The sequence below is a fragment of the Rhizobium sp. WYCCWR10014 genome (assembly GCF_001657485.1).
GTDB lineage: Bacteria > Pseudomonadota > Alphaproteobacteria > Rhizobiales > Rhizobiaceae > Rhizobium.
Genome location: NZ_LXFU01000023.1, coordinates 56,266 through 112,224, shown reverse-complemented (window position 1 = coordinate 112,224; position 55,959 = coordinate 56,266). Strand labels below are relative to the sequence as shown.

The 55,959-nt window shown below is 60.0% G+C and carries 57 protein-coding genes, 1 tRNA gene and 1 pseudogene (2 of these 59 cut by a window edge); 27 read left to right on the top strand and 32 right to left on the bottom strand.

Annotated elements, in window-relative coordinates; translation table 11 throughout:
• Both A6U98_RS02825 and A6U98_RS02820 read left to right on the top strand, forming a co-directional pair.
• On the top strand, positions 1-1,531 hold the 3' portion of the coding sequence (locus tag A6U98_RS02825; protein WP_064647881.1) for a response regulator. Its footprint begins 65 nt before the window's first position; only the last 1,531 of its 1,596 coding nucleotides appear in the window; its start codon lies off the left edge, out of view; its stop codon occupies positions 1,529-1,531.
• 21 nt (positions 1,532-1,552) lie between these two features.
• The gene (locus tag A6U98_RS02820) at positions 1,553-3,172 is read left to right on the top strand and encodes a VOC family protein (protein WP_197496334.1); all 1,620 of its coding nucleotides are present in this window, start codon (positions 1,553-1,555) and stop codon (positions 3,170-3,172) included.
• 3 nt (positions 3,173-3,175) lie between these two features.
• Here the strand turns inward: A6U98_RS02820 and A6U98_RS02815 are convergent, their stop codons facing one another.
• The 3 genes from A6U98_RS02815 to A6U98_RS02805 form a co-directional block, all read right to left on the bottom strand.
• Entirely contained in the window at positions 3,176-4,069 is an 894-nt protein-coding gene (locus A6U98_RS02815; protein WP_064647880.1) for a DMT family transporter, read from the bottom strand.
• Positions 4,070-4,180: 111 nt separating this feature from the next.
• Positions 4,181-5,632, bottom strand: a complete 1,452-nt coding sequence (locus A6U98_RS02810; RefSeq protein ID WP_197496333.1) for an FAD/NAD(P)-binding protein — start codon at positions 5,630-5,632, stop codon at positions 4,181-4,183.
• 87 nt (positions 5,633-5,719) lie between these two features.
• A complete protein-coding gene (locus A6U98_RS02805) occupies positions 5,720-6,148 on the bottom strand; it encodes an OsmC family protein (RefSeq protein WP_064647878.1) in 429 nt (142 codons plus the stop codon).
• A gap of 144 nt (positions 6,149-6,292) precedes the next feature.
• Between A6U98_RS02805 and A6U98_RS02800 the strand changes: the two genes are divergently transcribed.
• Genes A6U98_RS02800 through A6U98_RS02790 form a run of 3 tightly spaced genes read left to right on the top strand, consistent with a single transcriptional unit; the run spans position 6,293 to position 7,714 of the window.
• Entirely contained in the window at positions 6,293-6,553 is a 261-nt protein-coding gene (locus A6U98_RS02800; protein ID WP_064647876.1) for a hypothetical protein, read from the top strand.
• A 54-nt stretch (positions 6,554-6,607) separates the two neighbouring features.
• Complete coding sequence (locus A6U98_RS02795; protein WP_064647874.1) at positions 6,608-6,841, top strand: DUF2188 domain-containing protein; 234 nt, start codon at positions 6,608-6,610, stop codon at positions 6,839-6,841.
• Between the two features lie 18 nt (positions 6,842-6,859).
• Positions 6,860-7,714, top strand: a complete 855-nt coding sequence (locus tag A6U98_RS02790; protein WP_064647872.1) for a Ku protein — start codon at positions 6,860-6,862, stop codon at positions 7,712-7,714.
• 145 nt (positions 7,715-7,859) lie between these two features.
• Here the strand turns inward: A6U98_RS02790 and A6U98_RS02785 are convergent, their stop codons facing one another.
• On the bottom strand, positions 7,860-8,663 hold the full coding sequence (locus tag A6U98_RS02785) for a Ku protein (RefSeq protein ID WP_064647869.1): 804 nt from the start codon (positions 8,661-8,663) through the stop codon (positions 7,860-7,862).
• A 654-nt stretch (positions 8,664-9,317) separates the two neighbouring features.
• Between A6U98_RS02785 and A6U98_RS02780 the strand changes: the two genes are divergently transcribed.
• On the top strand, positions 9,318-10,652 hold the full coding sequence (locus A6U98_RS02780; protein WP_064647867.1) for an O-antigen ligase family protein: 1,335 nt from the start codon (positions 9,318-9,320) through the stop codon (positions 10,650-10,652).
• 46 nt (positions 10,653-10,698) lie between these two features.
• On the opposite strand, the gene A6U98_RS02775 is transcribed toward A6U98_RS02780, so the two are convergent.
• Complete coding sequence (locus A6U98_RS02775) at positions 10,699-11,844, bottom strand: right-handed parallel beta-helix repeat-containing protein (RefSeq protein WP_064647865.1); 1,146 nt, start codon at positions 11,842-11,844, stop codon at positions 10,699-10,701.
• A 594-nt stretch (positions 11,845-12,438) separates the two neighbouring features.
• Between A6U98_RS02775 and A6U98_RS02770 the strand changes: the two genes are divergently transcribed.
• Positions 12,439-14,280, top strand: a complete 1,842-nt coding sequence (locus A6U98_RS02770) for an acyltransferase family protein (RefSeq protein WP_064647863.1) — start codon at positions 12,439-12,441, stop codon at positions 14,278-14,280.
• A 55-nt stretch (positions 14,281-14,335) separates the two neighbouring features.
• Here A6U98_RS02770 and A6U98_RS02765 read toward each other — a convergent pair whose 3' ends face one another.
• Together A6U98_RS02765 and A6U98_RS02760 are read right to left on the bottom strand one after the other, a co-directional pair.
• Positions 14,336-14,986 (bottom strand): alpha/beta fold hydrolase, encoded by a 651-nt coding sequence (locus A6U98_RS02765; protein ID WP_064647861.1) that lies wholly within the window; start codon positions 14,984-14,986, stop codon positions 14,336-14,338.
• A 208-nt stretch (positions 14,987-15,194) separates the two neighbouring features.
• A pseudogene (locus tag A6U98_RS02760) lies at positions 15,195-15,700 on the bottom strand (alpha/beta hydrolase); the annotation flags it as partial.
• A 521-nt stretch (positions 15,701-16,221) separates the two neighbouring features.
• Between A6U98_RS02760 and A6U98_RS02755 the strand changes: the two are divergent.
• The 10 genes from A6U98_RS02755 (at position 16,222) to A6U98_RS02710 (ending at position 25,187) form a co-directional block, all read left to right on the top strand.
• Positions 16,222-16,704 carry an MSMEG_0572/Sll0783 family nitrogen starvation response protein gene (locus A6U98_RS02755; protein WP_064647859.1) on the top strand — a complete coding sequence of 161 codons (483 nt, stop codon included), beginning with the start codon at positions 16,222-16,224 and terminating at the stop codon, positions 16,702-16,704.
• Positions 16,705-16,780: 76 nt separating this feature from the next.
• The gene (locus tag A6U98_RS02750) at positions 16,781-17,827 is read left to right on the top strand and encodes a Nit6803 family nitrilase (RefSeq protein WP_064647857.1); all 1,047 of its coding nucleotides are present in this window, start codon (positions 16,781-16,783) and stop codon (positions 17,825-17,827) included.
• Entirely contained in the window at positions 17,754-18,872 is a 1,119-nt protein-coding gene (locus tag A6U98_RS02745) for an MSMEG_0568 family radical SAM protein (protein WP_064647855.1), read from the top strand. Before A6U98_RS02750 ends, A6U98_RS02745 begins: the two co-directional genes overlap by 74 nt.
• Entirely contained in the window at positions 18,869-19,411 is a 543-nt protein-coding gene (locus tag A6U98_RS02740; RefSeq protein WP_064647853.1) for an MSMEG_0567/Sll0786 family nitrogen starvation N-acetyltransferase, read from the top strand. Before A6U98_RS02745 ends, A6U98_RS02740 begins: the two co-directional genes overlap by 4 nt.
• Positions 19,412-19,413: 2 nt before the next feature.
• A complete protein-coding gene (locus A6U98_RS02735) occupies positions 19,414-20,388 on the top strand; it encodes a sll0787 family AIR synthase-like protein (protein WP_064647851.1) in 975 nt (324 codons plus the stop codon).
• Complete coding sequence (locus A6U98_RS02730; protein WP_064647849.1) at positions 20,385-21,554, top strand: MSMEG_0565 family glycosyltransferase; 1,170 nt, start codon at positions 20,385-20,387, stop codon at positions 21,552-21,554. Before A6U98_RS02735 ends, A6U98_RS02730 begins: the two co-directional genes overlap by 4 nt.
• Positions 21,547-21,834, top strand: coding sequence for an MSMEG_0570 family nitrogen starvation response protein (locus A6U98_RS02725; protein ID WP_018445851.1), 288 nt, complete (start codon positions 21,547-21,549; stop codon positions 21,832-21,834). Before A6U98_RS02730 ends, A6U98_RS02725 begins: the two co-directional genes overlap by 8 nt.
• 11 nt (positions 21,835-21,845) lie before the next feature.
• A complete protein-coding gene (locus tag A6U98_RS02720; RefSeq protein WP_064647847.1) occupies positions 21,846-23,120 on the top strand; it encodes an MSMEG_0569 family flavin-dependent oxidoreductase in 1,275 nt (424 codons plus the stop codon).
• Positions 23,121-23,122: 2 nt separating this feature from the next.
• The gene (locus tag A6U98_RS02715; protein ID WP_064647845.1) at positions 23,123-23,983 is read left to right on the top strand and encodes a Pnap_2097 family protein; all 861 of its coding nucleotides are present in this window, start codon (positions 23,123-23,125) and stop codon (positions 23,981-23,983) included.
• 184 nt (positions 23,984-24,167) lie between these two features.
• A complete protein-coding gene (locus A6U98_RS02710) occupies positions 24,168-25,187 on the top strand; it encodes a LacI family DNA-binding transcriptional regulator (protein ID WP_064647843.1) in 1,020 nt (339 codons plus the stop codon).
• A gap of 18 nt (positions 25,188-25,205) precedes the next feature.
• Here the strand turns inward: A6U98_RS02710 and A6U98_RS02705 are convergent, their stop codons facing one another.
• The 12 genes from A6U98_RS02705 to A6U98_RS02650 all read right to left on the bottom strand — a co-directional run bounded on the left by A6U98_RS02705 (position 25,206) and on the right by A6U98_RS02650 (position 37,107).
• Complete coding sequence (locus A6U98_RS02705) at positions 25,206-26,216, bottom strand: zinc-dependent alcohol dehydrogenase family protein (protein ID WP_064647841.1); 1,011 nt, start codon at positions 26,214-26,216, stop codon at positions 25,206-25,208.
• 105 nt (positions 26,217-26,321) lie between these two features.
• Positions 26,322-27,110 (bottom strand): L-iditol 2-dehydrogenase, encoded by a 789-nt coding sequence (locus A6U98_RS02700; protein ID WP_064647839.1) that lies wholly within the window; start codon positions 27,108-27,110, stop codon positions 26,322-26,324.
• A gap of 130 nt (positions 27,111-27,240) precedes the next feature.
• Positions 27,241-28,299 (bottom strand): carbohydrate kinase family protein, encoded by a 1,059-nt coding sequence (locus A6U98_RS02695; protein WP_064647837.1) that lies wholly within the window; start codon positions 28,297-28,299, stop codon positions 27,241-27,243.
• The gene (locus A6U98_RS02690; RefSeq protein WP_064647836.1) at positions 28,299-28,970 is read right to left on the bottom strand and encodes a D-lyxose/D-mannose family sugar isomerase; all 672 of its coding nucleotides are present in this window, start codon (positions 28,968-28,970) and stop codon (positions 28,299-28,301) included. Before A6U98_RS02690 ends, A6U98_RS02695 begins: the two co-directional genes overlap by 1 nt.
• Positions 28,970-30,124: a Gfo/Idh/MocA family oxidoreductase gene (locus tag A6U98_RS02685; protein WP_064647834.1), complete on the bottom strand. Its 1,155-nt coding sequence runs from the start codon at positions 30,122-30,124 to the stop codon at positions 28,970-28,972. Before A6U98_RS02685 ends, A6U98_RS02690 begins: the two co-directional genes overlap by 1 nt.
• 22 nt (positions 30,125-30,146) lie before the next feature.
• The gene (locus A6U98_RS02680; protein ID WP_064647832.1) at positions 30,147-30,971 is read right to left on the bottom strand and encodes an aldolase; all 825 of its coding nucleotides are present in this window, start codon (positions 30,969-30,971) and stop codon (positions 30,147-30,149) included.
• Between the two features lie 136 nt (positions 30,972-31,107).
• Complete coding sequence (locus A6U98_RS02675; RefSeq protein WP_064647831.1) at positions 31,108-31,881, bottom strand: SDR family oxidoreductase; 774 nt, start codon at positions 31,879-31,881, stop codon at positions 31,108-31,110.
• Between the two features lie 11 nt (positions 31,882-31,892).
• Positions 31,893-32,618 (bottom strand): SDR family oxidoreductase, encoded by a 726-nt coding sequence (locus tag A6U98_RS02670; RefSeq protein WP_064647829.1) that lies wholly within the window; start codon positions 32,616-32,618, stop codon positions 31,893-31,895.
• 30 nt (positions 32,619-32,648) lie between these two features.
• Positions 32,649-33,926 carry a D-tagatose-bisphosphate aldolase, class II, non-catalytic subunit gene (locus tag A6U98_RS02665; RefSeq protein WP_064647827.1) on the bottom strand — a complete coding sequence of 426 codons (1,278 nt, stop codon included), beginning with the start codon at positions 33,924-33,926 and terminating at the stop codon, positions 32,649-32,651.
• Entirely contained in the window at positions 33,926-34,903 is a 978-nt protein-coding gene (locus A6U98_RS02660) for a sugar kinase (protein ID WP_064647825.1), read from the bottom strand. Before A6U98_RS02660 ends, A6U98_RS02665 begins: the two co-directional genes overlap by 1 nt.
• 30 nt (positions 34,904-34,933) lie before the next feature.
• Positions 34,934-36,160 (bottom strand): ROK family transcriptional regulator, encoded by a 1,227-nt coding sequence (locus A6U98_RS02655; protein WP_064647823.1) that lies wholly within the window; start codon positions 36,158-36,160, stop codon positions 34,934-34,936.
• A 62-nt stretch (positions 36,161-36,222) separates the two neighbouring features.
• Positions 36,223-37,107, bottom strand: coding sequence for a sugar phosphate isomerase/epimerase (locus A6U98_RS02650; RefSeq protein ID WP_064647821.1), 885 nt, complete (start codon positions 37,105-37,107; stop codon positions 36,223-36,225).
• A 297-nt stretch (positions 37,108-37,404) separates the two neighbouring features.
• On the opposite strand from A6U98_RS02650, the gene A6U98_RS02645 reads away from it, so the two are divergent.
• The 6 genes from A6U98_RS02645 to A6U98_RS02620 all read left to right on the top strand — a co-directional run bounded on the left by A6U98_RS02645 (position 37,405) and on the right by A6U98_RS02620 (position 42,725).
• The gene (locus A6U98_RS02645) at positions 37,405-38,838 is read left to right on the top strand and encodes an extracellular solute-binding protein (protein WP_064647819.1); all 1,434 of its coding nucleotides are present in this window, start codon (positions 37,405-37,407) and stop codon (positions 38,836-38,838) included.
• Between the two features lie 96 nt (positions 38,839-38,934).
• The gene (locus tag A6U98_RS02640; RefSeq protein WP_017958930.1) at positions 38,935-39,810 is read left to right on the top strand and encodes a sugar ABC transporter permease; all 876 of its coding nucleotides are present in this window, start codon (positions 38,935-38,937) and stop codon (positions 39,808-39,810) included.
• 4 nt (positions 39,811-39,814) lie between these two features.
• A complete protein-coding gene (locus A6U98_RS02635; RefSeq protein WP_064647817.1) occupies positions 39,815-40,654 on the top strand; it encodes a carbohydrate ABC transporter permease in 840 nt (279 codons plus the stop codon).
• A 4-nt stretch (positions 40,655-40,658) separates the two neighbouring features.
• Positions 40,659-40,865, top strand: coding sequence for a DUF2160 family membrane protein (locus A6U98_RS02630; RefSeq protein ID WP_064647816.1), 207 nt, complete (start codon positions 40,659-40,661; stop codon positions 40,863-40,865).
• A gap of 61 nt (positions 40,866-40,926) precedes the next feature.
• Positions 40,927-41,988: a sn-glycerol-3-phosphate ABC transporter ATP-binding protein UgpC gene (gene ugpC, locus A6U98_RS02625; RefSeq protein ID WP_064647813.1), complete on the top strand. Its 1,062-nt coding sequence runs from the start codon at positions 40,927-40,929 to the stop codon at positions 41,986-41,988.
• An 11-nt stretch (positions 41,989-41,999) separates the two neighbouring features.
• Entirely contained in the window at positions 42,000-42,725 is a 726-nt protein-coding gene (locus tag A6U98_RS02620) for an SDR family oxidoreductase (protein WP_064647811.1), read from the top strand.
• A gap of 1 nt (position 42,726) precedes the next feature.
• On the opposite strand, the gene A6U98_RS02615 is transcribed toward A6U98_RS02620, so the two are convergent.
• The 3 genes from A6U98_RS02615 to A6U98_RS02600 all read right to left on the bottom strand — a co-directional run bounded on the left by A6U98_RS02615 (position 42,727) and on the right by A6U98_RS02600 (position 45,674).
• Positions 42,727-42,984 carry a hypothetical protein gene (locus A6U98_RS02615; RefSeq protein WP_064647809.1) on the bottom strand — a complete coding sequence of 86 codons (258 nt, stop codon included), beginning with the start codon at positions 42,982-42,984 and terminating at the stop codon, positions 42,727-42,729.
• Between the two features lie 118 nt (positions 42,985-43,102).
• Positions 43,103-43,867 (bottom strand): response regulator transcription factor, encoded by a 765-nt coding sequence (locus A6U98_RS02610; RefSeq protein ID WP_064647807.1) that lies wholly within the window; start codon positions 43,865-43,867, stop codon positions 43,103-43,105.
• Positions 43,868-44,585: 718 nt separating this feature from the next.
• Positions 44,586-45,674, bottom strand: a complete 1,089-nt coding sequence (locus tag A6U98_RS02600) for a hypothetical protein (RefSeq protein ID WP_064647803.1) — start codon at positions 45,672-45,674, stop codon at positions 44,586-44,588.
• A gap of 474 nt (positions 45,675-46,148) precedes the next feature.
• Between A6U98_RS02600 and A6U98_RS02595 the strand changes: the two genes are divergently transcribed.
• The 4 genes from A6U98_RS02595 to A6U98_RS02580 all read left to right on the top strand — a co-directional run bounded on the left by A6U98_RS02595 (position 46,149) and on the right by A6U98_RS02580 (position 50,255).
• On the top strand, positions 46,149-46,724 hold the full coding sequence (locus A6U98_RS02595) for a hypothetical protein (protein ID WP_003545387.1): 576 nt from the start codon (positions 46,149-46,151) through the stop codon (positions 46,722-46,724).
• 90 nt (positions 46,725-46,814) lie between these two features.
• Positions 46,815-48,530 (top strand): type I secretion system permease/ATPase, encoded by a 1,716-nt coding sequence (locus A6U98_RS02590; protein WP_064647800.1) that lies wholly within the window; start codon positions 46,815-46,817, stop codon positions 48,528-48,530.
• A gap of 14 nt (positions 48,531-48,544) precedes the next feature.
• Positions 48,545-49,969 carry an HlyD family type I secretion periplasmic adaptor subunit gene (locus tag A6U98_RS02585; RefSeq protein ID WP_064647798.1) on the top strand — a complete coding sequence of 475 codons (1,425 nt, stop codon included), beginning with the start codon at positions 48,545-48,547 and terminating at the stop codon, positions 49,967-49,969.
• 7 nt (positions 49,970-49,976) lie between these two features.
• A complete protein-coding gene (locus A6U98_RS02580; protein ID WP_064647796.1) occupies positions 49,977-50,255 on the top strand; it encodes a transposase in 279 nt (92 codons plus the stop codon).
• A 225-nt stretch (positions 50,256-50,480) separates the two neighbouring features.
• On the opposite strand, the gene A6U98_RS02575 is transcribed toward A6U98_RS02580, so the two are convergent.
• From A6U98_RS02575 to murA, 10 genes are all read right to left on the bottom strand, one after another.
• Positions 50,481-50,828, bottom strand: a complete 348-nt coding sequence (locus tag A6U98_RS02575) for a helix-turn-helix transcriptional regulator (protein ID WP_064647794.1) — start codon at positions 50,826-50,828, stop codon at positions 50,481-50,483.
• Between the two features lie 129 nt (positions 50,829-50,957).
• A tRNA-Phe gene (locus A6U98_RS02570) sits at positions 50,958-51,033 on the bottom strand.
• A gap of 281 nt (positions 51,034-51,314) precedes the next feature.
• Entirely contained in the window at positions 51,315-51,527 is a 213-nt protein-coding gene (gene yacG, locus A6U98_RS02565) for a DNA gyrase inhibitor YacG (protein ID WP_064647792.1), read from the bottom strand.
• Positions 51,528-51,559: 32 nt separating this feature from the next.
• Positions 51,560-52,180 (bottom strand): Maf-like protein, encoded by a 621-nt coding sequence (locus A6U98_RS02560; protein ID WP_064647789.1) that lies wholly within the window; start codon positions 52,178-52,180, stop codon positions 51,560-51,562.
• A gap of 57 nt (positions 52,181-52,237) precedes the next feature.
• Positions 52,238-52,456 carry a translation initiation factor IF-1 gene (gene infA, locus A6U98_RS02555; protein WP_003545338.1) on the bottom strand — a complete coding sequence of 73 codons (219 nt, stop codon included), beginning with the start codon at positions 52,454-52,456 and terminating at the stop codon, positions 52,238-52,240.
• 123 nt (positions 52,457-52,579) lie between these two features.
• Positions 52,580-53,065, bottom strand: coding sequence for a low molecular weight phosphatase family protein (locus tag A6U98_RS02550; protein ID WP_197496332.1), 486 nt, complete (start codon positions 53,063-53,065; stop codon positions 52,580-52,582).
• Positions 53,062-53,535, bottom strand: a complete 474-nt coding sequence (locus tag A6U98_RS02545; RefSeq protein ID WP_064647785.1) for a UPF0262 family protein — start codon at positions 53,533-53,535, stop codon at positions 53,062-53,064. The genes A6U98_RS02550 and A6U98_RS02545 overlap by 4 nt, the downstream gene beginning before the upstream one ends.
• A gap of 4 nt (positions 53,536-53,539) precedes the next feature.
• Complete coding sequence (gene hisD / locus A6U98_RS02540; RefSeq protein ID WP_064647783.1) at positions 53,540-54,838, bottom strand: histidinol dehydrogenase; 1,299 nt, start codon at positions 54,836-54,838, stop codon at positions 53,540-53,542.
• A gap of 53 nt (positions 54,839-54,891) precedes the next feature.
• Complete coding sequence (locus tag A6U98_RS02535; protein ID WP_064647781.1) at positions 54,892-55,323, bottom strand: DUF2948 family protein; 432 nt, start codon at positions 55,321-55,323, stop codon at positions 54,892-54,894.
• A 108-nt stretch (positions 55,324-55,431) separates the two neighbouring features.
• Positions 55,432-55,959, bottom strand: partial view of a UDP-N-acetylglucosamine 1-carboxyvinyltransferase gene (murA, locus tag A6U98_RS02530; protein ID WP_064647779.1) — the 3' end only. 765 nt of this gene lie beyond the right edge of the window; 528 of the gene's 1,293 nt are visible here — the last part of the coding sequence; its start codon lies off the right edge, out of view; it ends in the stop codon at positions 55,432-55,434.

Genomic DNA, 55,959 nt, shown 5'->3' with positions numbered 1-55,959 from the left:
CATATTGGGCCGCGTTTCCAGCACTGCCTATATCGTCGTGGAGGCGGAGACGGGCGAAGAGGGTCGTGCGCTGAACGGCCGGAAACGGCCGGACTGTATCCTGCTCGACTATTCGCTGCCGGGGCGCGACGGGCTCGGCGTACTTGCCGATATACTGGAGGATGATCCCGCCGCCAACGTCATCATGCTGACCGGCCAGGGCAACGAAACCGTCGCCGTCGAGGTGATGAAGAGCGGGGCACGCGACTATCTGACAAAGGATTCGCTTTCGCCCGAGACACTGCATCGCTGCATTCAGAACGCCATCATGCACGGCATGCTGGAAGCAAAGCTGGAGCAGAAGCGGCAATCGCTTGAGATCTTCACCCGCGCCATGGCCCATGATTTGAAGGAGCCGCTCCGGACGATCAAATCCTTCACCCGCATCCTGCACGGTTCTGCAGCGCTTCCGGCCGAAGACCGGGAATTGCTCGATTACGTGCTCAGCGCCGCCGACCACATGGAAGACCTGATCGTCAAGGTCTCGGGCTTCACCAAGCTCGAGGCCTCCGGCGGGCTGGAGCTCAGGCCGGTCTCGCTCTCTGACGTGCTCGACCAGGTGGAGGACAATCTGCGTCAGCAGACCGAAAGCCGCGGAGCCGTCATCATCCGCGGGGCGCTGCCGGAGGTCATGGGCGATGCGACGCTGCTGACCCAGCTCCTCCAGAACCTGGTGTCGAATGCCGTCCGCTATTGCGAGCAGAAAGTTCCGGAGATCAGCATCACAGGCGAAGCCCAGGGCGATATCTGCCGCCTCACCGTGCGTGACAACGGGCCCGGCATCGACCCCGAGCATCGCGAGCTGATCTTCCAGCCGTTCAAGCGCCTCGTCGGCCGCGGCATCGAAGGCACCGGGCTCGGCCTTGCCATCTGTCGCCGCATCGCGCAGATGCATGGCGGCTCGATCTGGTGCGAGGCAGAAAATGGGCCGGGCGCCACCTTCATTCTCGAAGTGCCGCTCGCCGAGGCGAGGCCCGTGCCATCAGCCACATCGGCCGTGCCGCACAGCGCCAGGCCGGCGGAGCAGCCAGGCGAAGGTTCGGGCAGGCTCGCCGAGGTGCTGCTGGTGGAAGACAGCCCGGCCGACATCCAGATTCTAAAAATCAAGCTGATGCGGCGGGAGAAGGTGAATTTCAACCTGCATGTCGCCACCAACGGACGCGAGGCGATGCGGCTGCTCGAAGAACGCGCCGGCATCGCCGATGTGCCGCAGATCGACCTGATGCTGCTCGACATCAACATGCCGATCATGGACGGCTTCGAGGTGCTGCATGCGCTTTCAGCCGACCTCCGCCTCAAGCAAATTCCCGTCTGTATCCTCAGCACCTCAAGCGACGAGAGCGACATGCGGCGGGCCAGAAATCTCGGTGCGCGCGCCTATATGGTGAAGCCGCCGACCCTGCAGCAACTGGAAGAGGCGCTCGAAGATGTCGAACATTTGGAGTTGTTGCAGCGCGGCGATTCGCTTGCGCTTTGTGCGGAACAAAATTAAGCGATCGTCATTGGCAACGGTATGACCTTCGCAGCTCTCATACTCGCGCTCCTGACGACGCCGCTTCAATCAGGACTGCTCTCGATGGTATCAGGCATACATCACGTCACGGCCGTAACCCGCAAGGTGCAGGCGAACGTGGACTTCTACGCGGGATTTCTCGGCATGCGGCTCGTCAAGCAGACAGCCGGTTACGAGGACGCGACGCAGCTTCATCTGTTCTATGGCGATGCAGAGGGGACGCCGGGTTCGCTGCTGACCTTCCTTGCCTGGGAAGATGGTGCGCCCGGCCGGGCCGGCTATGGCCAGATTAGCGAAATATCGCTGTCGATCGACCCCGCCAGCATCGGCTTCTGGCTGACGCGCGCCATGAGCTTCGGTCTCAGATCCGAGGGACCGGCGGACGAATTCGGCGAGCCCGTCCTGCGGCTGAAGGACCCAGACAACATCATCCTCAAGCTCGCAGGCGCAAAGAACTTGGTATCGCCGGCCGGCTGGAACGGCGCCTCGATCCCGGCCGAGCATGCCATCCAGCGGGTGCGTGGCGCCACAATGCTGACGGAAAAGCCCGACGAAAGCCGCAGTTTCCTGGAGAGCCATTTCGGTTATCGCTTCCAGGCCAGCCGCGGCACGATCGACAGGCTGGTATCGCAGTCCGGCGACATTATCGACGTGCGCGATGCGCGTGGCTTCTGGTCCGGGGCACCAGGCACGGGCACGGTCGATCACGTCGCCTTCCGCGCCGCCGACGAAGAGACGCTGCTTTCGGTTCGCAGGGCACTGGAAGCGACCGATGCGTCGCCGACCAACATGCATGACCGCAAATATTTCCGCTCGCTTTATGCCCGCGAGCCCGGCGGCACGCTGGTGGAGCTTGCGACCGACAAGCCGGGCATGACCGTGGACGAAGAGCAGGCCGCCCTCGGGGGCAAGCTCTTCGCACCGCCCGAAGCCATTACCAATCTCCATGACCTGAAGGTGATGCTGCCGCAATTTTCAATGCCCGGCCAGCCGCGTGTCAATTATCGCGAGCTGCCATTCGTCCACCGCTTCTATACGCCCCCGGATCCCGATGGCAGTGTCTTCGTGCTGTTGCACGGCTCCGGCGGCAATGAGACGACGCTGATGCCGCTCCTGAACAAGGCGGCGCCGCGGGCGACGCTGCTCGGCGTGCGCGGCCGGGCGACGGAGGAAGGGTTTCCACGCTGGTACAAGCGCATTACGCCCTTCTCCTTCGATCAGAACGACATCAAGACCGAGGCGGAGGCCTTCGCGGCCTTCATCGAGGGCGCCGTCAAATCCTACGGGCTCGATCCTCAGAAGGTCGTCTATGTCGGCTATTCCAATGGCGCCAACCTTTTGAACTCGCTGCTCTACCTGCACCCGAACCTGGTTCACAAGGCGGTGCTGCTGCGCTCCATGCCTGTGTTGAGTGACTATCCGCATGCCGATCTGAAAGGCACGGACCTGCTCGTCATCAGCGGCAAGACGGATGCCTACGGCAAATATGCGAGCGAGCTGGAAGAAAGGCTGAAGAGTTCGGGCGCCACCGTCGATTCCGACGTCATCCCCGGTGGCCACGATCTCGGCGATGCCGACATTCCAATCATCCAGAAATGGCTGCTGCAGGAAAATCGCTGACGATCAGCCGCGGCGGGCAACCATGATGCCGGCAAGCACGACGGCGCCGCCGAGTGCCTGCATCGTCCCGATCGCCTCGTTGAGCAACGCCCAGGCAAGGATCGCCGCGACGACCGGCTGCAGCAGCAGTGTCAGCGAGGAAAAGGCCGCCGGCAGATAGGCCAGCGCATAGGTGATCGCCACCTGCCCGCCGGCATGGCTGATAAAAGCCAGGCCGAAGACGATCGACCAGCCATAGAGGGTCGCGGGCAGCATATGGCCCTCGTAGATGAGGGCGACCGGAAAGATGAAGGCGGCAGCCGATGCCGTGCTCCACAGCATAATGCGGATCGTATCGAACCGACTGCGCAGCCTGCCGATCGCAAGGATGTAGCAGGCATAAAAGAAGGCGGCGATCATCGCGATGCCGTCGCCGCGGAGGTCGCCATTGCCAATGACTGCCGGTCCGCCCTTCAGGATGACGACGCCTGATAACGCCAGGACAAGCCCGAGTGCGAAGACGCGGCTGATCCTCGCGCTGAAAAAGACGAAGGCGATCAGCGTGACGAAAACCGGTGCGAGGTTGGCCAGCAGCGTCGCATTGGCGACCGACGTCATGGTGAGCGAAAGGTGCCAGGCGCCGAGGTCGAGCGCCAACATCACGCCCGGGAGAACCAGCATCCCATAGTCGGAAAGGCTTTGCGGCTTCGGCCCCGCATCCTTCTTCATGAGCGAGACGATGACGATCGGGATCAGCGCCAGCGCCACACGCCAGAAGGCCGTCGCCATCGGTCCGACTTCGGACAGCCTGACGAAGATCGGCGAGCCGCCGATCGCCGCCCCACCGAGAAGGAGCGCCGCAAGGGCGAAACGATTGGAAGGCGAGGCTTGGGAAAGGGTGGGAGCGGCCTGCGACATGATCTCGATATTTCTGGTCGCCCGATTGGTGGTCAGCGGAATGTTGGTGGCCGAGGGACTATCAGAAGTCGATCACCGGGGACAGTCGAAGAGCGACATATTGGTGGAAAATCAGGCAGGATGCCTATTCGTCGCGCTGGTCCGCAGCTTTTCGGCGATCTCGCCGGCGATGAAGAAGGCATGCTCGGTCACCTGCGGCAGTCCCATCAGCTCGCCGAAGGTGCCCCGCGCCAGCGGACCGGAGATCAGCAGCGAAGGATCTGCCTTTCCTGACGGGCTAATCGCCTCCGAGCGCTCGGTGCAGGCAAGGCCGAGGCCGGTCGGATCGAGCGTCAGGTGACCGTTTGCCGCGAGTGCCGCGAGCCAGGGCTGGGTTTCGAGAATGCCGCCATGCGCCGGGCCGGTGGTGACGATCACGGCTTCATAGCGCCGCTCCAACGGCTGGCGCTGATGACGCGGCTGCAGGGTGCAAAGGATGAGTTCGCCTTCGATGTGTGCATCGACAACCGACCCGGCCAGGATATCGAGGCGACCTGCAGCAACCGCCGCGTCGAGCACGGCCTCGACCTGCGGGGCGATCCGGAAACGATGCACATCCCAATAGGGACGCAGATGGCGGACGACGCGGCGTCGTTCGGCAACCGGCAGCGCCTGCCAGAGATCGTATCCCTGCGCCCGCACCTGATCGATCACCCCATGCCAGCTTATGCCCTCAGCCTTCGCCGCAACTATGGCGGCGCGGATCCCTCTCAGCAGCGTCACGGCGGAATGGGCTGCACTGGAGACGAAATCGCCGAAGAGCTCCTGCGGTACCGGCGGATGGCCGCGAGACCGCAGACCGCGGCGCGAGATCGCGGTCACCGGACCGTCATGCCCGCGCTCAGCCAGGGAGGCAATGACATCGGCGGCCGTCAGGCCGTTGCCGATGACCAGCACCCGGTCATGCGGGCGGATCACCTCGAGCGCATCCGGCTTGGTGGTGTCGGCGACGAAACGGGGATGGGCGGCAAGCCGGCTCGCAAGCCGGCCGGGGGCTACCGGCGGCGGATGGCTGGTGGCGATCGCGACGATATCGGCCTCCGTCACGCCGCCTCTGTCGTCGCGGATCGACCAACGGCCGGCACGGGCTTCGACAGCCGTCACCGCGGCGCGGCAATGACGCACGCTACCGTCTTCCAGCAGCGGCTTCAGCAGCGAGGCGACATATTCGCCGAACAGCCGGCGCCGGGGGAAGAGCGAGCCATCGGGCTGCCTGGCCTCAGGGTCGCCCGCGACGGCGTCACGGGCTTCGATCCAGGCCAGGAATTCGCCCAGGTCATCGGGCTGCAGGCTCATCTTGGCGGCTGGAACATTGATGCGGTGGGCCGGATCGGCCGTGTCATAGGCAAGGCCGCGGCCGAGTTCGGCGCGCGGCTCGAAGACCACGATGGCAGGGCGCTCGCCGCAGTCGGCTCTCGCGAGATGATAGGCGACGCCGGCGCCGGAGACACCGCCGCCGATGATGGCGACGACGGGCTGTTCCGACGTCGGGAGAGGCTTGGGCTGCATGGTGGCCGGGATCATTGCTTTCGATGCCCGACCATAGAAGCCGGGCAGTGGTCACGCAATCCTCCGCTCTCGATTGTCTATAATTATTATGTAGATTTAGCCCTACCCCGATATTGTCGTCGAGAACTCGGGATTGCCGCGGATGGTGTTGCTCACCGTGCAGATCTCCTCTTCGGCGGCATGGGCAATTTTCTGTCGGGTTTCCTCGTCGATATCGCCCTTGATCGAAAAGGCGATGTTGAACTTGGCAACGCGCGAAAGGCCTTCCGCCGCCTTCTCGCCGGTGACCTCGGCAGTGATCTCGCTGATCTTGTCGAGAACGCCCATCTGGCTGGCGGCGATGCGGGCGCTGAGCACCAGGCAGGCCGAAAGCGAGGAATAGAGCAGATCGAGCGGATTGAAACCCGGCTGCGACGGCGCGGTGACGATATCGATCTCGCCCTTGGTGGCGGAGGTGACGTGCGGGAAACCGGTACGGCCGAGAACCGCGGTGGCGCCGGTCGGGCGGGGACGAGCCTTGAGATCGGCCATGTTGAAATCCTCTGACGAACATCTTGCAGATAGTGATTTCCGCCTCACGTGGCAATGGCAAGCGGCCGCCATGGGTTTCGGAACCTTTCCATCCGTCGTCAGTTGAATACACCTGAACGAAATCAGTGACCAAGGTGGATTGCGATGCCTGATGTCCGCAGCATGGATCGCCAAAGCCGACGGATGGATGCCCGCGATCGGCTGATCGTTGTGCTCTATGCGCAACTGAAAGCCGAGCGCGAAACGCGCGAAACCCTGGAATGGGCAATCCGCAATGGCGCCGTCTCACGGGAGGTGCTGGAAGCAATCGCTGCCGATCCGGTTCCCGTCGTCACCAGCGAGGATATCGCATCGCTGGAGAGGATCATTGCGCTCGATGAACGGCGCAAACCAAATCGGAACTGAGCATGATGCCAACGACATCACGCGCCCTATTTAGTTGAGAAGAGGAGATCCGAAATGGCCGATATCACCTATCAGGTCGTGCCGCATGACAATGGCTGGGCCTACAAGCTCGGCGACACACTTTCGGAAACCTATGCGACAGCGGATGAAGCGATCATCCATGCCAAGGACGCCGCATCGCGCCAGAAGATCGGCAATGGCGATGCGCTGCTTGCCTATCCCGCGCCCGACGGCCGCGGCTGGGCATTTCAGGAACTCGAAACCGACAAGAGCGGCAGCCGGCTCTGATTTGCGACGGAGGATGGAATGGCCGCTCGGGCAAGCTGGAAGGGTCATCTGAAGGTGGGCGACCTTGCCTGCGCCGTAGGGCTCTACACCGCCGTTTCCCCCTCCGACCGCGTCTCCTTCAACATCATCAACCGCAGGACCGGCCACCGGGTGGAACGGCAATTCGTCGACAGTGAGACCGGCAAACCGGTCGAGCGGGGCGATCAGGTCAAGGGCTACCAGATGGAGAATGGCGACTACATCGTCATAGAGGGTGATGAGATTGCCGAAATCATGCCGGAAAGCGACAAGGTCCTCAATATCAAGGCTTTCATCGCCTATGACGATATCGACAAGCTGTATTTCGACCGCCCTTACTATCTCGCGCCCGTCGACGAACATGACGAGGAGGCGCTGTCGCTGATCGCCAAGGGCATGCGTGACGGCAAGGTCGCGGCTCTGGCCGAAGCCGTGCTTTTCCGCCGCAACCGGACGCTGCTGATCCGCCCGCATGACGACTGCATCGTCGCGACGATGCTGAATTTCGACTACGAGGTGCGCTCGGCCGATACGGTATTCAACGACATTCCCGACATCAAATTCGACAAGGAGATGATCGAGCTTGCGGGCCATATCATCGGCACCAAACAAGGCAGCTTCGAACCGAGCACATACGAGGATCGCTACGAGGCTGCCCTCGTCGAGCTGGTGAAGGCCAAGATCGAAGGCCGGGCACCGCCGAAGAAGAAACAGGCTCCGGAACGCAAGGTCGTCGACCTGATGGAAGCGTTGCGCCAGAGCGCCAAGATGAGCGGCAAAACCCCAGCAAAGAAGGCGCTGGCGAAGAAGAAGGCGCCGGCGCGCAGCGACAGCCGCAGCAAGAAGGCAAGCTGAGGTAGTTCTCGACACCTATGAGGTGAAACGCACTTTCACGCTCACCCAGAGCACGCGGGCGGCTGTCTTCAAAAGGCCGGAGCGGACCGTAAAAGCCGCGAACGCGACTGGCCGAAGGGCTCGCGCAAGGGTGCGATGCCCGAGTTCAGCGGGGCTTGCTTCCGCCTTCGGCGGCGAGGCTCTTTTTCAGTGCATCCATGATATTGATGACGTTGCCGGTCGATTTCACCGGTGCGGGCTTTTTCGCGGGCGCCGCCGTCTTCAGGCTCTTCTGCTTGCCGCGGATCATCGACTTCAGGCGTTTCTGGATCGGGTCCTGCACCATGGCCGGGCTCCAATCCTTCGTCTCTTCCTTCACCAGTTGCGTCATCAGCGTCAGCAGCTTGCTGTCGATCTCGGCCTTGCTGTCGAGTTCGGCCACGGGATCACGCACCTCGTCGCCATAGCGCAGGGTCCAGAGAACGATGCCTTTGCCTAGCGGTTCCAGCAGCACGGCGCGCTCGCGGCGATAAAGGACAAGGCGGGCGATGCCGACGACGTCATTTGCCTTCATCGACTCGCGGATGACGCAGAAGGCCTCCACCCCGACCTTGTCCTCGGGCGCCAGAAAATGCGGTTTGTCGTACCAGATCCAATCAATCGAGCCGCGCGGCACGAATGTGTCGATCTCGATGGTGCGGGTACTTTCGAGCCCGACTTCCTCGATCTCCTCGTCTTCGAGAAGCACATAGTCGTCCTCGCCGCGCGGATAACCCTTTACCTGGTCCCGCTCGGGCACTGGTTTATGGGTGACGCTGTCGACATAGCGGCTTTCGACGCGGTTCTTCGTCTGGCGATTGAGGACGTGGAAACGGACCTTGTTGCTTTCGGTCGTCGCCGGCGTCAGCGAGACGGCGGCGGTGACGAGCGAGAGCTTGAGATAACCTTTCCAGAATGTCTGACGTGCCATGTCTGTCCTGTCTCCCGGACACGGTTGGGGCATGGCACTCAACGGCGGGTTCGGTCTTTGGTTCCGAGAGCTAGAGCAATTCCAGGAAAAGTGCGAAGCGGTTTCCCGTCCGGAATTGCGTAAAAACAAAAGCTTAGAGCGGTTCTACGCTTCCGCGAAAACATAAACCGCTCTAAATGAGGTTTCGAATGACGACAACAGCCGACCTGCGGCCCGTGCGGCAGTAGTGCGATCGCCGGTCGGTTGGGCGAGATCGTACCCAAGTAAAATGCCAGTGGCGTGCGCAGATGCGAGCGTGTGGCAGCGGATGGCTCGGACCAGTGGGTGTGACATATTGGAAAGTCTAGCAAACTGGATTCGAGGAATGATATGGCTTAGAGTGGCGCCACTTGGTGGACCTAAGCCGGAGTTTAAGCAAACATATTGATATGGCTTATGAGTTTTGATCCAACCATATACTGCAGACAGGGCTACGTGTCGGCTGGTTTGGATTGTGGGAGTGGCCAACCGATCGATTTATGTCGGGGTCGTAGGCAGAAACCAGTGTCGATGGTTTCAATATCGCATACAGAGTCCAACAGAGGTAAATTGTAATTTTGGCTCAATCCTATTTCAAATAGGAACATCCCGGAACATGAGATAGAAGAGCTCTTAATGGCGATACAAGACGCGTCTATAGCACGAGACTATTATCAAGGCAGCCACCGTCGGCGGACTGCTTCCAGATGGCGCGTCAGACGGGACGTGCTGGCGAAGCTGGTGCTTACCGTCGCATTTTACGCCGCGTTATGGCGTGCTACCGGCATGTGGTACGGCCTGCCCGCAAATTTCGATGATGGCGCGTCGGTAGACCCGCTTCCGATGAAGTTAATGCTTTATAGCCTTATCCCATTGTCCGGTTTGTATTTTCTGTTGGAACAACGGCAATTCATAAGGACCCTTTCAAGGATTTCACCCCTCATCGGGGTCGTTGCCATTTCCTGTCTGACGTCAATCGTCTTCTCGATTGACAGAGGTGCGTCTTTAAAGGGATTGGCCGCCGTCATCGTTCTAGCAGTCCCGCCGCTTCTCTATCGCGCGCGATATGGCAACGTGGAAGCATTTCGCATCCTGGGGCGTTTTGCGATCGCGGCCGCATTTATCAATGTTCTCTATACTGCCGCTTTCCCGCAATTCGCCATCATGCGCGGCAGCTATGCCGGCATGGTAAAGGGGGCGTTTTACCACAAGAATACGCTGGGACAATTTTGCTCGGTCAGCTTTGTGTGTCTGTTGTCGACGCAGAAGCTAGGTCGACTTCGTTACAGCACGCTTGTTCGATGGGCTGCGATGCTTTGCCTCCTCGCTTTGATTGTAGCGACAAAGTCCTCGACAGCGGTTGTCTTGACGATGTTCGGCAGTGTCATGCTGTATGCTATCCGGATTATCCACGTCTATCCAAATCGCCTTTTTCGCTCATTTGTCGTCGCTCTGCTGTTTCTTCTTGTGGGTTTTGCCGCCAGTTTCATTTATTTAGGTGTGGCCTCTGCCGTTGCTGAAGCTTTCGGTAAAGACCTTACTTTCTCGGGGCGCACCAACATCTGGGAACAGCTGTTTCCGCTAATATGGGATAGACCCATAACCGGCTACGGCTTTGCGATGTTCCGCCAGCCTGATGTCATGGAGGAATATGTCAAGGTGACGTTCGACGCGCGGTCGACGCACAACACCTATCTCGAACTTGCCCTCAATATCGGCATTCCCGGTGTCGGTGCATGGGTCGTGTTTTTGGTGACTCGTCTTTTCCGGAAGATGACAATCGTCGAATCCGATCAAGAGCAATCGGGCGCCAGACGGAAGGAGATCGTGATCATCATCCTGATCATGCTTGGATCCATGACAGAGGCAGGGATGATGCTCGCACCTTTTATTCTCTGGCCACACACGGTGATTGCACTCTCCGAGTTGCGTCCGAGGTTGTTGGCAAACCGGAGACCGCGTGAGGCTTGAGACGCGGAGGCTTCACGGGGGGCTCCGCCTGGCCTCAGTGTGGCGATTAAATAGAGAGATAGCGCTTCTGCCAAGGCAGCATGTTTTCTTGCCATGCACGCGGCGTGAAATCGTCATAGGCCGTCTCGGCAATCGCCAACATCCAATTCTGCCCCTTGCGGGCCAGCAAGACGCATGACAATTCCATGCCAGGCTCGATCGCAATGGAGGGCCGGTTGGCGCCTGATATATCGATCCCTTTGTTCCGCCACTGGATGCGGATTTCGTCGGGCTCGGTTGTCCATTCGCCGGAGGAAACGGAAGCCTTTCCGTCCGGCTTGACGCGAAGCGGCGGCGGCGTGACGTTCAGAAAGCTGCCGTCGTTGAGAAAGTTGCCTTCGATTTCCCCCGCAGTCGCTTTGCCGTTTCCTTTCAGAAAGATGTCCTGCTTGCACCGCAGGAAGATGTTGCGTCGAAACCTTCCAGACCACGGCCGATTGGCAAAAAACCCAATCTCACATTCGCTGATCACGTTATCGTGGATATCCATGTCTTTGCGAAATGCCAGGCTCTGGTCCGAGTAACCGCTCAAACTCACGCCACGATTGCTGTTCTCGATCCTGTTGTCATAAACATGGTGGCCAGCATGGTCGACTTGATCGCCAACCCCATATCCGAAGGAATAATCATTCATCTTCCCGTCGCGCATGACGTTACTGCGCACGACGGCATCGTCGCCGATCGATGAAAAGGAGAAATTTTTCCCGCCGATGAAATTGTATTCAACAAGGTATTGTCGAGTTCTGCCGCAAACCAAGGCCCCCTTGTTCGATGTGCTGGTCGGTGACTGAAGAAAAAGGTTGCCCCGGATCACGACATTGGAGCTCACATTGCGGTCGTCGTTTTCGTAGGCGAATTGGCAACAATCCGCCCCCTGGCCGGGCGCCGGGCCGACACGGTTGTTTTCCAGCAACACGTCCGACGTCATCGTAAGGTAAATGCCGTCGCCCTTCACATTCTCTGTCTCGCAGCGCCTTACGACGAGATTCCTACCATTGTGAAATTTGAAGCCGCGGGGAGAATTCTTGACAATCACGTCTTCGACCACCGTATCGGAAAACACCTGATAGGCGACGCCGACGTCGGCAGCACCGTCGATGACCTGTCCCCGTGTGGATGCACCGTGAATTTTCTTTCTCAAGATGGCGGGCATCGGATCTCCATTCGATACGGTTACAGCTCGTAATAATGAGGGGTCGTGTGGCGGATGTTTGAATATCGAAAATTATCTTAACCTGAACGACTGCTGAGAAATCCATTTAATAGACTCCTGACGTCCCGGCCACATCGGCCGAAACTGTGTCGGTCCAGCAACGCGCTCTGACTTGGGAGCGCTTGCCCAGCACTGTGTTGGACACACGTTCGCCCAATTTGGCCTGCAAGCCGTCCTGGCAACGCCGCGCTGCGTTTCAGCAGTCAATGTTAAATCGCCCGTCAGTCTCATGGCCTGAGTTGTGGAACCGTTGAAAGGCAGCTGTGAAATGTGCCCTTTAGTTGAATCACTGTCAAAATGAGAAGCTGAAGGACAACGCTCTCCTTCCCGCTAGCTTCATCAGGCGAATGGTAAATAAGCAATTCGCCGAAAGCACCCGATGACCTTGCGGCCCCTGTGCTGACGCTCGAGGTCGCCTATCGCTATGGCGGGAGGTCCGGCTGAGGCGAGTGGTTTTCATTTTATGCTGGCGTTAGTTGCATATTGAACGGTCTCACGGTACGAAATCCCGGGAGGCCAAATATCGAGGCCAAAATGATTGCGCATCGTCAAGATATCGACGGCCTGCGTGCCGTAGCCGTAATTTTTGTGATTCTTTATCACTGTGGATTTGACCGCATTCTCCCCGGCGGATTTATCGGGGTGGACATTTTCTTCGTGATATCGGGTTACCTGATTACGAAAATCATTCTTGCTGACGCGGGAGTTGGCCGATTCTCGATTGGCAACTTTTATAGTCGCCGAGCAAAACGGATTCTTCCCGCCGTCGTGGTCATGTATGCTTTTGTGATGGCGGCTTCTTATTTCACGATGCTACCTGACGAAAGCTTGCGGGTCTTTAAGTCCGTGACTTCCTCCGCACTTTTTGCTTCAAATGCTTACTTCTATTTTACAACTGGATATTTCGATGATTCCGCCGAAATCAATCCGGTCCTGCACACATGGTCGTTGTCGGTCGAAGAGCAGTTCTACGTTTTTTTTCCGCTGATCGTCATGTTAGCAAGCCGACATGGGCGCAGGGCAACCGGGATGGCCATAGCGGGACTTTTCGCGGTCAGCATGATTGCTTCCATTGTCACTGTTCCGATCAATCGCTCCGCAGCCTTTTATCTTGTGCAGTATCGCGCCTGGGAACTGCTCGTAGGCTCTATCATCGCCGGACCAGTTTTGACGAAATTCGCTGATACGCGGGTTAACGATGTGCTCTCGGCAATCGGAGCTTTGCTGATCTGCCTCAGCGCACTGCTGCTATCAAAGACGTCCGAGTTTCCCGGATTGATGGCGTTGCCCGCGACCGCCGGCACGGCGCTGATCATCTGGGCAGGTCCAAGTACGCTTGTCAGCAAGCTTCTATCATTGAGGGTCGCCACTTCCATAGGCTTGATTTCGTACTCCCTCTATCTGTGGCATTGGCCGATTTGGGTATTTTCGAACCAGTATCGGGCGTGGGAGCATGGCTGGCAATTGGTGCCGATCGCTTTGAGTTTCATCGTCGCATATGCTTCGTGGCGATTTGTCGAAACGCCATTCCGAACAATGCGATACCGACCGCTCGTGTCCGTAGCCGCTGGTGCTGCTTCAATCGCATCTGTAGCAATGCTGGCATTTGTCGGTCAACTCGCCGCCGATCAAATGAAAGAGGACAACAAGGCCGTTGAACGAGTGGCGGAATTTGCTGACTACGACCCTTCGAAAGCCTTTCGCAGTGGACAATGCTTCCTCACTTCAAACGACGGTATCGAAAAATATGATCGTGATGCCTGTTTGGCTCTATCAAAGAATCAGCAGAACATAGCGCTCGTCGGTGATAGTCACGCCGCTCATCTCTATCCTGGGCTAAGGGCGCTTTCGGGGGCCAATGTCATTCAAGCGAATGCATCAGGATGTCGTCCTACTCTCGACGCCGAAGGTGAAGAACGCTGCATTGAACTCATGAACTACATGTTCAAGGAGTTCTTGCCGAGCAATAAAGTGGATGTTCTCGTGTTGGCTGGACGCTGGACAAAAGATGACGTGAAGCTCGTCAGGAAGACGGTGGATTACCTATCGCCGTTCGCCAAAAAGATCGTCGTCTTCGGACCGGTGGCAGAATATAGATCTTCCCTACCGCGGTTGCTCGCTCACAGTCTCTACGAGAGGCAACCATTTAACGCCGCCGATCATCTGGTGCCTCGGCAACACATCGGTGTGGACATTCGAGACGCATTGGCCGGAAGCGGAGCAATATATATCTCCACCTACAAGACGATGTGCAACCCAGACTGTTTGGTGTGGACAAAAAGCGGAGACCCGATCCAATTCGACTACGGGCATTTCACCGCTGACGGCTCCCGCCTTTTGATTTCAAGAGTCAAGCAGGCCCTCGTCGTTCAGTGATGAGAGCACTGTTCAAGTGATCGCGAAGAGCAAGCAAAGCTGACCGCACATCGTGTCAGCTTGTAAACCGCCCGTCTTTCAGAAACGACAGGGTCTGGCTCCACATCGTCTTGTTGACGGGCAAGAATGTGTGGTTTGCCGGAATGACGATATGCTCAGCCGCGCCGTCGAGACGCGTGCTCTCCACCGAAACCTTTCCATCATTCGGAACCCTGAGGCCAATGATAAGCGATGAGACCGGATCAATGGTCCGATTTCCGGCGATAATGCCAAGTTCGTAATCGACCGTGCCGAACAGCTCGGTCATTGCGGTTTGATCGGTAATCAGCTGCTGTCCCGCCGGTCCATAGACCTTCCTGTATAGCGGCCAGCTCTTGAGGAAATCGGCAATCTGACTGCCGTTGTTCGGCGTTCCGACCATGACCACTCTCCCCAGGTTGGCTGGGCGATCGCTGCTGAGAAACGCGCGGATGACCAGCCCACCCATCGAATAACCGACGAAATGGACCCGGCCATCGCCTGCTTTCTTCACGGCGTCGTCGACCTCCGGTCGAATGATGTCGACGAGGTCGCTGATCGAAAACCGGGTGGAGGGGTAACCGACATTCACAACCCGATAACCGTGGCCGGACAGGAAGCCGGCGAGCCTCGCCATGCTTTTCTTCGTCCGGGCAATGCCGTGAAACAGGAGGACAGTGTCGTTCATCAGTGTCCGCTCAACGTGCTGCTATCGATCAGGCTATTCTGTAGCTCTCGCGGTGAAGCTTGTCGATCAATGCGGAATGGCCAGACATCCGAACAGTTTCGTTGCGGCGTATCGTGCTCGAAACCGGAGCGGGCAGGGCGTGAAAGCGGGGGTGCGCTTATTCTCACACCCCCGCCACAAGCGCCTTGTTCTTACTTCGAGACCTCCACGGCTTCTTCCTCCAGGCCGGAGCGGTGATGGCGTCTCCAAAGGTGCCGGCGAGCGGCGCTTTTTGGGTCGCCGCGAAAACGAAAGCATCTTCCGGGGATATATCCTGGCAGAAGCTTTCGTGAAATTTGTCAGCCTTGAGCCATAGGTAGCTGTCGCTGTCCGGCTCGATATTGGCCATTGCCGCAGGAGGATGATTCCGCCTGGACTTTCGCCTGCGTCGGGAGCGAATGCGGCGATATAGACAAGCCCCGCGACATTCGGTTGATCTCCCGCTTCGGTGATGACAGCACCGCCGTAGGAATGACCGACGAGCAGGACCGGCCCTTTCTGCTGGGCCACCATCTTGCGTGTCCGTTCGGCATCCTCGGCTAGCGACGTCAACGGCAGTTCGACGGCGTGAACGGACTGATAGCCCCTTTGTGCCAGTTCGAGTATGACCTTGCCCCAATGTGCGGCTCCACCCCAAAAGCCATGCACCAGAATGATCGTCGGTTTATGATTCATAGTTTCTCCTGTTTTCTGAAAAGAGCGATACGACCGTGCTCGGCGAGAACGGACTCCAAATATCCTCTGCCGGCGGAAGAACGGTCTCACGCACACATCCAACCGCCTTAATTGATTGCATTCAATATAGCTAGATTTTTCCGATTGAAGCGATTAATGCATATTGACGCCTAGCCTTCTTCGGACCGAGACGCATCCATTGCATTGCGACGCCGCCGGAAAGGCGGCCTCAACTCGGACAACGGCTTCAGTCCTGGCCCCGCGCCGCGCCAGTATCAATGCTTCCTGCAATGATTGACGACCAATTGAATGCACCTGATTTGAGCTTTCGTGCATTCGATTTTTGCACGCCGTCGCTCAGAAATTAGCTCTAAAATTTTCGCTTTCGTTATTGATAGCATAATTGAATGCATTATCGTCAGATTTGACTGCTATTTGTGCATAATCAATCTGGCATAGCGCTTGCAATTGGATGGATGCCCCCCCCGGATGGGGATCAGATTTCAATCAAGGAGCCATCCATGCCCGCAGTGACCAAGCCAGCCAATCAAAAAGGCGACTTTCTTGTCGATTACGAGGACAAGGTTTTCGAAGACGTGCAAGCCGGCGAAGGCGAAAAAGCCCTCGTCACCTTCCATACCGTGGCCTTCGAAGGATCGATCGGATTCGTCAACCTGCTGCAGGCGACACGCCTGAAGCGGAAAGGTTTCGAGACATCGATCCTTCTCTACGGCCCGGGCGTCACGCTCGGCGTCCAGCGCGGTTTTCCGACGCTCGGCGCGGAGGCCTTTCCCGGCCATCTGAATTTTAACAACCAGATCGTCAAGTTCATGGAAGAAGGCGGCAAGGTCTATGCCTGCCGTTTTGCCCTTCAGGCGCTTTACGGCCATGGCGAAGGCGCGCTGATCCCCGGCATCGCGCCGATCAGTCCGCTCGACGTTCTCGACCTCATCCTGATCCATCGCCGCGACGGCGCCTTCATCCTTGATACCTGGACGCTCTGAGCAGCAAGCGCGCCACAAAGAATAAGGGCGGAGCCTTGGCGCTCCGCCTCCCCACCCGTCAATCGAGGATTTCGTCATGGAGAAAAAAACGAGTGTCCGGGTTGCCGCCGCGCAGATCGCGCCGGATCTGACCTCGCGCGAGAAAACACTGGCCCGCGTGCTGGATGCAATTCGTGAAGCGGCAGCCAAAGGCGCCGAGCTGATCGTCTTTCCCGAAACCTTCGTCCCCTGGTACCCCTATTTTTCTTTCGTGCTGCCGCCGGTTCTCTCCGGCAAGGAGCACGTGCGACTTTATGAGGAAGCCGTCACGGTGCCGAGCGCTGCCACCGATGCGGTCTCGGCCGCCGCCCGCGAGCATGGCATCGTCGTGGCGCTTGGCGTCAACGAGCGCGACCACGGATCGCTCTATAATGCCCAGCTGCTGTTTGATGCCGATGGCACGCTCATCCTCAAGCGTCGCAAGATCACCCCGACCTTTCATGAGCGAATGATCTGGGGCCAGGGCGACGCCTCGGGCCTCAAGGTGGTCGACAGCGCCGTCGGACGCCTTGGGGCGCTGGCCTGCTGGGAGCATTACAATCCTCTGGCCCGCTACGCCCTGATGGCGCAGCACGAGGACATCCATATCGCCCAGTTTCCGGGCTCGATGGTCGGGCCGATCTTTGCCGACCAGATGGAAGTCACCATCCGCCACCATGCGCTGGAAAGCGGTTGTTTCGTGGTCAATGCCACAGGCTGGCTAACCGACGAGCAGATTGCCTCCATCACCTCCGACGCCGGTCTGCAGAAGGCCCTGCGCGGCGGCTGCATGACCGCAATCATCTCGCCCGAAGGCAAACATGTCGTGCCGCCGCTCACAGAAGGCGAAGGCATCCTGATCGCCGATCTCGACATGAGCCTGATCGTCAAACGCAAGCGGATGATGGATTCGGTCGGCCATTATGCCCGACCCGAGCTGCTGCATCTTGTCATGGATGGCCGCGCCACGGCGCCGATGGTCGCCACCACTCAGCCATCCCTCCCCATAGCCGAAGCAAGGACCCTTTCCGATGGAGCATACGATACGTCTGCCGACCGAGATACTGATCAACGAATTGCAGTCCTACGGAGCCCGGCTCGTTGACCCCAAGGCCGGACATGAAAGCCGCCGCGGTGGTGCCGGACCGTCCGACCATAAGGCACTGACCATTGACGGCATGACGGTGATGGTGCCGGTTCACACCGCACCTGCATTCGAGAGCCCCTATCTGGTGGAAAAGCCGGACGAGATGGGCCGCAGCCGTATCAGCCGGGACGGCACGGTGCTGGGCGAGGTCTCCTTTCCCCTGCGTCCACGCTTCTACGAGCGCTCGACCGCCGACGGTATTCCCTATTCGCAGATCGCCGTTCTGCACGGCAAGGACGTGCTTGCCACGACCGTGCTGCAGACCTGCATCCGCTATCAGAGCCGTACCAAGACCTGTCAGTTCTGCGCCATCGGCCAATCGCTGGCCGCCGGCCGCACCATCGCCCATAAGACGCCGGAGCAGCTTGCGGAAGTCGCCAAGGCCGCGGTCGAACTGGACGGCGTCAAGCATATGGTGATGACCACCGGCACGCCGAAGGGCGACGACCGCGGTGCTGCGATCCTCGCCGACAGCGCCCGCGCCATCAAGGCGGCCGTCAACATTCCCATCCAGGCGCAATGCGAGCCGCCGGAGGACGATCGATGGTTCACCCGCATGAAGGAGGCCGGCGTCGATGCACTCGGCATGCATCTGGAAGCCGTGACGCCGGAGGTCCGTGCCCGCATCATGCCCGGCAAGGCGCAGGTCTCGATCGCCAAATACATGGCCTCGTTCAAGGCCGCAGTGGAGGTCTTCGGGCGCGGCCAGGTCTCGACCTATATTCTGGCGGGGCTCGGCGACAGCCGTGAAGCCATTCTGGACATCTGCGAAAAGCTGGTTGCGCTCGGTGTCTATCCCTTCGTCGTGCCCTTCGTACCGATCTCCGGCACGCCGCTGGAAAGCCATCCGGCGCCGAGGCCCGACTTCATGCACTCGATCCTCGGACCCTTGTCCAGGATGCTGGTCGCCAGCGGCTTGAAGGCCGTCGACATCAAGGCCGGCTGCGGCAAATGCGGCGCCTGCTCCGCCCTTTCCACCTATGAAAGGATGCTCACCAAATGATGCTCGAAGCCTTTGCTCCCTATCGCTCGAGCGAATTCCAGGTGAAGTTCGCAACCTCCGCCTGGGAGCGCAGCCAAGCGCATGCGCTGCGCCGTGCCGTCTTCTGCGAGGAACAGCGGATCTTCGAAGGCGATGACCGAGATGCGATCGATGATCAGGCCATCCCGATCGTGGCTCTCTCCATGCTCGGCGTTGCCGCCGACCAGCTGGTCGGAACGGTGCGCATCCATCAGGCCGAACCCGGTCTCTGGTGGGGCTCGCGGCTGGCGGTCCATCCGGATTTCCGCAAGATCGGCGCCCTGGGGGCGACTCTGATCAAGCTCGCCGTGTCCTCCGCCAATGCGATCGGATGCCACACGTTCCTCGCCAATGTGCAGGTTCAGAACGGTCTGCTGTTCCGCAGGCTGCACTGGGATGTGATCGAGGAATTCGAGGTCTACGGCAAGCCGCATCTCAGGATGAAGGCCGACCTTGCTTATTATCCGCCCTGCGCCACACCCGAGGCTGGCTTCACCGCTCTTTCCAGAAAGGCGGCGTAAGGATGGTCGCGTTCGACATCAAGACCCTGGCGGCAAAACTCTCGGCCAGCAGCGGCATCGCCGCCAAGCAGGATATCGGCACGATCGCGGCAAGGCTCGGCCTGCAGTGGCAGCAGATTGCCGTCGGCGACGATTGCGCCGCACTGCCCGATGGCGACGGTTATCTGCTTTTTGCCATTGAAGGGTTCATGAACGAGTTCGTCGCCGCCGACCCCTGGTTCGCCGGCTGGTGCGGCGTCATGGTCAACATCTCCGACGTCGTTGCCATGGGTGGCCGGCCGATCGCCGTGGTCGATGCCGTCTGGGCCAATGGCGAGGCAGGCGCGACACCCGTTCTGGAAGGCATGCGGGCGGCATCCAGCGCCTTTGGCGTGCCGATCGTCGGCGGGCACACCAATATCCGCACCGAACGCGGCCAATTGTCGGTCGCCATTCTCGGTCGTGCCAAGACGCTGCTGACGAGCTTCGATGCAAAGCCGGGCGATGTGCTGGTTGCAGCGATCGACCATCGCGGCCGTTACCGCGAACCCTTCAACAACTGGGAAGCCGCCACCGATGCCGCGCCGGCGCGCCTGCGCGGCGATCTCGAGCTGCTGCCCGCGATCGCCGAGGCCGGGCTGGCGCTGTCTGCGAAGGATATCAGCCAGGGCGGCATCGTCGGCACGGCCATCATGCTGGCAGAATGTTCGCATGTCGGCATCGATATCGACGTCACCGCCGTTCCCCTGCCCGCCGGTGTGAGCCTCGACCGCTGGCTCGTCACCTTTCCGAGCTTCGGCTATCTGCTCTCGGTCGCGCCGGAACATGCGGCCGATGTCGTCACCCGCTTCACCGCGCGCGGCATCAGCGCTGCGGTCATCGGCGCAGTCGTGGCTGGTGGCGAGATCGCACTGGTCGATGGCGAAAGCCGTGCAGTGGTGCGCGATCATACCGAAACACCCCTGCTGCAGCTCGGTCGGCAGGATGTCGCCGCATGAGCCTCCCGTCGCACCGAACCCTGCGCATTGCCATGCTGACCCATTCCACCAACCCGCGTGGCGGCGTGGTTCATGCCATGCAGCTTTCGGAAGCGCTGACCTCGCTTGGTCATGAGGTGGTCCTGCATGCGCCTGATGCCAAAGGGGCGGGCTTCTTTCGTCAACCCTCCTGCGGCACCGCCTGCATTGCCGTGCCGCCGGCACCTGCGGACATGACGCAAATGGTCGAGCAGCGGATTGCAGACTATGTCGGCTATTTCCGAAGAACCGGAACCAACGGTTTCGACCTGTTCCACGCCCATGACGGCATTTCCGGCAATGCGCTGGCGACCCTCAAGCTGGAGGGCCTGATCCCGAATTTTGCCCGCACTGTCCACCACATCGACCAGTTTGCTGATCCGCGCCTGATGGCTTTGCAGGATCGTGCGATCGATGCGGCCGATATCTTCTTCGCCGTCAGCCGCCTCTGGCGGGACAAGCTGAGATATGATCGCGGCATTGAGGCGACAGTGGTGGGCAACGGCGTCGACACCAACCGCTTCTCGCCTGCCTGGAGCGGCGAGCAGGTCGCTCTGCGCGACAGACTGCAGCTGGGAAGCGGGCCGATCTTCCTCAGTGTCGGCGGCATCGAGGCGCGAAAGAACACCCTCGGTATTCTCGAAGCCTTTCGTCAGGTCCGCGCCATCCGGCCGGATGCCCAGCTTGTCATTGCCGGCGGCGCCTCTATCCTGGACCATGGCGACTATCAGGAAGAGTTCCGTTCTTGCCTCGCCTGCCTCGGTCGGGACGCCGCAGCGGTGCATATCACCGGTGCGATCGCCGATGCCGACATGCCGAGCCTCTACCGGCTGGCGGATGCGCTGGTGTTCCCTTCGCTCAAGGAGGGCTTCGGCCTCGTCGTTCTGGAAGCCATGGCCAGCGGCATTCCGGTCGTGACGTCCTCGATTGCGCCCTTCACCGAATATCTAGGTCCCGGCGATGCGATCTGGTGCGATCCGCGTCATCCGGTCTCCATTGCCGAAGGCATGGTGCTGGCGCTGGTCGCACCGATCCGCGAGCAGATCATTCCCCGTGGTCTCGCGGTTGCCGCCCGCCATGGCTGGCACCAAACCGCGACTGCCCATCTTGCCCGCTATCACACGCTGCTGGAGCCCCACCATGCCTGAAATGCGGTTCGTCATTGCCTGGCCGGATGGCCGCAAGGAGACCTGTTACTCGCCCTCCCTGGTGATCAAGGACTATTTCGCCGAGGGCCGAAGCTATCCGCTGTCCGACTTTCTCGATCGCAGCCGCACGGCACTGACCATCGCCAGCGACAGGGTCAAGGCGAAATACGGCTATCCCTGCTCGTTGGCGCTCGGCCAGCTGTCGCGCATCGAACAGGCCGCCACTCCCTATCTCACCGACGCAGGGGCCGAAGTCCGCTGCGAAAGCTTCATCCTTTGAAAGGACCCACCATGACCACACCATTCCTCAAGAGCCATTACAGTGCGGTCGTCATCGGCGGTGGCCAGGCCGGGCTCTCGGCCTCTCATTATCTGAAGGGGCACGGCATCGATCACGTGGTCTTCGAGAAGAAGACCGTTGCGCATAAGTGGAAGAACGAACGCTGGGACGCCTTCTGCCTGGTGACGCCGAACTGGCAATGCCAGCTTCCCGACCATCCCTATGACGGCACGGATCCGCACGGTTTTATGGTCAAGGACGAGATTCTCGCCTATGTCGATCGCTTCGTGAAAAAGGTCGATGCGCCGGTCTTCGAGCAAACCAGCGTGACCTCGCTCGAAAGGCATGGCGGCCTCTTCCGGCTAGCGACCTCGGCTGGCGCAGTGACCGCCGATGCCGTGGTGATCGCCACCAGCCTCTATGCAGATCCGGCCATTCCGCGTGCTGCCGAGCGCCTGCCGGAGGACATCATGCAGATCCATACAGCCGCCTACCGCAGCGCCGATCACCTGCCGGAAGGCGGCGTCATCGTGGTCGGCTCCGGCCAGTCCGGCTGCCAGATTGCAGAGGATCTGCATCTGGCCGGCCGCAAGGTGCATCTCGTCACCGGCAACGCGCCACGCTGCGCCCGGTTCTATCGCGGCCGCGATGTGGTCGACTGGCTTTCCGATATCGGCCAGTACGACATCACGGTCGAACATGATGGCATGACGAAGAAGAAGCACGACACCAACCATTACCTGACAGGACGCGACGGCGGACGCGATATCGATCTGCGCAAGTTCGCGCTGGAGGGCATGGCGCTATACGGCCGCATGTCCGGCGTCGCCGCCGGCCGGATGCTGTTCGAGCCGAACCTGAAGGCCAATCTCGACGGCGCCGACCGTGTCTACAACGGCATCAATGCCCTGATTGACCGGCATATCGCCGAAAAGGGCATCGATGCTCCGGCCGGGTCCCCCTATGTCCCCGTCTGGGAGCCTGAGGCGGAGATCGCCGAACTCGACCTGAAGGCGGAGGGGATCACCTCGGTCATCTGGGCCACGGGATTCAGTCCAGATTGGTCCTTCGTCGGACTGCCGATCTTCGATGGCAATGCCTATCCCGTTCATCGCCGCGGCGTCACCGTCGTCGATGGTGTCTACGTGCTGGGACTTCCCTGGCTCTGGACCTGGGGCTCGGGCCGGTTCCTCAGCGTCGGCAGGGATGCCGAACATGTGGTCGGGCATCTCGCAGCTCGACGTTCGGCACAGACATCGTCTCTCAAGCAATCGGTCAGCGCCTGATCATGAGCGCGGCCCTTCTCGATTTTCCGCCCGCAGGACCTTCGGCACGCGACCTGATGGAACGCGCCCTTGATCCGCACATGCTGCTCGGCATGCCGCATTTGAATGGAAACGGGCTATCGGAGACCTGGCTGATGAAGGAACTCGGCCATCGCCATTGGCTGATGCTCGCCTGTCATCTCGGGATCGACAATGCGGATTTCAGAACGGCCGATGGAGAGGAGGCCTATGCCGCGATCTGTGCAACGTCACTGACGGATGCGCGTTTCGACGTCGTGCAGGCGAACGACATTTTGACGATCCATTCGAGACTGTCCGCAGTCTCGCGAACCCGGACTTCGACCCGACACGAGTTGTCTGTCCACGGACGAAGCGTCGGCGCCGTCGAACTCATCTCAACCTTCGTTTACAGAACGATCAAAGACAACAATCACTCGATAGCGCGTGTGACGTTGCCTGAGCCGCAGGGACAACGGTTCCAGCCTAGTCTTCTGGCCCAGAATGCTGCAGACATCCGGAATGGGCGGTTAGAAACGCATTTCGGGTTTCCGGTCTCCGCAAACAAAGCGCTCCGAACCTTTCGGTTTGATCCCAGCGCCTCGCAGGAGTTCAACGGCGCGGGACTGTTTTACTTTGCCGAGTATCAGGCTCTCGCCGATCGCGCCTTGGAAAACTGGTTTCCCTGCAAGGGGCCGGTCGTCCGTAAGGACGTCTTCTTCCTGGGAAATATCGAACGAAATGAAAGCGTTTTCTTCGACCTTATTGATTTTTCTGACGAGCAAAAATCTGTTCATGGGCAGTTGCGACGCGAAAATGGGAAAGTGATCGCCAAAATATTCGGTATGTGGACATGTCTTCGCTGAGGCATGGACGGGAGCCCGCACTTGCGGCGCGTGCTTGATACGGCGTCCCGCTAGTGATCTAGTGGATGATGAAATGAAAGTGAACTTCAGCGGTCCGTCTGATGAATGTTCGACCGCTCCTGTGCTAGCGTCCCATGCGCGTCTGAAAAGACGCTCGGCGCTGTAGAGAAAGATATGCGAGCACGTGACGACCAGCATCAGACATATCGCTAAACTTGCAGGAACATCGGTCTCTTCGGTCTCGCGCGTGCTCAACAACAGCGGTTACGCCTCGCCTGAGCTCAGGGACCGGGTCGAGGCGGCTATCCGAACGCTGAATTACACGCCCAGCAAGGGTGCCCGTATGCTGCGCGGTGCACCAAGCCGGATGATCGGACTGATGCTGCCGTCGATTGAAGTGCCTTTCTTCGGCATCCTGGCGCATGCCATCGAACAGGAATTGTTTCAGCACGGCTATCAGACGCTGATCTGCAGCACGGCGGAAAATATGGACCATGAGGTGCGCTACATCTCCATGCTGCTCGCCCAGCGCGTCGACGGCGTTATCGTGGCGAGCGCCTTCGGCAGCACCGAGCATTTCGGGGTGCTCAGGGACGCTCACATTCCGATCATCGCCATTGACCGCGAGCTGAGCGGCATCGCCGACGACGCTGTCATGGCCGATCACGAGGAAGGTGGACGGCTGATGGCGCGCCATCTGCTTGACCTCGGCCACCGGGCGATCGCCATCGTCGGCGCGCCGGCCCACAGCCAGCCTATCCAGCTTCGCCTTCAGGGCATTACGGCCGAGATGGCGAAAGACGGCCTCGCTCCTGCCATCGTGGCGATGGCGGAAGAGCACAGCTTTGCAGAAACCTACCGGCTGGCGCGAGAATTGCTGGCATCTCGACCCGAGGTCACCGCAATCATCGGCACGACCGACGTTTCAGCGATTGCCGCGATCCATGCCATCCAGGATCGCGAATTTTCCGTTCCGAACGACTATTCGGTCGTCGGCTTCGACGATCTGCCGGAGGCAGCCTATGTCTTTCCACGGCTGACAACGGTCGCGCAGCCGATCCGCGACGTCGGGCAGCAGGCAGCACGGCTGCTGGAAGCGCTGATCGACGAGCACCAAACGGGAGACAAACCTCGGCAAGGTGCGATCGTAAAAGTGCCGGTCACGCTGATCGAGCGCGATTCCACCGGCCCCGTTCGCAGTTGAGCAGATGGGACCCCGAAGCTAGGGCCGAATGATGACCTTGATCTCGCCTGGCAATGGCGCGTTGCCCACCATGTCGGCGACCTCCTCGAGACCGATGGTTTTGGTGACCAATGCGTCCAGTTCCAACACCCCGTTCGCGACCATTGCCGCAGCGCGCGAATGGGTGAAGGGGTTGAGGTAGGCCGGCCTGATATCGACTTCGTTTACGAGCAGATCGAAAGGCAGAACCGGCACCTCGACACCCGCCGGCGTCACCCCGAAAAGCACGAAGGTGCCACCGCGCCGCGCCATTTTCAGACCCGTTTGAAGCGTGTCGGGCACGCCGGCGCACTCGATGACCACGTCTGTGCCGCCTTTGGTAACCTCTCGCACGGAAGCGATCGTGTCCGAAGAGGCCGGGTCGAAGGCGTGCGTCGCCCCCAGGCGCAAAGCAGTTTGCCGTCTCGATTGCTGGCGTGTGATCAAAATGATCTCGCCTGCCCCAGCCAACCGGGCCAGTTGCACCATGAGCAGACCGATCACGCCCCCGCCGAGGATCGCGACGCTGTCGCCCGGACGGATCCTTGCCTTGTCGATGGCGTGGATACAGCAAGCCAGCGGTTCACTGAAGGCGCCATGAACGGGATCGAGGCCGGCCGGCAGGACGAAGGCCTGCGCATGCGGCACCGCCACATATTCCGCAAAGCCGCCGTCCCGTGTGACGCCGATGGCCGTCAAGCTCTCGCACAAGTTCGGCCGCGCTTGCGTGCAAGCCCGACAGGTGCCGCACGAGATATTCGGGTCGACCGTCACCAGCTCACCGCCGGTAAACCGGGTCACCACATCGCCGATCCCTTCCACGATGCCGCAGAATTCGTGGCCCAGCGTGACGGGGATCGCTGTCGGATATTCGCCCTTGTACATGTGGCGATCGGAACCGCAGATGCCGGCGGCTACCACCCGGACAAGCAACTCGCCCGGCCCGGCAACCGGCTTCTCAACGCTACGCATGGTCAAAGACCCGACCGACTCCAAGCGTACAGCCTTCATTTCACTCCTCCAGACCACAAGTTCGATTGCCTCTTTGCGGGATGAAGCCGCCTTGCGGGATGGCCCGCCACACGGCATCGACCATCCCGGGCACGGCTCAAGCGCTCAGCTCATGACATTGCCGCCGTCGACATTGTAGCACTGCGCCACGATGTATACTGCATCAGGCCCGGCCAGGAAGGCGGCCATGGCAGCTTGTTCGTGGGGGGCGCCAAATCGTCCGGCCGGAACGGCGGCGGCCACGCGGCGCTTGACGTCACCGGGTTTCAAACCTTCCCGGCTGCCGAGTTTTGCATCGACGACGTCCCACATCGGCGTATCGACGACGCCGGGAGCAATGGCGTTGACATTGATCCCGTAACGGATCAGCTCCAGAGCGGAGCTTTGCGTGATGCTGATGACGGCCGCCTTGGAAGCGCAGTAAGCCACAGCCGGTCCTTCGCCCCGACGTCCAGCCTGGGACGAGAAGTTGATGATGCGTCCACCTTCCCCTCTCTCCACCATGTGCCGGGCAACGGCCTGTGTCATGAAGATCAGGCCTTCGATATTGACCTGAAATACCCTAGCGGTGCGCTCCCGGGATATTTCCAGAATGGACTCGACCTCGTAAATGCCTGCGGCATTGACCAGGATATCGATCTTGCCGGCGGTGGCGATCGTGAAGCGCGCAGCTTCTTCGATGCTGTCCTGGCTGGTCACATCAAGCGCGACACCCCAGGCACCAGGGCCGATCGCTTCCGCCACCCGTGCGCATCGTTCATCGTCAAGGTCCGCCACGACGACCCTGGCGCCTTCGGCGGCGAAGCGTTCGCATACCGCCTTGCCGATGCCGCTCGCTCCTCCTGTGACCAATGCCACCTTGCCGGAGAGCCGCGCCGTTTCCGCATATGTCATCGCACTGCCTCCCCGGTCGCGCCTAAATCGGCAGGAGTGCCGTGCGCGGCTGCCATAATGAATAGTTTCATGTTTGCTCCTCCCTTGACTAAACGAAAATCGGAGCCGTTCCTGAGACGACGCCGATGGGCTAAGCGGATTGCGGATTCGTCTCCTTCGCCTCCCGAAGGAGCACAGACATGTCGGGGATGCCGTCGGTGGCCGTCGCACCCGCGAGGCAATGCGCAGCCGCAGCATGGGCGACGGCGCAAATATGCTCGACCGACCAGTTCTCATGCAGGCCGTAGAGCACGGCGGCACAGAAGGCGTCTCCTGCGCCGACCGTACTGACGATGTCATCGGGATCGACGGGTCGTGAACGCGTCATGATCGGGGAAGCGCCTGATGCAAACCAGAAGCAGATTTCCGGTGCATGGATGATCGCGCCTTTGGTGACGCCTGCGGCAAGCAGGCGCTCGCCCGCTTCCAAAAGCCCCGCCTCGATCAAATCTCCCTTCGCATCGCGAACGATAACGCCGGTTGCCCGACCCGCCTCCATCTCGTTGATGATCAGGAAATCGCAGAAGGGCAGAGCGACGCCGACCTTGGCCGCAAATTCCGGGTCTTCGCTCGATACGAAATCCACGCAGGTCGTCAGCCCCGCGCGGCGCGCGGCTTCCAGCAGGCGCGACGCTCCCGAACGGCCGTCAGGGTCAATCCGGTCGAGACCCGGCAACAGCATGAGGTAACCGAGATAGAAGAGCCGATAGCCGGCCTTGGCGAAGGCGGCGGGTGAGACAAGCTCATCCGTGACGGCATCGTTGGCGCCGCCATGATAGAAGAAGGTGCGGTTCTGGCCGGGCACATTCATGACATGCGTATGCGCCGTCACCCGGTCGGCAAGCGCCGTCAGCCCACCGACATCGACGCCGGCAAGCGCAAGGCGGGCCTTGACGATTTCTCCGTCCTGATCAGCGCCGATGCATCCCGCCGCCGCCAGCTTTCCCGGAAATCCGAGCGAGGCCAGATCGGTGACGACATTGGCGGCACCACCCCCCACGCCGAGATCCTGGTGGAGGATATGCGCGAGATTGCCCTGTTCGGGCCAATAGGACAGGGTGTGGACGCGATCGACGATGAAGTTTCCCGCGCAGACGATGCCGCCCTGCTTCTGACTGTCGCGATCGTGAACCTCCTCCCCGACCCGCATCAACTGCCTCCTTCGTTCCAGAGCGGTCTCAGCGGCGGCTCATCTTCCTCGATCGCGGCAAAGCGCCCGATCGGCTCCAGAAAGAAATTATCGCTGTTGTCGTCGTTGACCTGGCTGACCTCGCCGACAAGGACAGGTCCGCCCCCTTTCCTGCCGTAAAAGCGATGATAAAGCCCGGTGCGGATCGTCACGCTCTGGCCAGGCCGGAGAACCAGCGGCTCCCATGCAGCGAGCCGGTGCGGCAGCCCGTCTACCGGAACCGTCACATCATCCTTTAGCACATTGCCATCAGCATCGGTTGCGGCGAATTCGATGATGAGATCGCCACCGGCGCGATTGATGATGTCTTCCATCTTCGCCGCATGACGGTGTGTCGGCGTGAGCTGCCCTTCCCCAACGAAGAGCAGCTTTTCGGCATAGGTCCGTTCACCCCTGATATCAACGATGCCATTGCGCAGGCAAAACAGCACGAGGCCGCATTCGGCAAACCGGTTCGAGCCGAAATCGGTGACATCCCAACCTAGCTGATGGGTGCGCAAGTAGGCTGAAGCCTCGGGATAAGCGGCAAAATCCGCCGCCGTCCAATACCCCCATGCCGGCAGCGACCAGTGCCAACGCTCGAGAGTCTCGGTTGCCCGCAGCAACGCGGCGTTGATCGCAGAGCGCTGCATCAGACGGATGCCCCGTCATACGCGACCGGTACCACGACGTCCTCGCGGCCGGATGTGAGGGCTGCCGTCAGGACCGCATGATGCGCCTGCGCTTCCGCCGGGGTCGCGCAGCCGAAACCGTTGGCATTGCCGCCGGCAAGCTCATCGACGAAGGCCGCCCACATCTGCTGTATGGCGTCGGCAAAACCGAATTCGAAGATCTTGCCTGTAATGGCTGGAAACAGCGAGCCATAGCCGAGATCCTCGGTGCTCCAGGCCTGGGCACCGCCATTATAGTCCATCCATTGCCACTGGCGCGGCGACTTCGTGCTGAAGAATGCGCTTTTCTTCATGCCGAGAACCCTGATGTACCAGGTGTTGGATTCGCCGGGCGCGATGCGCCAGGTTTTCAGCACCATCGGGAAATCCTGATCGCCGGTGCGCACGCGGCTGCTGATCGTGGCATTGTCCCAGGTGGTGCAGGGCAGAATGCCGCCCTTGCCGTCGGGGCGTTCGGTGACCTTTTTGACCAAATGCGCATGCAGGGTCGTCGGGCGCCAGCCGAGACGCAGCGGCACGTGCAGCACATGCATACCGAGATCACCCATGCAGCCATAGTCGCCATTGATCTCGGCCATGCGCTTCCAGTTGATCGGCTTCTGCCGGTCGATATCCGAAGAGTGCAGGAAACCCGCCTCGACTTCGATTATATCCCCCATCTCGCCGCTTTTTGCGAGCGCGATGACCTTCTGTGCGCCGGGAAAGAACGGCATTTCCGACGAGCAGCGGACCAGGAGTTCGGGATGCTCGGCAAGAACCGCCATGATCTCCCGGTTCTGAGCGGCGTCCATGCCGAAGGGCTTTTCGCCGAGAAGATGTTTTCCGGCCTTCAGGACGTCGATGTAGAATTGCTGGTGCAGCACATGCGGGACTGCGCAATAGACCGCATCGACCTCAGGATTGGCCAGAAGCTCCTTATAGTCGGCGGTGAACTGCCGAACAGTCGGCACATGATCCCTGAACCAGTCGAGCAGCGTCGCGTTGGTATCACAGACGGCGACGATTTCCGGTCGCGCCTTCACATCGGCCAGATGCAGCCAGCGCGCCGCGGCGCTCGCGAACTCGCGTCCCATCAGACCGCAGCCGATGACGCCGAAACGGAATATTTTCGTCATGACATGTCCTCCCAGACGCGCGTCAGCCAATATGCAGCGAGGCTTGCTCGACGGAAGCCTTGTCATGGACGATCGCCATCAAGGCCCGCGTCATGCCGCCGGGATTGTGATGCTGGATGACGTTGCGGCCATAGACGATGCCACGCGCGCCCTGCTCCATCAACTGCTTGGTGCGGATCAGGATTTCCTGATCCGAAACGCGGCCGCCGCCGCGCACCAACACAGGCAGGCCCTGGGCGATCTCGACCACGCGATGATATTCCTCGACATTGTCGCACGGGTCGGCCTTGATGATATCGGCGCCGAGTTCAGCCGCCTGGCGCACAAGCGGCAGGATCTTGTCGATCGCGCCATCGACCATGTAGGCGCCCTTGGAATTGTCCTGCATGACAAGCGGTTCGACCATCAGCGGCATGCCGTAGATTTCGCATTCGCGCTTCAGGCTGTTCACATTGCGCACGCAGGCGCGGTAGACTTCCGGCTGGTCCGGCAGCATCAAAAGATTGACGACGACACAGGCAGCATCCAATGCAACGCCCTGTTCCACCGCCCTGTCGATCACTTCGGAAAACAGCTGAGACGGCAGGGGATTGCCATAGATGTTGGCGATGTCGGTGCGCAGCACCAGCGCCGGGCGATGCTTGCCGGGAATAGCCTGCAGAAATGGTGCGGTCCCCGGCGGCAGCTGAATGGCATCCGGTGCCGCGTCCGCGATCACCTCGATGGCCGTCTTCATATTCTCGATGCCGGAAAGGAAGGTCCGTTCATTGAACATGCCGTGATCGATAGCAACGTCAAAACAATTTCCAGACACGCCGAAAAGTCGGTTCAACCGCGCGGATTTCATCAGCTTCCTCCCAATATGGCAACGTTTCCACATCTGGATAAACGCAGAAGGAATGCGAGTCAATATAATGTGGTAACGTTTCCATACTGGTTTCCAGGTGTGGACGAGGTGCTGCTCGCACCTCGTCCAGGAAGGACTACCAGCAGGTAAAACCTGCATCGACGTTGACGATCGCCCCGGTCATCAGGCTGGCGGCACCTGATGCGAGGAAGAGGACCGTGCTGGCAACCTCTTCCGGCGTTCCCATCCTGCCCATCGGCGTGTCGGCGAGCCAGAGCGGAATGCGCTCGCGATTGGCTTCGACGGCGACCACCATCGGTGTCTCGATATAGGTGGGCGCGACGGCATTTACCCTGATGCCGTGATGCGCCCACTCGGCGGCCAAGGAGCGCGTGAGGTGATGGACGGCCGCCTTGGAGACGTTATAGGCCGTCTGAGGCTGGGGCCGGTTGCAGATGTGCCCCGACATCGAGCCGAGGTTGACGATGGCGCCCCGTTTCATCGCAATCATGGGACGACCGAAGGCGCGCGAGCACCAGAAGACGCCATTGAGATTGACGTCCATCATGCGCAGCCAATCCGCGTCGGTGAGATCCTGCGCCGGAACGCCGCTCTGGCCGATGCCGGCATTGTTGACGAGGATCGTCGCCGGTCGCCCGCCATCGGCAAGCTCAGCCGCGATCGCGTCCATTCGGGCTGCGTCGGTGACGTCGCCGACCCGGACTTCGACGTCATAGCCTCCGTCGCGCAGCGCAAGCGCTTGCCCAGCGTCGGCCTCGCTGCGTTCGATGACGACGACGGCGGCGCCCGCCTCCGCCAGCGCCTCGGTGCAGCAGAGACCGATCGCACGCCCTCCGCCTGTGACCACCGCACGTTCGCCGTCGAGGCGAAATTTCTGCTGGTAGCTCATCTCACGTCTCCTCAAATGTCAAAGGCGCTCGGAAGCACGACGATATCGCGGATGGTGACGTTGCGCGGACGGGTCAGCATGAAGATGATCGCGTCGGCGACTTCCTTGGGCTCGATCAAGGCTCCGGCCTCCTTGGCCTTGCGTAGGTTTTCCTCCGGCCAATCCGCGAGCAAAGCGCTGATCACCGGTCCCGGAGAAACCGACCCCACACGAATGCCACTTTTCAAAAGCTGGCGTCGCATCGTCTGGACGAAGCAGGTCATCGCCCACTTCGACGACGAATAGACCGGTTCCCATGGAATCGCCGAATGTCCAGCGACGGAGCTGGTGACGACAATGTCGCCAGTGCCACGTTCGATCATGTGCGGAATGACATTTCGAACGTTCTTGATGACGACATTGACGTTGAGATTGAGCATCCGATCGATGGTATCGAGGTCGGTTTCCATCAGGTCGCCGCCGATATAGGTGCCTGCATTGGCATGCAGGATGTCGAGTTTACCCGCCTTCGACAGAATGCCCTCGAGCAGTCCCGCACACTCGCCCGGATCCAGCAAGTTGATCTTGAGCGGAATAGCGCGCTCGCCAAGCCGGGCGCAAACTGTCTCAAGGGCCCTCTCATCGCGGTCCACCAGCACGACCGTCGCGCCAGCGGCAAGCATTGCCTCCGTCGAAGCGAGTCCTATTCCGGATGCAGCACCCGTGACCGCCGCGATCTTGCCATTCAATTCCGTCATCGATTTTTCCTCCTGTCTTGATGCTGATTGCTAATTCTTCCCGACGCCGCAGGCGGCGTGATAGTCCGCAAGACTCTTCGTCACTCTCCAGATCAAAACCTGTTCCGGATCGAGCGGCGCATCTGCGAAGTCCTGAGCGGCCGGCATATGCTGCCAAAGCAATGGCAGCGGTACGGCCTGCCCTCGAAGGGCTTCGCACAGGCGCCGGACGGCCTCTTGCGCTTCAGCCGACGCCCAATAATAACGGATGCGGTCAGACAGCGAATAGTGCCGCAGCCAGCGCATCTCGGCGTTCGTCCCGTGGTAGTGGCGGCTCCAATTGCCGGGCTGATCGAGCATCAGCGCTTCCATCACGGCATAGAGCGGACGCTGGCCGTAATCGGGCAAGAGGTCCGAAGCGATCGCATCCAGCGCGTAGAGCGCCTCGCGCAGGACGAAGGTCAGCTCGGGACCAACCTTCAGAATGGGAAAGCCGTCCTCCACCAGCGCGGTCAACGGCCGGGTTCCCTGATAGTCCGTCGAATGCGCCTCGAAGACGAACTGCGGCTCCTCGGTGAGCACCGATTTCAGCGCGTCTATCTTGCTCCGGTCGTACAGGATGACATTCTGATTGCCGAACTCGACGCCCGGCTGAACGACCAGACCGATCGCCCGTCCAAACGCTTGCCCGAGTCCGGCCTCTGTAAAGATCCGGCGGTGGACTTCGATCGTCTCCAGCGCCGCTGCGGCAGCTGTCGGTTCGATGGTTGTCAGGGCATGATCGGCCCCGCCTGGCGGCGGCACTTCGGTGCCGATGACGTAAACCGGCAATGCGCCGCCGGTCTTCTTTGCCGAGGCCTCGGCGACCGCCGCAAGCCGAGCGGCGCGATAGGCTGTGGTTTCGTCGTCGAGCGCCACCGGCTCGCCCTTGCAGCCCATCGAGGCATCGAGGTGAATCTTGCGGAATCCGGCGTCGACATAGGCGGCAACCATCTTCTCCGCCTCGGCCATCGCCTCTTCCGCCGGGCGGTCGCGCCAGGGATTGGGGCCGAGATGATCACCGCCGAGAACGATGAGTTTTTCGGGGCACCCTTCCTCGACTGCTATTTTGCCGACGAGAGATGCGAAGTCGCTTGGCGTCATTCCGGTGTAGCCGCCGCGGTGATTGACCTGGTTGCAGGTGGCTTCGATCAGGACGGTGCTTGCCTGTTGCCGCCCGTGTCGGAGTGCAGCGCGAAGTACGATCGGATGGGCCGAGCAGACGGAGGTCACGCCTCTCGGGTGGCCTTCGATCCGCACCCTTGCCAGATCGTTGAGATGCACCTGCATCACGGGCGCCTTTCGGTTGAAGCGATGAACGCATCGAGTTCCTGGTGAGTGCCGGCACCTTCCATCGGCCCGAGGACCGTCACGTTGCGGGCGCCGGCGGCCGAACCATAGGTCAGAGCTTGTTGCGGAGACATTCCGAGCCGCCGGCAGGTGAGGTAGGCCCCGCCGAAGCAGTCGCCGGCGCCCGTGGGGTCGACCTCCTGAACGACGAATGCCGGGGCGTCGATGCGGTCTCCTTGCCAGCCGAAATAGGTCGCGCCGTCGGCTCCGCGCTTCAGCACGATCTCCTTGACGCCCATCTCGAACAAGCGGCGGATAGCTTCTGCCTCGCCTTCGACACCTGCGGCACGCTCAAGCTCTTCTCCGGACGGCAGAAGCAGATCGGCGGCAGCGACAAGCTTGGAAAAGCGACGCTCGGTCTGCTCGTCCAGCTTCAATTCCTTGCGAATGTTCGGATCCACCGAGAGCGTTCCCCCGCGTGCCTTGACGATGTCAACCGCCTTGTCGATCACCGCGCGCGCGCTGGGGACCGACAGAGCCGAGCCCATCACGTGAAGATGCCCGCTCCGATTGAGGAGAGCGCCGACCGCTTGAGACCAGCCGAAGCGCGCAGCTGCCGATGTGGCGATGTTGTAGACGAAATCGCGGGAGCCATCCTTGCGATAGCGGACAAAAGCGCTTCCCGTGGGATAGTCCGGATCGATCGAGATCGTCGAAACATCGACGCCGTCGCGTTTGAGGCGATCGGTATTGACACGACCGAAATCGTCATCGCCGACGGCGCCAACCATTGCGGCCTTTCCACCCAGTCGGCCGCATTGCGAGATGAAGATCGCCGGCGCTCCGCTCGCAAACGGACCAACAAGCGGCTGGGCTTCAAGAAACCCGTCTCCGACCGTCGTGGCGACGATCTCGACGAGGATCTCCCCTACGCAAACCGTGGGACCAAGCTGGTCCGGAGCCAGTACTGAGGTCATTTACAATCCTGCTTTCGATCGTTCTTGTCGTCAACTCGTCGCCGCCTGGACCGGCGCACCATCCTCGCTGCCGAACTCTTCGCTCTCCAGGGACAGAAAGCGCTGGTGCAACATGCATGCCGCCCCGAAGGCGGAGCCGAACTCCGCATCATCGTCCACGACAATCTCCGGCATGGGGAAAGGTATATTCTGGCCCTCCGACATGTGAACCGCCACGCGGGCGGCCACCATCGGGTAGAGAGACGCCACGGAGCCACCCAGCACGATCCTGTCCGGGTCGAGCAGACGACAGGCCTGCAGCAATGCATATGCGAGATGGCGCGACCAGGTTTCGGCGATATTCACCGCGGCCGGGACACGGTCATGAACGTCGCCAAGGAATTCCTGCAGATCGACGTGCTTACGTCCAATAGCCTCGCGATACTGCCTGATCAGCACTTCGCGACCGATCAGCTGTTCAAACTTCTGACCGCCGCTTCCCGGCACCAGGGTGTGGCCGATTTCGCCCGCCAGGCCGTGGCCGCCCCGGAACAGCTTGCCATCGATCATGATGCCGCCGCCGACGCCGGTTTCCATCAGCAGGAACAGGGTCACGCCTGCGGCGCCGTGACGATAGCTGTCGCCGATCGCAAACGCGTTGGCGTCGTTTTCAACCGCGATCGGGACGGCGGCCGGGAATGCGGCCAGGAAGGCGGTTTGACCAATCTCTTTCAACGACACGTCTCGCCAGCCGATGATGGGCGCGAGGGTGACAATTCCGTCCGGCCGGATGTGGGCCGGCGCCGATATGCCGAGACCCTTGCACCGTCCGATCATCCCCTTCGCCATCGCACTGACAATCAGCTCGACGCCCTGCGCCACGGCCTCCTCCACGGTAGAAGACGGTGTGTCGAACGCCATTTTCCGACATGCCCGGACTTCGGCGGAGAGATCGACAACTGCAGCCGATATATGCTCGACGCCAATCTCGATCCCGACGAAGAATGCGGCATCGGGAACCAGTTCGAGCATGATGCCGGGACGACCGGCACGGGAAGGCTCCAAACGCTGCTTGCCACTCTCGTCCGACTCCCGAACGAACCCGCCTTCCGTCAGTTCGGCTACGATCTCTCCCGAGGACGAGCGATTCATCCCGAGCTTCCGGGCGAGATCCGCCCGGCTGAGGCTTCGGTGGGCATAGATCGTCTGCAAGGCGGCGACGATATTGTTCTGTCGGATCCTGCGCGGCGAACTTCCGATGGAGACGGTGTCGTTCATATTTCAATTCCCTTCAGTCGGCCCAACCCTTACACGACTGGAACAGGCTGTCAGAAGGATAATCAGGGCCGCGCGTTTGTGGCGCGGCGGCGCTTGGCCTCGTCATATTTCAACTCGATGTAGCGCTTCGCGTGCGCCGCAAGCGGATCATTCTCCTCCCAGGTGTCGCGCCAGATCGCGCAGGCAAGCGACAGGCCTTCGTCGACGACCGTCGTCGAGAAGCTCTCGAACACGATGTCGCGCTTGTAGTCGATGTCGAGCAGAGCGTCGAAGATCAGATCGAAGTTGATGACGCCGTCGCCGAGATAGCCGCGGTTGCTCTCGCCGATGTGGAAGTAGCCGATCTTGTCGCCGGCGAGGCGGATCGCCGCGGCCGGATTGGCTTCCTCGATGTTCATATGGAACGTGTCGAGGTGGAGTCGAACATGCTCGGACCCCGTCTCGGCGATGAACTTCAGCCCCTGCGCCGTGGTATTCAGCAGGTTCGTCTCGAACCGGTTGACAACCTCCAGCACGAGATCGACGTTCGCCTGCCTGGCGACTTCGCCGGTCGCGGCGATCGCAGCGACGCTGTTGTCCCAGCCCTTCTTCGTCGGCTGGCGATTGTACTTGGTGTGCGCGGAATAGAGAATCCCGCCCAGCTTGTTGCCGCCGATATCACGGACCGCACGAACGGCGTCGGCCAGCGTCTGCTTGCCGGCGGACACCGCAGACATGTCCTCGCTCGATACGTCCTTGTCGAGCGGCAGACCCATCGTCACGCCAATCTCCACGTCAAGCGACTGCGCAAGCTTTGCCAGTCGATCGAGATTGAATTTCTCGGGGCGCAGATAGGCAAATTCGATGGTGCGATATCCGTGTTCGGCCGTCTTGTTGAGGGCCATTTCCAGCCCTTCCTGCGTTTGGCCACCTGTCCATACAAATGAATGGATACCCAATCGACGCATGGTCTTTTCCTCCAAAAAATGCCTTTGGTTGCGCACAGTGCTATGCCATTTAGTTTGGCAAGACAACAAATAATTTTAGCTGTAATTTTTTTGCTGCTTTGCAAAATTACCTTGCAATGCAATATTTTACACTTCTCGCCGCTTCATTTTGCCCTTTGCCGGAAATTAGTTTCTGCAAAAATCAAAGGGATAGATCAACGATTTGCATGTTTAGACAACAAATGTTGCACCAGTGGTTTTTTTGGCCTACACAAAAGGCCGGCGAAATGATCTCGCTGCACTTTGGGAGGATTGAAAATGAATTATGCTTTGAAGGCTAGCGCGCTTGCGCTGACGCTCAGCCTCGCCACTACCGCGTCACCGGCCTGGGCTGACTTCTGGTCCGACGCCGGCGCCAAATTCAAGGGCGTGACACTGCACGGCGTCACCGAAAGCACCCCGCCATCGAACTACATCAGGAACGTGCTCGCTCCGGAATTCGAAAAGAAGACCGGCATCAAGGTCGACATCGAGACGACGTCCTGGGATCAGATGTACGACAAGGCCATCAAGGATATGGAAGCCAAGACCGGCATCTATGACATGGTCTACATCGAGCAGGACATCATCTACTCCTATCTGGCCAGGAATTTCCTCGTCGACATCACGAAGACACTGAAAGACCAGCCGGATCTGAAGGCGCCGACCTACGACGACGCCAACTTCACCAGCTTTGCCGACTACTTCAAGGATGCGAGCGGCGATCTCTTCGGCGTTCCGATGGAAGCCTTCCTGAAGGCGTATCTCTATCGCAAGGACCTCTTCGACGATCCGAAGATCAAGGAAGCCTTCAAGAAGGAAACCGGCAAGGACCTGAAGCCGGCGACCACACACGCGGAATATACCGAGATCGCCGACTTCTTCACGAAGTACGGCAAGGACAACGGCATGGAGCTCTGGGGCACGACCGCTCAGGCACATACAGGCCATCCGGCGTCCTGGTATGAATTCTTCGAGTCCATCGCGCCGACCTTCGGCGTCTACAATTGGGGCATCGACGCCAAGAACAACTATGCAGCGACTGTCGAACATGGCGGCGCGATGAACGGCGACAAGGCGAAGGCCGCGTTGAAGTATTGGCTGCACCTGCGCGACATCGCTCCTCCGGAATCGACGCAGTCAACCTGGACGGAAACCGCAACGACCTTCGCCGCTGGCCGCGTCGCCCAGGGACTGATCTACGGTGAGAACGCCGCATGGATCGCAAGCGATCCGGCGCAGTCGAAGGTGGTCGGCCAGGTCGGTTTCGCCCTGCCGCCGCTCGAGCCGGGCGTGCTGGACGACGCGAAAGCAGGAAAGGGCTATATCGGCTACTACGATGGCGGTGCCTTCGGCGTGCCGGTCACGTCCAAGAACAAGGAAGCGTCGCTGCTGTTCCTCGAATTCATCGGTCAGAACGAAGTGCAGCCCGATTGGGCCATCGCCGCACCGCGCATCACCAATACGGCGACGTTCGACGATCCGAAGGTGAAGGAAATGGACGTCAAGCTCGGCGGCTTCTACACGATGCTGAAGGACGATGGCAAGCTCTTCGCCGGCGCTCCTCCCTATCCCTTCCATGCTCAGGTACGTGAAGCGACTGCTCCTATCTTCTACGACATCCTGACCGGCAAGATCGGTCCGGATGAAGGCCTCGACCAGATGGCGGCCAAGGCCGAAGAGGAGCTCACCTCGCTCGGCTATCGCAAATAAAACATCCTCCCCAACTGACGGGTCGTTCCGGCGACCCGTCATCTTTCGCTCCCTGATGGAGCGGACGTCCACATAACGTTCAATGGGGGATAGGCGATGCATTCGCAGAAGCTCGGGTGGCTGTTGCTGTCACCGACCATAGTGATCCTCGGACTGTTCGGGATCTTTCCTTTCATCTACGTCCTCTGGGTCTCTTTCCATTCATGGAACCCGTTCGCGGCCAATCCGGGCATGATCTTCAACTGGGCTGAGAACTATCGGCGGCTCGTCTTCGACCCGCAGTTCCTGGCATCGCTCGGCATAACCCTGGCATTCGTCTTCTTCGCGGTCGTGTCGGAGCTGGTCCTCGGCTACATCCTCGCCCAGGCGCTGCTCAAGGACTTTCCCGGAAAAGCGGTGTTTCGCACGATCCATACGCTGCCGCTGATCATGGCGCCGATCATCGTCGGCTCCGTCTGGAAGCTGATGACCACGCCGTCGATCGGCATCATTCCCTATCTCCTGAGGAGCTGGTTCGGCTACGATCTGAATATCGGCCAGAGCGCCGTCGCGGCCTTCACCGTCACTGTCATCATGGACATCTGGCACTGGACGCCGCTCGTCACCCTCTCGCTGATCGCCGCACTCGTCTCGCTTCCATCAGACCCCTTCGAGCAGGCGCAGATCGACGGCGCCGGCAAAAGCCAGATCTTCTGGCACATCACGCTTCCCCTGATCCGCCCGGCCCTGCTCGCCACGGTGTTCATCCGGCTGATGGACGCGCTGCGCACCGTCGACGAAGTCCTGATGCTGACCGGCGGCGGTCCGGGTTCTTCGACGCGCTACATCGGCGTCCATATCTTCAGGGAAGTTTTTCCCAAGACGAATTACGGCTACGGTTCGGCGATCTCCGTCATCGTCCTCTATCTCACCATCGTCGTCTGCTGGCTGCTCTATGTCGGCCTGATTGCGCCCCGCGTGAAGAGAGGTTGAAGCGATGAAGAAGACCCGTTTTCCCTTGCTTCCGGTCGTCCTGTGGACCTTGATAAGCCTCGCGACCCTTTTCCCGATCTACTGGCTCTTCGTCATATCGGTGAAACAGCCCTTCGACCTGTTCTCGACGCCCGATGTCATTCTCCGGAGCTTCTTCTGGAAGAACTACCAGGACGTGCTGACCAATCCGACCTTGCGCGGATACATGCTCAACTCGATGATCATTTCGTCAGGGAACGCGCTGCTCGTCACCACGCTCGGTTTCCTTGCCTGCTACGCCCTGACGCGCTTCGACCTCGCCGGCAAGGAAAGCATCTTCTTCTGGACGATCACCAACCGCATGGCGCCGCCGGCGGTCTTCCTCCTGCCGCTTTTCCTGCTGCTGACGCAGGTCTACAGGATCGGCGACTTCTCGCTCGCCGATTCCAAGCTGGGCATGATCCTCGTCTATTGCTCCTTCAACCTTCCCTTCGCCATCTGGACGCTGCGCCCGACCGTGGAAGGCATTCCGAAGGAATTGGACGAGGCGGCCTATATGGATGGCGCGAGCCCATGGACCGTCCTCTATGATATCATCTTTCCTTTGGCACGGCCCGGACTTGCGGTGACGCTGATCCTAACCTGGGTGTTTGCGTGGAACGAATACCTGCTGGCGGCGACGCTCACCAACTTCCATGCGCGGACACTCACCACCGGCTTGTCTGAATATGTGACGACGACGGGGACGGCCTGGGGCATCATGGCCGCGATTTCAATGCTGACATTGGTTCCAGCGCTCATCGTCTTTTCGGTGGTCCAGCGCCACATCGTCGCCGGCCTGACCTTCGGCGCCGTGAAAGGATGAAACGATGACGTCTCAATCAGGAAATAACGAACCCAAGCCGGGATTTCTACCGATCGAAACGAACTGGTTCGACCGGCTCTTCATCTCGATCGTCATCTGGGTCGCGCTCTCGCTGTTCTGGATGCGGTTCATCGAGCCGTTCGGGCCTTCGGTATGGTTTGCGGCGGCGATCTCGACGGTCCTTGGCGCCTATATCGTCTGGAAGGGATGAGCCGATGAATTCCGTCAACGACATCAAGTCACAAATCGCGCTGCTTTAGGGGGGAACGACATTGGCAAACGTACAGGTTAGCGACGTCACCAAGAAATATGGCTCTCTTCAAGTCATGCACGGCGTCAGCGTCGACATCGAGGACGGCGAATTCGTCGTTCTGGTCGGCCCCTCCGGCTGCGGCAAGTCCACCCTGCTCCGGATGATCGCCGGGCTGGAGACGGTCAGCAGCGGAGACATCCGGATCGGCGGCCGTGTCGTCACCGACGCTCCTCCAAAGGAGCGCGACATCGCGATGGTCTTCCAGAGCTATGCGCTCTATCCCCACAAGACCGTCGCCGAGAACATGGGCTTTCCGCTGAAGATGGCCAAGCGGCCGAAGGCGGAGATCGACGAGAAGGTCGGCAGGGCGGCCGAGATCCTCGATCTGACGCGTTATCTCGACCGCTATCCGAAGCAACTGTCGGGCGGACAGCGTCAACGCGTGGCGATGGGCCGCGCCATCGTCCGAGATCCGAAGGTCTTCCTGTTCGACGAGCCATTGTCGAACCTCGACGCTAAACTCCGTGTCACCATGCGCGTCGAGATCAAGGAGCTTCACCAGCGGCTGAAGACCACCACCGTCTACGTCACGCACGATCAGATCGAGGCGATGACGATGGCCAACAAGATCGTGGTGATGCGCGACGGCAGGGTCGAGCAGATCGGCAAGCCACTCGATCTCTACGACTTTCCGGTCAACCTCTTCGTCGCCGGCTTCATCGGCAGCCCATCGATGAACTTCCTTCACGGCCGCATAGCCATCCGCGACGGCAGGAAGATCGTCGTCACTGACGAGGGAATCACCCTTCCGATGGCAGATACAAATGCGGATGAAGGACGAGCCGTTACCTACGGCATCCGACCGGAGCACATCACGATCGGCGAGGAAGGCGTTCCCGTCGAAGTCTCGGTGTTCGAGCCCACGGGTTCGGAGACATTGATCTTCGGCCGCACGGGAGGCGTGCCGATCGACGCCCTGATCCGCGAGCGTATCGAGGTCGACCCCGGACGGACGATGTACTTCCACATCGATCCCCGACGTGCGCATATCTTCGATCGGGAAACAGGCCAGAGACTTTAGGAGAACGATCCATGGACTTCAGAGGAAAGACGGTGATCGTGACCGGCGCAGGAAAAGGCATCGGACGCGAAATTGTAAGGATGCTCGTCGAACGGGGTGCGCAGGTCGTCGCCTTGACCCGCAGCGGCGCCGATGTCGAAGCGCTGCGAGGGGAATTCGGCTGCCGGGCAATCCAGGTCGATCTCGCAGACGCCGATGCGACCAGAGAGGCGGCGATCGCTGCCCTTCCCGCAGATTTCCTTATCAACTGCGCCGGCACAACCGAGCTTCAGCCGTTCCTGGAGACAACCGTCGAAGCATTCGACCGCCTTGTCGCGGTCAACACGCGTGCTCCGATGATCGTCGCCCAGGAATATGCCCGTTCGCTGATCAAGGAAGGCCGTCCAGGCGCCATCGTCAATGTCTCGTCGGTCGCATCCTTCGTCGGCATCCCCGACCACGCTGCCTATTGTGCGTCGAAGGGTGGATTGGACGGGTTGACGCGGGTCATGGCAAAGGAGCTTGCGCCTCACGGCATCCGCGCGAACGGCGTCCACCCGACGGTGACGTTGACGCCAATGGCGGTGAAGGCATGGAGCGATCCCGAGAAGGCGGCCGGGATGATGAAGCGTATTCCGGTCGGACGCTTCGCCGAGCCGGCAGACATTGCCGAGGTTGTTCTTTTCCTGCTGTCCGACCAGGCTGCCATGGTGAACGGCATATCGATGCCGGTGGACGGCGGCTACATGATTGCCTGACTCAGGACGAACGTGTCGTACGAGCCTGCGATTGCAATAGGGGATGCGGCGACGTCGACCGCCGCACCAACCGGCGCAGCTCATCTTGATCAACAAAATGATCCGTCACGCCAGCCTCCTTATCCGGATGGCTGAAGACAAGACCGTCTGAATCCTCAAGCTTCAGAGCTTGCTCCGTGTTCATGATCCCCAGTGCCTGGCGCTCGTACTCGGACTCAAGCGCCGCCTCGACGATGGCTTTTTTCTTGCGCATGTCCATTTCCTCCGTTGCTCAAAGGGTAACGGACGGGCGGACTCGCGGTTCCGATCAAGGCATCACGATATGCAAACAGTTGAAACGAACGCCCTCTGATATCCGCCGATACTGGCGACACCGCCTAACTCGGCGAGACGTCAGGCCCACCGGCGGCTCTTTGAATTAAGCGGGCAACCACTTCAGTGCGGTTCTGCGCCTGCAACTTGCGCATTATGTGTTGCAAATGCATCTTCACCGTATGCCCCGACAAATTGAGTTTTCCTGCAATGACCTTATTTGAACAGCCGCATTGCAACTCTGCGAGGACATCCGCTTCCCGGGGAGTGAAATCGGCAACTGCCAAATACTGCGTCCTCTCATCCAAGCTTTTTTCGGCCTCATTTCTGGCCGGCGTATGCTCGTTTGGGCCTGCTGTAACAACTCCCAATAGCTGCGGGAAAAATGTTCCTCCTGCCAGAACGAGACGAAGACCGGCAAGGGCAATGTCAATAGGGAGTGAAGTCGAGAAAAAGCCGCGGATGCCCATTTTGAGTGCCTGACGGGCTATGATGGCGTCATCCGTACCTGAGAGCAACGTGATAGGAGCCTCAGGAAAACGAGCAGCAATTGCCGCGAGATCATCACGCAGGCTGGTACTCTCGACACCTCTGCCGGCCAGACCTAACAGAATCAAGCGCACCTCAGTTCCAAGAGCTCGATCGAGACTCTCAGTCGAGATCAAATCTATAACGTTCCACCCAGCGATTTCACGCTCAAGAAGCTTCACCACTGTCGTACGCGCCAATGTAGAATGCTCAATGATGATCACAGTTGGTGCATTGCGCCCCATACGGCGCCTAGTTCCAGCAATGTCGGACACTTGCGTGCTCCCCCAGAATATTTGCAGCGCAACAGCTATTCATAATATTCCTGTTCTCACTACATGTCATGATAAAAAGTGAGTGTATTTCATATATTAATAGTCTGATCTCTCATGATAATTCTTATAGTCTATAAGATATCATCGATAGATAACTGGACTTGCACAGCATATTGAAGATCTTTTTCATGAAAGCCAGCCGGTTCGACTTGTCGCCATAGACTTTCCGGCCTTCGCCGAATTCACGTATGGCAAGCGGGTCAACAAAGCTTTCAAAGGCACTGAAAAGGCAACCGATCTGCGACAGACCCATTTAGGAAAGAGTCGTTGGATTTAGTGAGCAGCCGAACGGCTCGGCTTTGTTTCCCTACCTCAATTCAAAGCAGTCGCAGACCCGACAGCAAAACGACAAACGCGATAAGCAACAAAACCACAAGATCGCTGATTACCCGTTATGATTAGTGAAACTTGGCTCTAATGACGCGTTAATACCAGTTGTTTCACTCAGGCAGCACTACGTCGGCACCGCCAGATGCCGGACAGAGGCCACGGCCTCTGCCGGCCGAAATCGGCGGCAATGCCGATGAGGGTCATGGTGGAAGGTTCAGCATCTCCGTGAGCCCGCCGTTCAGTGCCATGGCGGCCAAGGAGGCGAATGCCGGGCGGCGGAAACAATATGGCTTGAAAGATCGCACGAAGAACGGTTTCGTGCAGTTGAGCCCCCACTACAGGTGGAGTCCATCTGCTAGCTGTGCATGAAGTCCAGAATGTCGTTTACGAGAGCCGAATGGGCGTCTGTGAGGTTCCCATCTCCACCGTGGCCTGCGATGCCGGCCAACTGAAGCGCTTGCTGATCATAGAGAACATGATCGGCCTGCTGGGCATCCGCCGTCCCACCGGCGGGAACGGCAATGTTGATGGGATGGAAATAGCCGAAATTGACGTCTACCATGCTGCCGGTTGACGATCCGTCCCCACCGCCGCCACCCGCGTGATTGCCGGTAAAAATCGTATCTGACGACAGATTAAAGCCACCGCCATTGCCGCCGATACCTGCGATCTGCACAGTGCCCTGATCGAAAATGACATTGTTTGTCTGATGAGCCTCTGCGGAGCCGCCCGCGGCGCCGACGGCGATGTTGATCGGTGAGAAGATGGCAATACTCACGTCGACCATGCTGCCGACAAAATATCCATCGCCGCCATGGCCCGCATAAAAGTCGCCGGTCAATGTGAGCGCAGTTCCCGGGCTCATCGACGTGCCGTGGCTCGCGACGTTATGGTCTCCGCCCGAGCCGCCCATGCCGCCAATCTGGGTCGCGCCCTGCAGGAACAGGGCGTTGTTCGATTGCTCGGCGTGAGCCTCCGCGCCGGGGCCTGCAGCCACAGCAGTGTTCACGGGGGCAAACAGCGCGACTTCGGTGCTGACGAGTCCACCGTAGAAGAGCCCATTGCCCCCGGTGCCGGCATGATTGGCGCCATCGCCGCCGCCGATGGCAACATTGCCGCTTCCACCATTCCCGCCTATCCCCGCCATTTCGGTGGGATGCTGATTGATGAGCGCGTCGTTGCCCTGGAAAGCATCGGCACCCGAATGAGGTCCCGCAATGGCGGCATTGGACGGCGTGAAGACGGCCAACGCGTTGCTGCTGATCACGCCTTCGCTGACCCCGTCACCACCGCTGCCAGCTGAATTATGGCTCGGACCGGAAGCGACACCCAATGGAAGCCAAGTCGGCACCAGCGCCAGATGCCCCGCGGCCACATTGGAGGCGAGGTGTTGATCGGTGCCCGCCTTGGGCAAGTCTTCCAATAGGGAACGAGTTTCCGCCATTACCGTCTCCATCCGCGGTCAACCGCACGTCTACCGAGCGTGCGGCGCCATGCAGCGTGAATTGTTCAGGCATTGTGCCTCTGAACGGAAGAAAAGCGGAGCCTGCAATTCGTCTACATCCCGTCGGCTAGGGCTGTAGCCATTTGGCTGTCATGACCGCAGCGCCCGTTGCGCGCGTTTGCGAGCACTAAATCCGCCTTTGGATCAGAGGTCCCGATGTCGCTTCGAAGAGGTCGCAGACATGATCGACCATGCCACCCTGCACCAAATCACTAAGTACCAATCCAAATAACGCTCCGCCACATCCAAGTATACGCCCGAATGAACGTCACCGAATATCTAGATAGGCCACAGATTAAATCGCAGGCAATATTCGCCGGCGGTTGTATTGGCTGCGGTGACTTGCTGGAACGCACGCCGTAGGGGGACGCCGTAAAACGAACACGGATGAAACCAAGTAGAGGAGTGAAATCAATGCCTATTCCACAGATATCCGACACGATTCATCTCAACAACCCGGATGCGGGTGACGCGAATGCCGGCAACGGCGGTGATGGCCACAACGATGGGAACATCAACTACAACCCGGTTGCATATGTAGACCCCGTGCAAACGGTCTACGGGGCAACGACCGATCTGCACAATGGCGATCACGTTTGGCAGAAGGCAGGTTGGGACGCCGGCAGTGGCGGAGACGGCGGCTTTGCTCAGGCCAAGAACGGCTTCCTGGCTGCGGTCACGAACAGCGGCGACGGCGGCGCGGGGGGAGATTCAAACTCCAACGGCAGCCAAGGAAACTCGAGCGGCGGCGACACGGCTACCGTGAATGCGGCTACGACCGCGACACAATATACGCAGCTTGTGGCCGATCAGCATGCGACCATCCTCGCAGGCGTCGGCGGCAACGGCGGCAACGGAAACAACGCTCTGGGCGGCGATATCTCGTCAGCTCTGGTTCACACGGATCCCGAAACGACGACGGTGAACAATTCTCTTGATCACTTCATAAACGCCTTCGGCCATATCGACGTCGACCATCTCGGCTCCTGAATTCAGACCTCAAGGGCCGCTGGTTTCGGCCGGCGGCCCTCAAGGTAAGCAGCCTCTACTTGTCAGTATCAAGTGCAGCGAGATCTGATAATGACAACAATTTCCATAAAGCCACCGCGCCTGCCGACACAGCTTGTTGTTGCGCTCCGGGCTTGTGCCGGGGCATTCGGGCTGGTCTTCCTCTATAGCTGCGGCTACAATCTCTTTCTTCTCGCGCCTTCCATCTATCTCCTGCAGATCTATGACAGGGTCCTCTCGAGCCGAAGCGCCGACACGCTGCTGATGCTGACGATGATCATCGCCATCGGCGTGATGGTCGGGTCCACGCTGGATATCGTGCGCAGGGCAGCTCTTTCGCGCATCGGCAGTTGGCTGGACCACAGGCTGCGGCCCATGGTGCTGACAGCATCGTTCGAATATGCCGCTCGCGCCGATACGGGAGCCGCTACGGAATGCTACAGGGACCTGGCCGCACTACGCCAGTTCCTCGACTCACCGGCTAGCTCGCTCTTTTTTGATGTTCCCTGGGCACCCGTATTCCTGTTCCTGCTCTTTCTCGTTCATCCGCTGCTTGGGGCCATCGGTCTTCTGAGCGCGCTTGCACTTCTGCTGTTTGCATTCCTGACGGAACTGGCGACGCGAGAGCCGCTTGCCTACGCCAATCTTGCCCTTTCGAGGAGCTATATCCGATTTGCGACCGCCCTCAAAAACATCGAGGTCATCAGGGCAATGGGTATGCAGGATGGCGCAGCGCTGATCGTCTATCGCGATGCGGAGATGGCAAGAAGGGCGCAGGACATCGCGATGCATCGCACCGAGATCATTCTTGGTTTCTCCAAATCGATCCGCACACTCGCGCAGATCCTCATGATGGGATCCGCCACCTGGCTGGTGCTCGCAAACAACGGCAGTGCCGGGATCATCTTCGTTGCGAGCCTGCTGCTCGGGCGCGGGCTTGCACCAATCGAGGGCGCAATAGGTGCTTGGCGCTCCTTTACGTTTGCGCGCAATGCCTTCAATCGCTTGAACAGAATGCTGATATCAGTTGCATCGGAACACGATGCCCGAATGGTGCCGCTACCGGAACCCAGTGGCCTCGTTCTCGATAATGTCAGCTATATCAAGCCATTCGCCGATCGGCCGATATTGACTGATATCACCTTGCGCCTCGCCCCCGGCGATTGCATAGCGCTCATCGGTCCGTCGGGATCGGGAAAATCGACACTAGGTCGCGTCATGGCAGGCGTTGTGCCGGCAACGAGCGGATATGCTCTTCTCGGTGGGGTCGATATCTCAGCTCTGCGCCTTTGCGGCGGGACCTGCCACGTCGGATACCTGCCGCAGGACATCGAACTCTTCGGCGGAGCAATCAAGGATGTGATCGGCCGGCTGGACGGAGGAGATCCCGGGAAAGCGATCGACGCCGCAAAGCTGGTTGGCTTGCATGAAGCGATCATGCGGCTGCCGCAGGGCTACGAGACCGATATCGGTGAAGGTGGAAACCTGCTCCTTCGGGCTCAGCGCCAACAGCTGGGACTGGCACGGGCTGCCTACGGAAATCCGTCTCTTATCGTTCTCGACGATCCGAATTCGAGCCTGGATTATGACGGCGAACGCATGCTGTTTGCGGCAATCGAGCGCATGAAATCCAGGGGGATGACCGTCGTTATCATAACGCACCGGATGGGGATCCTGCCGGTCACCAACAAGATTGCCATCATGCGTAACGGGACGGTGGCTGCCTTCGGCGACAGCGAGCGGATTTATGAAACCTATCTTCAGCCACCGTCTCGAACAGGAACATAGGGAGAAACGCTGCCATGGCCCTTGTTCAACTGGACGCAACGCCGGCGAGATTTTCAAATTCGCCAAGGACGGGTCGGCGGTTGGCCAGGCAACAGACGGCCTATTTGCCGGTGATCGAGTCGAAACAGCGCGGACCCGCTCCCCCTTCGCCCATGCCGGGGCTCAGAGGCGTTGTCTGGACGGGCAACCTGTTGATCCTGGTCTTCATCGTCGGATTGGGAATCTGGTCGGTTCTGGCGCCGCTGAAAAGCGCTGCAGTCGCATCGGGCGTCATCGAACCGGAATCCAGCCGCAAGACCATTCAGCATCTGGAAGGCGGGATCGTGCGACGGATCCTCGTCAAAAACGGCGATGCGGTCATGGGCGGGCAAATCGTGATGGAGCTCGATGATACGAAGTCTCGCTCGGAGCGCGACAGCATTCAAGGGCAACTTTGGGACGCCGAAGGAAGCCGCGCCCGCCTGCTCGCAGAGCAGACGGGCGGCGACCATGTCGCCTATCCTGAGGATCTCAGGGCAGCAATGGACAGATATCCTTCGGTCAGCGCGATTCTGATCGGGCAGCAGAAAATCTTCGAAGCCCGTCGCCGGGTCATGCAGGCGGAAATTCAGATCGCCAATGAAAAAATCGCGCAGGTGCGGCAGGAAATCGTCGGACTTGGCGCGCAGAAGGCAGCACTGGCCGACAGAGCGACAATCTCGGGCCAAGAACTGGATCAGGTTACGATCCTCAGCGCCAAAGGTCTGGAAAGAAGGAGCAGACTTCTCAACCTCCAGCGGGAAAAGGCAGACCTTGATGGCCAGCAGGGTCAAGTAGAGGCACAGATCGCTCGCGCCTACCAGGTGATCAGCGGATCGCAGGCCGATCTCGCAAAGCTTGAGAGCGACCGGTTGAGCGAAGTCGCCCAAGGCATGCGCGAGACGGAGAGCCGGATCATGCAACTGCGCGAGCGCTTGCGGGCGATCGACGACCAACTCTCAAGGACCGATATCCGTGCTCCCGAAGACGGAACGATCATGAACCTGCGCATCCACACATCAGGTGGGGTGATCGGCGCGGGTGAACCGCTCGTCGATCTTCTGCCACGCACCGATCGCCTTGTCGTGTCTGCCCACGTCAGGCCGGAAGACATTAGTCTCGTCCGTGCGGGGCTCGAGGCGCAGGTTCACCTCCTTCCATACAATCAGCGGCGCGTTCCGCTCCTGAAGGGTCGGGTCGAGTATGTATCGGCGGACCGTCTTACCGATCCGCAGAGCGGCCAGCCCTACTTTGCCGCGACGATCCGTGTCACGGACGAGCGGTTGGCGAAAATGAAAGATGTCGAATTGGTCGCGGGCATGCCCGCACAGACACTGATCGAAACGGGCAAAAGCAGCGTGGCGCTTTATGCCGTCAGACCACTCCTCGACAGTTTCAACAGAGCATTTCGCGAGGACTGAGGCGGTGATGGGCAAGCGAAAATTCGACGACGACCAGATTACCGGTATTCTGAAGGAGCACCAAGCCGGGGTGACGGTGGCAGATGTTTGCCACAGGTACGGCATCAGCGAGCCGACCTTCTATCGATGGCAATCCCTGCAGTTCGGGAATGTCGGTCTCCATGCCAAAAGGTTGAGAGCACTGGAGGAAGAGAACCAGAAGCTCAAGAAGCTTTTGGCCGAATCCATGCTCTCGGCGGCAACACTGAGCGAGATGCTGGCGAAGACATCGAAAGGGCGAAACTAAGCTCTATACAGAGGGGTTTGTTGGCCCGCCTTCTGGCCCTGCATTTCAGGAGCGCGGCATCATGTTTTATAGAGGGAGCCTCCTCAAGTGGGGGCAAAGGGATACGGCTCGAAAAGCAGCAAGCTCGATCACAACGTGGCCGCCCGGCGCGTCTACGTCTTCAAGCGCCGGGTGTCGATGGTACGTCGGCGGTCATCAGTCCTCCCATGTGGGGATGCGTATGCATCAAGCCACATCGGCAAGGTCGACGTCCAGCGCGCTGGCGATCGACCTGAGTGCGTCCAGGGAGCCCTCCTTCTTTCCGGTCTCGATTTCGGAAAGATAGGGCTGGGAGAGCCCGGACTTTTCAGCCAGCTCCTTGATGCTCATGCCGCGATGCTTACGGAATACCCGGACAGGATCTTCGCCGGCGATCAGCGCCTTGACGACGTCTTCAGGCCAGGTCTCTTCGCCAGCGTCGATACGCGCCTTTGCGGCACGCGCGTCGCTGACGTCGACAAGATCCTGATAGTCGTCTTCGGAAAGCAGCACGTACCCCTTGCCATCGATGGTCAATTTCTGGATTTCACCCATGGTGGTCTCCTATTCGTTTTAGATGTCGCCGCGTGGGCCGGCCTTGATGACAAGGACCTGCATGGCCGCAAACACTTTATAGAAGAGTGCGGATGTGAAAAAGCGCAATGAAAACAAGACTGATAGCAGTGGTGCCCAGGACCGGAATCGAACCAGTGACACGCGGATTTTCAATCCGCTGCTCTACCAACTGAGCTACCTGGGCTAACCTGCTTCCGATGGTCCCTTTCAGAAAAGGAACCGCGAGGCCTTGGTTCACCCCGGAAGCGAGCGGGGTTATAGCATCTTGTTCGGCCATGGCAAGCGTCAAATGACTCTTTTTTGACGGTCTTTCCGGCTTTGCCGATTCATGAGGAAAAATAAGAGCTTCGCACGCGGAATTCTCCAAAGCGCGTCGCATCGAATTGGATTTACGGGACGCGCTTCAACTCTTTTTTGCTGCATGTCATTGTCCCAAAACCGCTGCGCAATTTTGGGCGGCATGCATCAGCTTTCCTCATCCGGATAATCGGCCTTCGTCTCATCGTCGGCAACCGGAATGGCATAGGCGCCAGTCAGCCAGCGGGACAGATCGGCCTCGCGGCAGCGGTTGCAGCAGAAGGGGTAATGTTCGCGGTGGGAAGGTTTGCCGCATTCGGGGCAAGGGCGGGTCTTGCGCAGCGGTTCGACCTTGGCGGCCGCTTTCTTGTCTTCAGGCATATCGGTTTGTCCTATGCGATCGGCCGTCGGGCTCAGCCCTCGGGCCACCGGCTATGCACATCGAAGCCTTCGCCGGTCAAAAGCAGAATGGTTTCATAAAGCGGCAGGCCGACGACATTGGTGTAGGAGCCCACCATCTTCTGCACGAAGGTGCCGGCGAGGCCCTGGATGCCGTAGGCGCCTGCCTTGCCGCGCCACTGGCCGGAGGCCAGGTAGTTCTCGATCTCGAAACCGGAGAGACGCTTGAAGCGTACCTTGGTCTCGACGATCTTTTGACGGGTCTTGCGATCCGGCGTCACCAGGCAAACGCCGGTGTAGACCATATGGTTGCGTCCCGAGAGGAGATGCAGCGAGTTCAACGCCTCGTCGGCGAACTCAGCCTTGCCGAGGATGCGCCGGCCGACGGCGACCACCGTATCGGCAGACAGGATATAGCTGCCCTTCCAGGTGATATCGCCCTTGATGGCGGCAAGGGCAGCTTCCGCCTTCTCAGCCGAAAGCCTGCGGGCGAGCGAACGCGGATGCTCCGACTTCTTCGGCGCCTCGTCGATATCCATCGGCATCAGGCGCGAGGGCTCGATACCGGCCTGGTTGAGCAGGTCGACGCGCCGGGGCGAGCCTGAGGCCAGAATGAGCTTGTATTTCAGCGCCATGGAACCTCGACCATCGGCAGACGGGAGCAAAAACCCTTGCAGGACCTTCGGGCGAACTTACTTGAAACGGTAGGTGATGCGGCCTTTGGTCAAATCGTAGGGCGTCATTTCCACAAGCACCTTGTCGCCGGCGAGAACGCGGATGCGGTTCTTGCGCATGCGACCGGCGGTGTGGGCGATGATCTCGTGTTCGTTTTCGAGCTTCACGCGGAACGTCGCATTCGGCAGAAGTTCGGTGACGATTCCCGGGAATTCGAGGACTTCTTCTTTAGGCATATAAGTGTTTTCTTCCTGTGCGTTGAATAGGCAGCGCAGCGCGCGCCTTTAAAATTTGGGCGGAAACTACACAATCAACGCAGGTTTGTGAACCTCGTTGATCAGGCTTTCCTTTATTTGTTTTCATGCCGATTGCGCGGCAATGCCATTTCGTTTGAGTAGCCGGCTTTCGATGAGGCCGGCCAGGTGATCGCGGACCTCGCGGTAGCTCTCCAGAATCTGCTCGCGCGTTCCGATTGCAACCGTCGGATCCATGGTCGGCCAATAGACTACATCGACCGCATTCGACCGCGTCAGCTCGAGTGCTGCATGATGGGCCTGGGGCGACAGCGTGATGATCAGATCGAAGTAGTCGTCCTCGAGTTCTTCTAGCGTCTGCGGCAGGCGGCGCCCAAGGGAAAGCCCGATCTCCTCAAGCACGACATCCACAAAGGGATCGCGCTCACCGGCGCGAACGCCGGCGGACCTGATATAGGTATTGGCCGGCAGAATGCTACGGGCGATCGCTTCGGCCATCGGCGAGCGGATGGCATTCATCCCGCACATGAAGAGGATGGCGCCCGGCCGCTTTCCCTCCTCGACGTCGGCGGCGCGCTCCATTGCCGTCATCCGCGCCAGTAGAGCACGCAGACCAGCGTGAAAAGGCGCCGGGCGGTATCGAAATCGACCTCTATCTTGCCGGCCAGCCTATCCTTCAGCGTCTGCGAGCCTTCATTGTGGATGCCGCGCCGGCCCATGTCGATCGCCTCGATGCGGCTCGGCGTCGACGAACGGATCGCTTCGTAATAGCTCTCGCAGATCATGAAGTAATCCTTGACGATCCGCCGGAACGGCGTGAGCGACAGGATATGGGTGGCGACGCCGCCGCCCTCTTCGGTGGTGATGGCAAAAACCAGCTTCGAATCGACCAGCGAAATGTTCAGCCGGTAGGGTCCGCCGCCATGGCCGAGCGGCTCGAACCGGTTCTCCTCGATCAGATCGAAGATGGCGACGGCGCGCTCATGCTCGACATCGGGCGTCGAACGGCCGATCGTATCGTCAAGGACGACGTCGCAAAGCCGGAATTCGCCCTTCGCCATGCCCTCACCTTTCGAGGTTGAGGCGGATCGCGACCGATCGCGCATGGGCATCGAGGCCTTCGGAAACGGCAAGGGCGATCGCCGCCGGGCCGAGGGTGCGGAGCTGCTCGGGCCCGAGACGCAGGATCGAGGTGCGCTTGACGAAATCGAGGACCGAAAGGCCGGAGGAGAAGCGTGCCGACCGCGCCGTCGGCAGCACATGGTTCGAACCGCCGACATAATCGCCGATCACCTCAGGCGTATGAGCGCCGATGAAGATCGCGCCGGCATTGCGGATGCCGTCGAGCAGCCGGTCCGGATTGAAGACGGCGAGCTCCAGATGCTCGGCAGCGATACGGTTTGCCAGCGGAATGGCCTGTTTCAGATCGGCAACCAGGATGACAGCACCGAAATCGCGCCAGCTTGCTGCCGCCGTATCGGCGCGGTTCAGCGTTTTCAGCTGACGTTCGACCGCCTGCTCCACCGCCTTGCCGAATGCGGCATCGTCAGTGATGAGGATCGCCTGGGAACTGACGTCGTGCTCGGCCTGCGCCAGGAGGTCGGCGGCGATCCAATCCGGATTGTTGTCCTTGTCTGCAATGACAAGCACCTCGGAGGGACCAGCGATCATATCGATGCCGACGGTGCCGAAGACATGGCGCTTGGCAGCAGCGACATAGGCATTGCCGGGGCCGGTGATCTTGGCGACCGGGGCGATCGTCTCGGTGCCATAGGCAAGAGCCGCGATCGCCTGGGCGCCGCCGACACGATAAATCTCCGTGACGCCGACAAGCTTGGCGGCGGCAAGCACCGCCGGGTTGACGTGGCCGCCAGTGGCAGGAACGGCGATGACGATGCGATCGACGCCGGCGACCTTGGCCGGCACGGCGTTCATCAGCACCGAACTCGGATAGCTCGCGGTGCCGCCCGGAACATAGAGGCCGACCGCTTCGATCGCCGTCCAGCGCGAGCCGAGACTGACACCCAGATCATCCTCGTAGATATCGTCCTTCGGCAACTGCCGGCGATGGTGGGATTCGATGCGGAGTGCCGCGAGCTTCAGCGCCCCCAGCACTTCCGAAGGCACCGCCTCGACGGCGGCGTCGATCTCTTCAGGCGTGACACGCATCGGGACGGTGGCGTAATCGATGCCGTCGAATTTCAGCGAATATTCGGCCAGCGCCACATCGCCTCGGGCGCGCACGTCATCGATGATGGCGCGAACGACCACGTTCACATCCTCGGAGACTTCACGCTTCGTCGTCAGAAAGGCGGCAAAATGCTGCTCGAAACCTTCCGATGCCTGATCCAGCCAGATTGCCAAGGCGATATTCCTTCCCAACTCGAAACTGCGATGTTCAAACTTTCGGCGTCATGTCAGCGGTGGCGAGGCTTGGAGGAAGCCTCCCAGGCGCCGCCGATATCGGCCAGCTGGACCTCGATGCATTCGACATCGAGCGCAATCGAGGCCGTGCCGGACAGCGACAGCTCGATCGTGCCCTCGGGCCCCTCGCCCTTCTGCTCGAAGCGCAGCGCCAGCAGCGACAGCACCTCGTCGCGTTTGCCGCGATCGATGCCGAGCGAGCGGACGGCAAGCACGCGCTTGAAAACCAGGGCTGCACGACGGCGCTCGAAACCCCTGCGCTTGCGCTCGGCACCTTCCCAGACGAAACGATTGGCGGCAAGCGCGAACTGCGCGTCGCGCGGCGACCAGTCGATGTCGCCGACCTTGAAGACGCTGTCCTGCATATGCGCGGACATGATCGCAAGATCCTCGTTATCGAGCGCAACAAGTTTCAGGTCGGTCATTCAGCCTCATCCCATTACCGGCCTGGGCCGGGCACCGCCGGAATGGCGATGCGTCAGACAAGGGAAATAAGGCGCGGCGACCAATTACGCAACCGGGATGAACAGTGCTTACTCGCTGATGCGCTCGACGATGGCGCCGCAGCGGGTCAGCTTCTCCTCGAGCCGCTCGAAACCACGGTCGAGGTGATAGACGCGGGAGACCGTGGTTTCGCCCTCGGCGGCAAGGCCGGCGATGACGAGCGAGACGGAGGCGCGCAGATCGGTCGCCATAACAGGCGCACCGCGCAGGCGCTCGACACCTTCGATCTTCGCCGTCTGGCCGGACAGCGAGATCCTGGCGCCGAGGCGGGCAAGCTCCTGCACGTGCATGAAACGGTTTTCGAAGATGGTCTCGGTGACATGCGAGACGCCGGAAGAGCGGGTCATCAGCGCCATGAACTGCGCCTGCAGATCGGTCGGGAAGCCCGGGAAAGGATCGGTGACGATATCGACCGGCTTGATGCCGGCGCCGTTGCGCTTGATGCGCATGCCATTGTTGGTCGACGAGATTTCCGCGCCGGCGCGGCGCAGCGTTTCCACCGCGGTCTCGAGCAGCGCCACATCGGTATTCTCGAGCACGACGTCGCCGCCGGCCAT

What these genes read in the sequence shown, in the direction of transcription:
- A6U98_RS02780 (WP_064647867.1), top strand. Translation starts at nt 9,318, where the DNA reads ATGGCGATACAAGACGCGTCTATAGCACGAGACTATTATCAAGGCAGC.
- A6U98_RS02695 (WP_064647837.1), bottom strand. Translation starts at nt 28,299, where the DNA reads ATGCGGGTCGGGGAGGAGGTTCACGATCGCGACAGTCAGAAGCAGGGC.
- A6U98_RS02790 (WP_064647872.1), top strand. Translation starts at nt 6,860, where the DNA reads ATGGCCGCTCGGGCAAGCTGGAAGGGTCATCTGAAGGTGGGCGACCTT.
- A6U98_RS02705 (WP_064647841.1), bottom strand. Translation starts at nt 26,216, where the DNA reads ATGAAGGCTGTACGCTTGGAGTCGGTCGGGTCTTTGACCATGCGTAGC.
- A6U98_RS02805 (WP_064647878.1), bottom strand. Translation starts at nt 6,148, where the DNA reads ATGGCCGATCTCAAGGCTCGTCCCCGCCCGACCGGCGCCACCGCGGTT.
- A6U98_RS02575 (WP_064647794.1), bottom strand. Translation starts at nt 50,828, where the DNA reads ATGGGTGAAATCCAGAAATTGACCATCGATGGCAAGGGGTACGTGCTG.
- A6U98_RS02635 (WP_064647817.1), top strand. Translation starts at nt 39,815, where the DNA reads ATGAAGAAGACCCGTTTTCCCTTGCTTCCGGTCGTCCTGTGGACCTTG.
- A6U98_RS02810 (WP_197496333.1), bottom strand. Translation starts at nt 5,632, where the DNA reads ATGATCCCGGCCACCATGCAGCCCAAGCCTCTCCCGACGTCGGAACAG.
- A6U98_RS02585 (WP_064647798.1), top strand. Translation starts at nt 48,545, where the DNA reads ATGGCCCTTGTTCAACTGGACGCAACGCCGGCGAGATTTTCAAATTCG.
- A6U98_RS02725 (WP_018445851.1), top strand. Translation starts at nt 21,547, where the DNA reads ATGCCTGAAATGCGGTTCGTCATTGCCTGGCCGGATGGCCGCAAGGAG.
- A6U98_RS02645 (WP_064647819.1), top strand. Translation starts at nt 37,405, where the DNA reads ATGAATTATGCTTTGAAGGCTAGCGCGCTTGCGCTGACGCTCAGCCTC.
- A6U98_RS02650 (WP_064647821.1), bottom strand. Translation starts at nt 37,107, where the DNA reads ATGCGTCGATTGGGTATCCATTCATTTGTATGGACAGGTGGCCAAACG.
- A6U98_RS02720 (WP_064647847.1), top strand. Translation starts at nt 21,846, where the DNA reads ATGACCACACCATTCCTCAAGAGCCATTACAGTGCGGTCGTCATCGGC.
- A6U98_RS02700 (WP_064647839.1), bottom strand. Translation starts at nt 27,110, where the DNA reads ATGACATATGCGGAAACGGCGCGGCTCTCCGGCAAGGTGGCATTGGTC.
- A6U98_RS02630 (WP_064647816.1), top strand. Translation starts at nt 40,659, where the DNA reads ATGACGTCTCAATCAGGAAATAACGAACCCAAGCCGGGATTTCTACCG.
- A6U98_RS02660 (WP_064647825.1), bottom strand. Translation starts at nt 34,903, where the DNA reads ATGACCTCAGTACTGGCTCCGGACCAGCTTGGTCCCACGGTTTGCGTA.
- A6U98_RS02735 (WP_064647851.1), top strand. Translation starts at nt 19,414, where the DNA reads ATGGTCGCGTTCGACATCAAGACCCTGGCGGCAAAACTCTCGGCCAGC.
- yacG (WP_064647792.1), bottom strand. Translation starts at nt 51,527, where the DNA reads ATGCCTGAAGACAAGAAAGCGGCCGCCAAGGTCGAACCGCTGCGCAAG.
- A6U98_RS02730 (WP_064647849.1), top strand. Translation starts at nt 20,385, where the DNA reads ATGAGCCTCCCGTCGCACCGAACCCTGCGCATTGCCATGCTGACCCAT.
- A6U98_RS02590 (WP_064647800.1), top strand. Translation starts at nt 46,815, where the DNA reads ATGACAACAATTTCCATAAAGCCACCGCGCCTGCCGACACAGCTTGTT.
- A6U98_RS02775 (WP_064647865.1), bottom strand. Translation starts at nt 11,844, where the DNA reads ATGCCCGCCATCTTGAGAAAGAAAATTCACGGTGCATCCACACGGGGA.
- A6U98_RS02545 (WP_064647785.1), bottom strand. Translation starts at nt 53,535, where the DNA reads ATGGCGAAGGGCGAATTCCGGCTTTGCGACGTCGTCCTTGACGATACG.
- A6U98_RS02820 (WP_197496334.1), top strand. Translation starts at nt 1,553, where the DNA reads ATGACCTTCGCAGCTCTCATACTCGCGCTCCTGACGACGCCGCTTCAA.
- A6U98_RS02670 (WP_064647829.1), bottom strand. Translation starts at nt 32,618, where the DNA reads ATGACGGAATTGAATGGCAAGATCGCGGCGGTCACGGGTGCTGCATCC.
- A6U98_RS02755 (WP_064647859.1), top strand. Translation starts at nt 16,222, where the DNA reads ATGCCCGCAGTGACCAAGCCAGCCAATCAAAAAGGCGACTTTCTTGTC.
- A6U98_RS02815 (WP_064647880.1), bottom strand. Translation starts at nt 4,069, where the DNA reads ATGTCGCAGGCCGCTCCCACCCTTTCCCAAGCCTCGCCTTCCAATCGT.
- A6U98_RS02785 (WP_064647869.1), bottom strand. Translation starts at nt 8,663, where the DNA reads ATGGCACGTCAGACATTCTGGAAAGGTTATCTCAAGCTCTCGCTCGTC.
- A6U98_RS02800 (WP_064647876.1), top strand. Translation starts at nt 6,293, where the DNA reads ATGCCTGATGTCCGCAGCATGGATCGCCAAAGCCGACGGATGGATGCC.
- A6U98_RS02675 (WP_064647831.1), bottom strand. Translation starts at nt 31,881, where the DNA reads ATGAGCTACCAGCAGAAATTTCGCCTCGACGGCGAACGTGCGGTGGTC.
- A6U98_RS02795 (WP_064647874.1), top strand. Translation starts at nt 6,608, where the DNA reads ATGGCCGATATCACCTATCAGGTCGTGCCGCATGACAATGGCTGGGCC.
- A6U98_RS02750 (WP_064647857.1), top strand. Translation starts at nt 16,781, where the DNA reads ATGGAGAAAAAAACGAGTGTCCGGGTTGCCGCCGCGCAGATCGCGCCG.
- A6U98_RS02680 (WP_064647832.1), bottom strand. Translation starts at nt 30,971, where the DNA reads ATGAAATCCGCGCGGTTGAACCGACTTTTCGGCGTGTCTGGAAATTGT.
- A6U98_RS02615 (WP_064647809.1), bottom strand. Translation starts at nt 42,984, where the DNA reads ATGGACATGCGCAAGAAAAAAGCCATCGTCGAGGCGGCGCTTGAGTCC.
- A6U98_RS02665 (WP_064647827.1), bottom strand. Translation starts at nt 33,926, where the DNA reads ATGCAGGTGCATCTCAACGATCTGGCAAGGGTGCGGATCGAAGGCCAC.
- A6U98_RS02640 (WP_017958930.1), top strand. Translation starts at nt 38,935, where the DNA reads ATGCATTCGCAGAAGCTCGGGTGGCTGTTGCTGTCACCGACCATAGTG.
- A6U98_RS02745 (WP_064647855.1), top strand. Translation starts at nt 17,754, where the DNA reads ATGGAGCATACGATACGTCTGCCGACCGAGATACTGATCAACGAATTG.
- infA (WP_003545338.1), bottom strand. Translation starts at nt 52,456, where the DNA reads ATGCCTAAAGAAGAAGTCCTCGAATTCCCGGGAATCGTCACCGAACTT.
- A6U98_RS02620 (WP_064647811.1), top strand. Translation starts at nt 42,000, where the DNA reads ATGGACTTCAGAGGAAAGACGGTGATCGTGACCGGCGCAGGAAAAGGC.
- A6U98_RS02580 (WP_064647796.1), top strand. Translation starts at nt 49,977, where the DNA reads ATGGGCAAGCGAAAATTCGACGACGACCAGATTACCGGTATTCTGAAG.
- A6U98_RS02685 (WP_064647834.1), bottom strand. Translation starts at nt 30,124, where the DNA reads ATGACGAAAATATTCCGTTTCGGCGTCATCGGCTGCGGTCTGATGGGA.
- A6U98_RS02740 (WP_064647853.1), top strand. Translation starts at nt 18,869, where the DNA reads ATGATGCTCGAAGCCTTTGCTCCCTATCGCTCGAGCGAATTCCAGGTG.
- A6U98_RS02690 (WP_064647836.1), bottom strand. Translation starts at nt 28,970, where the DNA reads ATGCAGCGCTCTGCGATCAACGCCGCGTTGCTGCGGGCAACCGAGACT.
- A6U98_RS02770 (WP_064647863.1), top strand. Translation starts at nt 12,439, where the DNA reads ATGATTGCGCATCGTCAAGATATCGACGGCCTGCGTGCCGTAGCCGTA.
- A6U98_RS02655 (WP_064647823.1), bottom strand. Translation starts at nt 36,160, where the DNA reads ATGAACGACACCGTCTCCATCGGAAGTTCGCCGCGCAGGATCCGACAG.
- A6U98_RS02550 (WP_197496332.1), bottom strand. Translation starts at nt 53,065, where the DNA reads ATGACGGCAATGGAGCGCGCCGCCGACGTCGAGGAGGGAAAGCGGCCG.
- A6U98_RS02715 (WP_064647845.1), top strand. Translation starts at nt 23,123, where the DNA reads ATGAGCGCGGCCCTTCTCGATTTTCCGCCCGCAGGACCTTCGGCACGC.
- A6U98_RS02535 (WP_064647781.1), bottom strand. Translation starts at nt 55,323, where the DNA reads ATGACCGACCTGAAACTTGTTGCGCTCGATAACGAGGATCTTGCGATC.
- A6U98_RS02595 (WP_003545387.1), top strand. Translation starts at nt 46,149, where the DNA reads ATGCCTATTCCACAGATATCCGACACGATTCATCTCAACAACCCGGAT.
- A6U98_RS02600 (WP_064647803.1), bottom strand. Translation starts at nt 45,674, where the DNA reads ATGGCGGAAACTCGTTCCCTATTGGAAGACTTGCCCAAGGCGGGCACC.
- A6U98_RS02765 (WP_064647861.1), bottom strand. Translation starts at nt 14,986, where the DNA reads ATGAACGACACTGTCCTCCTGTTTCACGGCATTGCCCGGACGAAGAAA.
- A6U98_RS02560 (WP_064647789.1), bottom strand. Translation starts at nt 52,180, where the DNA reads ATGGCGCTGAAATACAAGCTCATTCTGGCCTCAGGCTCGCCCCGGCGC.